Genomic DNA, 57,671 nt, shown 5'->3' with positions numbered 1-57,671 from the left:
ACAATGAAAGAAATTGAAATTAGAAAAGCCATAATCTTTGTTCTTATTGCTTATATCATTTCCTCATTATTTTCATTACCAATGTAGGCAATGCACAAACGTTATGTGAAATTCTCACAAAATCGGATATTACAATAAAATACTAGAGAATACGGAAGGGGGTATTTCATGCATTCAGTTAATTACAATAGCAAGATCCTCAAGACAGTCAAGAACACTGAAAATGGTGAAGTAAATCAAGACCGAAATTTTTGGATGTTGGTAGATTAAGAATTGTTGAAGAATGGGATGATCATTAATTTTGCAATGAACTAGAAGAGGTGACCTATGGAGGATATGTATAAATACTTATTGGAAGCGTTTAAAGAAGCAAGAAAATCAGAAGAAGAGGGAACATTTCCAATAGGTGCAATATTAGTTGATGAGCTCGGAAATATTGTTGCTCGAGGACGAAATAAAGTATTCTCAAATGGTGATGCAACGGCACATGCCGAAGTAGATGTAATAAGAAAAGCATCGAGTAAACTTCTTGATGTAAAGACTAGGACTTTTCTTGAAAATAATCTAACACTATATTCTACTTGTGAGCCATGTCCAATGTGTACAGGAACTATATTATTATCTAACATTAAGAAAGTAATTTGGGCTGCATCAGATCATGAGTTTGGAGCTTTAAGTAAGGTTAAGGAAGGTCCACATTTTATCAAATACTATAGTTCTATTTCGTATATTGCGAATCCTTATCCTGATTTAGAGCAGAAACAGAGGAAAATGATGGCTAAATTTTATAGCGGCAGAGGATATCATGATACAGAATGGCATAAAGAACTCGCTAGATAATTAATTGGAAGAGACTGAATCAATGTTTTCAAGCAACATGGATTATATACAAAGTATTTCTCCGTATAGATTGGTTGTATTTCGATGATTGGGTATTATTGTGATTTAATTACAGTGACTGGACAGAATCCAGGGTTCGTTAAACGTAACTGCTTGGCAAATGGTGGTTGGAGCTTGGAGAGCTCTGTGAAATAGCTTCCGATCATGTGATTATCACTCACAGATCCATTCTGGAAAGACAGTGATGAAAGGGTCTGGATATGACTGTAGTAGTATTTTTTATCACGTTTAGGTAGCTTGTAGATGAATGGTGGAGCATGTGTTACGACGTCAAAAAGATTGGCAATACGGTAGCTGTTCCGAACATATTGTGAGAAGGCTCTTGTAAAGTCTGGATCGCCTACACGTGGGGCTCCATATGTAAACAGGTTGGGTGAGCTGTAAGTGGTATTGGCTGCAACATCAATAGCACATAATGTCGCAAGTGCTCCACCGAGACTGTGACCTGTAATGAATAATGTCTTGTCGGAAGATAACCTAGAGAGTGCGGAGATAATTCCACTACGAGCTGAAGAATAGATATCTGTGAAGCCGCGATGTGTAAGACAGTCTTCCTTAATATATTTGAAGTTCTTTTGTGAGGCGAGGATGTTCGATACCCAATTGGTTGTCGAACTGGTTCCACGAAAGGCGATAATAATCTCTTGTGAAGATTCCAGAATAAAGCCGAATCGTTCCCACGCATTGCTGAAGGATTTGGCTTCAAAAGTAGCACTGACTGAGTAGTCTGATGGAACGACAAACGAACCGTCCGTATTTGTGAATTGTGCATAGGTCTGTACGCAAATCGCAGATAGAAAGATAGCCCATTGCTCATGATCATGAATATTACCCACGTGCATCCCGCCCTTCTATCCTAAACTATATTAATGGGATGCAGGAGAGATTCCTTTTTAGTGTCAATCTAATGTTATCTATGCTGATTTCCGTAAGTGTCGCTAAAGGAACCAATACATAAAGAAAAGATATGGAGCATTTCCCTACGAGGAAAGTTCCATATCCACTAAAACGTTGTCACAGACAAAGACCAAAGCAAAGATTACATTCCACAGTGTCAAGTTCCGCTTGAACTAGAGAAATATCCTTCCAACCTTATTGTCGAAAAAAATGTTACGGAAATATATTAACTTAAGGAATTCAGTCTGATCTTCATATATTTATTAAATATTAGAAAGTGAGGATTTGAAGTGCGAGCTTTAATGAGGGAATCAGATTTAGAAATAATGGGGTACAAAACCTGTCAAAGAGTTATACTTGATGAGTTAGTTAATGATAATAAAAATGAATAATAAGGCGGTTTATGATATGGAAGAAATGCTAGTTTTTTTACGAGAAATCCCCTTTTTCAAACAACTAGAGGTGGAGGAATTGCAGAAGGTCTCCTCATATGTCATAACACGAACATATGACAAGGGGGTCAATGTATTTTTAGAGGATGGCGATGGTGATGAGCTTTATATTATTCAATCTGGCGTCGTTAAAATATATAGAGAGAATGAAGCTAGAGAAATCATCCTAGCTATATTTACAGAGGGCGATTTCTTTGGAGAAATGGCTGTTTTAGAAAATGAACTACGACGCTCTGCTTCGGCAAAAACAATGGAGGAAACGACGCTCTATGTTTTGAAACGACATGACTTTAATTGGCTTATGAATAATAATCCACAAATTTCATTGAAAATAATGCAAACTGCGTTGGAACGTCTAAGGAAAGCTAATGAATTAATTACGGATTTAACGATCCTTGATGCACGTACACGTGTTACTAGAGGGCTACTTCGCTTAATTGAAAATCATGGGGTCCGCCATGAAGATGGAATATGGATTGATCTTAAGCTGACGCATCAACAAATTGCTGATATGACAGGTACGGTTCGGGAAACAGTAACGAAGATTATGCTGGAACTACAAAATCGGAATATGATTAAAATTGATAAAAAGAAGATTTTCATTTGCGATATTGCAAAGTTCGAACAGTTGACCGGAGGTATATGAACGAGCAGAGATCGATTCCATTCAAAGATGCAAAGCGCATGATATATGCTGCTAGAGGCCATAAATTAAGAACGGAAATTCATACCAATAGTGAACGCCGTTGGTATGCTTGCCGTGCAGAGGGAAACCTCCGCTTGTATCTTAGGAACACTCCATGAACTTAATCACTCATCATGTTTATCGAAGTTGGCTTCAATTGAATCACTTGCTGCTGGAAAATCCATTCCTTTCTCCCAGATTAGAACATTGTCATCTGACGTTCCGATATATAATGCTTTAATCTCTGTGTCATCACCATATTTCTCTCGATAAAAGTGATTTTCCATTTCACCAAACGTGTTATACGTATTTTGAAGATCCATATCGAATTTCGACTTTGTTTTGATGAGTGGGCGTAAAGGCGTTATATAAAAATTTCCGTTCTCATCCATAACAAATTTTGCGCGATCTAAGCCATAACCATCTGTTAATTTAAAATGATAAGTGATTCTACCATCTGATAATTTGCTTACTTCGGAAATTTCAACAACGTTAGAAGATACTTTCATTACATCCCATTGAAATAGCACCATACCACCAATTATGACAACGGACAGTAGTGATGCACCGATTAAGCCTTTGACAAACGCCTTAAATTTGGTGCGATGCCATGATACGGCTATACCTTTTAAAGCATTACTATCATTATAATTCTGTTCAACAACTTCTTCAGGCAAGTTGATATTTACTTTGATTGAATCTAATTCCAATTGGCAACTAGGGCATTCTGCAAGATGCTCTCTAACGATGGCGGCACTCATATTGCTACACACCTCGTCATAATATAATGGTAGTAAATCTTTGATAATTTCACACGATATATTCCTCATGACACTATTCCTCCTTTAGTCGGTCTTGCACTTTTCGTTTAGCTCGATGGAATGTAACTCTTGACCAACTTTCTGTTTTTGCAAATATCTGGCTTATTTGAGCGAAGGAGAGTTCTCCAAACACTCTTAAAGTAAACACTTCTTTATAAGGTTCCTCTAAGCCATGTAGCACCTGATGTATACGGTAAGCTTCTTCTTTAATCAATAGCGATTCTTCGATACAGTTCTCGCTTGCTGTTTCAGTTGTATCATGGGTTGTAAACCGCTTTTGTTTATCGAGATAGGAGAAGTATGTATTTTTGGCGATTTGGAAAAGCCATACATTGATTTTACAGTTACCTTTAAATTGATGAATACTTTTCAAAGCTTTAAAAAATGTTTCCTGTGTAATCTCTTCAGCGACGGTAGGATCTCTGCTTAACGACAACACAAACCTGTATACATCTTTAAAATAGTGATCGTATATATGCTTGAAATCCGTCATATTCCCACCTCCTTATATATAAGACATTCTTTAGGAACATTCGTTACAACTTTTCCACACAAAATATAAATAATTATTGTTACATAGTGACATGAGATGTTTTTCATGATACAATATCTTTAAGTTGAGAGTTATAAATTAGAGGTAATTAGTAATTTGATTGAAATCGCCACACAATATATCAATAACAAATTGAGAATCCATTGGAGGAATTAATAATGACTGATTTAAAAGTGACTGAATTAAAAGGAATACACCACGTAACCGCAATTACAAGTAGTGCAGAGAAGAACTATGAATTTTTCACATATGTTCTAGGAATGCGTTTAGTTAAGAAAACCGTGAACCAAGATGATATTCAAACATATCATTTATTTTTTGCAGATGACGAAGGTAGTGCAGGTACAGATATGACTTTCTTCGATTTCCCGGGTATTGCCAAAGGCGTACATGGTACGAATGAGATTTCAAAAACATCTTTCCGAGTACCGAGTGATGCAGCGTTAGATTATTGGGTGCAACGTTTTGATCGACTTGAAGTGAAACATACTGGATTGAAAGAACAATTCGGCACCAAGACGCTTTCCTTTGTAGATTTCGATGATCAACAATATCAATTGATTTCAGATGAGAATAATACAGGTGTTGCTGCAGGTACACCATGGAAAAAGGGGCCTGTCCCATTAGAATATGCTATTACTGGGTTAGGACCCATCCATATTCGGATCGCTAATTTCGATAACCTTAAAGAAATATTGGAGAAAGTTCTATTATTCAAAGAAATTGATACATCAGGATCATATCATTTATTTGAAGTGGGCGAAGGTGGAAATGGTGCGCAAGTCGTTGTGGAGCATAATGCCGTTCTTCCTCAAGCTCGACAAGGGTTCGGAACAGTTCATCATACGGCATTCCGTGTGGAAGATCGTTCGGTGTTAGATGAATGGACTTCGCGGTTGGAGAATTTCGGATTTCAAACTTCGGGTTATGTTGACCGTCACTTTTTCGAGTCATTGTACGCGCGAGTTGCACCACAAATTCTATTTGAGTTCGCAACGGATGGTCCAGGATTTATGGGAGACGAGCCTTATGAAACGCTCGGGGAGAAATTATCGTTACCTCCATTCTTAGAATCGAAGCGGGAGCAAATCGAGCAATTGGTTCGTCCGATTGACACAGTTAGAAGCACGATAGAATTCGATAAACAATAAAGGAGAATAAAATCTATTAGGAATAGAAGTAAGGAGGGGATAAATCCCCTCCTTTTACTTGCGTGAAATGATAGGTAACTTTAAGTTTACTTAATCCGTTTACCAAGTAGAATAAGTAACCAAATGAGACCTGCACCTAGAATGGTATGACCCAGTCCAGCGATATGTGGCAAGAAGCTGATATCATCACCGTTAATTTGCAGTATGCCGCGAGTAGCCATGGCGCCAATCGTCATCAGTAAACCAATATTATAGACAATGTACCACGGACCAAAGGATTTAGCTTCGTGCACATGAAATATCTTGGCTAGGATTAGTGTAATGATAAAAAAGAAGAAACCTAACACTAGAATGTGGGTATGAAGTGCAACAAATACAGTTTCTCCACTGAAATCATTGTGTTTTGTAATTTCGCGATAAGCAATGCCAGCTAATAAACCAAGAACTACATAGAAAAAGGAAGTATAATATAGCTTTTTCAAAATTAATCGCTCCTTTAAAATTGTCTTGAATGGATAACCCAAGTATAGCAAGCAAGTATGAACGCAATATGAATGGAACATTACAAAAATATAGTTAGTCAATAACCTATTTTTGAAGTTGCACATATAACCTGCCAAATACATATGGATAATGGACTAGGTTTTTGAATAAGGAGGATAACATTAATGTATGGAAGTATTTACAATAACTCAACACCCATATATAGACAAAGAGTTACTAAGCAACAAGCACAAGAAATCGCCCTGAAACATGTGCCCGGACAAATTCTTCATGTCGATATGGATTTAGAACATGGAGTATTAGTGTTTGAAGTAGAGGTAATGGCGAAGAATGGAAGAGTATTAAAAATTGAAGAAGAAGATGATATTGATTAAATATTATTTAGATTAAAACCATGTTAACCAGTAGCGGTTAACATGGTTTTTTGTCGTCTTTATGGCCGTATATTTTCGATGAAGGTACATATGAGAATTTTCAATAATGATAGGAGAATTTTCTATTCTTTGACGATGTATCAGATGATAACATCATGTATGTAATAACAGTATTAACCAAGAAAAGGGGCGTGTCTCTAAATGAAAAAGGCTTTAAAGATTATTCCATTCTTGCTTGTCGTAATGATGCTAGTAGCAGTGATCTCAGCATGTGGTAACAGTAGTAAGGTTGAAGTGGGGATCGTATTGCCAACGAAAGATGAGCCTAGATGGGTTCAAGATGAGCAAAGATTTAAAGATGCTCTGAAGGATACGAAATACACATCAGAAATATTATTCAGCCAAGGATCTTCTGCCAAGGAAAAGGAAAATGTAGATGCTCTGATTGCTAAAGGAATCAAAGTACTAATCATTTGCCCTCAAGATGGTGATGCCGCCGCGAGTGCTGTAAAAGCAGCTAAAGATGCAGGCATTAAGGTCATTTCCTATGACCGTCTGATCACGAACACAGATGCTATTAACTACTATGTTACTTTTGATAGCGTTGCAGTTGGTAAAGCGCAAGGTCAATACTTAGTAGATCATGCAAAAGGTAACGGTCAGCCATTATACTTGTATGCTGGTGCAGCATCTGATAACAACGCATTCTTGTTCTTTGAAGGTGCTTGGTCCGTTCTGCAACCTAAAATCGCTGACGGCACATTCAAAGTCGCTAACTCCAGCGAAGCTATTATGTTGCAAGATACTGCCGAGTTGTCCCGTGAACAACAAAGTAAAATCATTAGCCAGGTTACCACAAACTGGGAGCCGGGTGATGCTAAAAACAAGGCCCAAACACACTTAACAGCTGCCTCAGCCGATCAAAAAGGTGATGTTGCCATTCTGGCTCCAAATGATGGAACTGCGCGTGCGATCGCAGACGTATTCGGTTCAGATACAGCTGTCACTCACTATGTAGTGTCAGGGCAAGATGCTGAAAAAGCATCAGTTCAATACATTATTGATGATAAACAATCGATGACAGTATTCAAAGATGTTCGTAGTCTAGTTAAAGATTCAATCGGAATGGCAGTCTCCATTCTGGAAGGTAAAACGCCTGAGACAACTGGCGTTTATGATAACGGAAAAGTTGAAGTGCAAGCGAAACAAACCGATGTTATCGTAGTCGACAAGGACAACGTTAAAGCCGCACTCATTGATTCCAAGTATTACGAAGAAAAAGAATTCACGGGTCTATAATCGCATATAAACATAGTTTGGACGGTTGAGTGATAGATACGTTTATCACTCAACCGTTATTCTACGACTTGTTTTGTTAAGGAGCGTAATCTAATTATGAATCCATACATTTTAGAAATGGATAATATTTCAAAGGAATTTACTGGCGTAAAAGCGTTATCCAATGTTAATTTCAAGGTGAATAAAGGCGAAATTCATTGTTTGATCGGTGAGAATGGTGCTGGGAAATCAACATTAATGAAAGTCCTTAGTGGCGTATATCCTTACGGAGATTACTCTGGGGATATCGTATATGAAGGCAGGGTTCAAAGCTTCTCAAGAATTAGCGATAGTGTAAAAACAGGTATTGCAATTATTTATCAAGAGCTTGCGTTGTTTCCTGACCTTCCTGTATATGAGAATATTTTCGCAGGGAACGAAGTGAAAAAAGGCGCATTGGTTAATTGGAATCAAACGATTGTGAAGGCAAAAGAATTGCTTCACAAAGTGAAGTTAGATATTAACCCTGAAGTTCTGATCAAGGATCTAGGTGTAGGTCAGCAGCAACTTGTGGAGATCGCTAAAGCGTTGAGTAAAGATGTGAAACTACTCATTCTAGATGAACCGACGGCCGCGCTTAACGAAAATGATAGTGAAAACCTTCTCGAACTGCTGAGAGAATTGAAAGCCCAAGGAATAACTTGCATTATGATCTCTCATAAGCTGAAAGAAGTCATCGCAATTGCGGATCAAATCACTGTTCTTAGAGATGGTCGAACCATTTGTACGTTAGATGCTTCAAAGAATGAAATCTCTGAAAATATCATTATTAAAAATATGGTCGGACGTGAAATTAATGATATCTATCCAAAAAGAACGGATAAACAATTCGGTGGCAACGTGCTTGAGATCCAAAATTGGTCAGCATTTGATCCTAATCTAGGTCGAGAAGTCGTAAAGAATGTTAATCTCCATGTGAAAAGAGGGGAAATCGTCGGTATTGCTGGGCTGATGGGCTCAGGACGTACGGAATTGGCCCTAAGTATATTTGGTAATCCAAAAGCTTATAAATTAAGTGGAGAATTATTAATGGACGATGCTAAAAAGTCATTCAAGAACCCAAAAGAGGCGATCAAGGCTGGAATCGCTTATGTAACGGAAGATCGCAAAGGTGACGGCTTATTCTTGATTCAGGATATAAAACAAAATATAACTGTTGCCAACCTAGAGGGTATTTCGTCTAAAGGGATTATTAATATGAATGAAGAAGTGAAGATATCCAACGCATACCAAGAGTCATTAAACATCAAGGCTCCTTCAGTGGAACAACTGGTCGGTAATTTAAGTGGAGGGAATCAGCAGAAAGTATCTTTGGGCAAATGGTTATTCGTTAATCCAAGATTGCTTATTCTGGACGAACCTACGCGAGGAATTGATGTGGGTGCTAAATTTGAAATTTATACCATTATGAATAAGCTGATTAGCGAAGGTATGAGTATTATTATGATTTCATCTGAGCTTAGTGAAGTATTAGGAATGAGTGACCGCATCTATGTCATGGCCGAGGGGCGAATAAAAGGAGAATTGTCCATTGAAGATGCGGATCAAGAAAAAATTATGAAGCTTGCAACGCAATAGGAGGAAAACCGGTGAAAATACTTAAGGAAGCTAAATCGTTGATAGGAGTCAACATTCGGGATTATGGGATGTATATTGCTTTATTTGTCATCATGCTGACTTTCTCGATCTTGACGGACGGACTGTTTATGTCATCTCGAAATATTAGTAACTTGATTGATGCTACGGGATATATTGCTGTATTAGCCGTTGGAATGACGCTAGTTATTGTCATTCGGCATATCGATTTATCCGTCGGATTTGCTGCAGGATTCATGGGCGCTATTGCAGCTATCCTTCTAACACAGCTAGGGGTTCCATTTCTCATAACGATTCCAATCATATTGGTGCTAGGAATTGTCGTGGGTATGTTCAACGGTTTCTTAGTTGCTCAAATGGGGATTCCTTCATTTGTGGCATCTTTAGCGGGTATGTTGATTTTTAGAGGAGCTTTACTACGAGTAACTGAAAAAACAGGAACAATCATCGTAAAGGATGAGCATTTCAACGCAATTGGTAATGGATTCATCCCGGCGATTGCAAAGATAGGTCAATTGAATTTGCTGTCTCTGATTGTTGGTGCACTAATTATCGTTCTATTTATCTACTTTGAAGTCTCAAAGCGTAACAACAAACTGAAATACAATTTTGAAGTCATTTCTAAAGGTATGTTTGCAATAAAGGTCATATTCATCTCTGCTATTATTGGATACATCACTTGGATTCTAGCGGGTTATAATGGATTCTCTTGGACGGTCATTATTGTATTGTTCGTTGTTGTCATATATCATTTTTTGACGACATCAACTGTTATTGGACGCCATATTTATGCTGTGGGAAGTAATCCAGAGGCCGCAAATTTAAGTGGGATTAGCGTTAAGAAAATTACGTATATTGTGTTTGGATCAATGGGATTGCTATCAGCGCTCTCAGGTATCCTGTTCACTGCTCGCATGGCATCGGCTACAACGACTGCAGGTACGTTATTCGAACTCGATGCGATTGCAGCTGCTTACGTTGGCGGTGTATCCGCTGCCGGTGGAGTAGGTAAAGTCACGGGTTCCATTATCGGGGCCATTGTCATGGCATCCCTTTCTAGTGGTATGAATTTACTCGGGGTTGGAATATCCTACCAATATATGATCCGCGGTGGTGTATTGGCTGGGGCTGTCATATTCGATGTTATGACACGTAAACAGAGATCAAAAAAGTAAATAACTAGTCATTATTAATAATACGCCAAAGTGCTTAGTAACAGCTCTCTGGCGTATTTTCGCGTGCCTATATTGTATTATCCATTATTACGGATGCTGGTTCTAGAGTAGGAAACCATACTTCAATCCTCTAGAACATCTCTGTCAGGCAATTGAATGACGTAGCTATCAGACAATTGTAGAAGTTCAAGGGCACGATTGAATTCAAACTCTGTAGCATGTGATCTTTCGTCGCCGTCTTTATATAAGGTATGATGCTGTCCGTCATCAAAACCGCTGCCGGATAAGAATAATTCTTCGTTGTTCACGAATGAACCCGTTGGTAAATAATAACGTTGTGGTAGTAAATTATAAGTTGTTTGATTCAATATATCTTGTCCAAAGTGGATATGATCATCAAGTGAAATACCTAATAAATTCAACACAGTGGGCATAATATCAACCTGACCGCCTAATTGTTCCATCACCGTTGCATTCGTAACCCCATTTGATGAAATGATCAACGGAATATTAATCAACTCGCGTTCTAAATATGGATGGCCAAGCATCTCTTCCAATAATACTTGATCAACTTCATCCAGGGAAAAGATAGGAAGTCCCCGATGATCTCCATACAATACGACTAAGCTGTTATCCCAAACACCATTATGTTTAAGTTCTTCAATAAAGAGGCCAAGGGCATAATCAGCATAATTCTGAGCGCGCATATATTCACCAACGAACGTTCCTTCGAATCGCTCTGGGAGTGTCATATGGTATTTATCCTCCGGAATAGTGAATGGATTATGAGCTGACATGGAGATGACATGCGAATAGAATGGTTGGTCATCCTGATCCATTCTTGCAAGTTCGGCAGCAGTCTCCTCATAAAGCACTTCATCAGATGCACCGTAGAATAAGGTATCATCAAGACCAAAGTAAGCTTTATCATAGTATCGATCAAATCCCAAGGCACTGTACAGTTCCCCACGGTTCCAAAAATCAACTTCATTAGTATGAAATGTCGCGGTGTCATAGCCTTGCCCTTGTAATATCTTCGGTAAGCTCGGGAGCTCCTTAGGGGCATATATTTGTGTAGCTGCACCATCCGGTGGTACATAGAATGAAGTATTTACTATAAATTCAGCGTCAGAGGTATTTCCTTGCCCAACCTGCTGGTAGAAACGAGGGAAATAGTAACTGCTTCCCGCTAATTGATTCATATTGGGTGTTATTTCTTGTCCATCAATCGATAGATTTACTAAGAAGTTCTGAAAAGACTCCATTTGAATCATAATAAGGTTCTTACCTTCAGCAGCTCCGAACAAGATCGGATCAACAGGGGATTGAATTCCCTTCTTATGATCAATAACTGATTGCGTAATGTTACGAATATCGATAGGTTCAACTTCTTTAGTAGCCAGTAATGAGTATGCTTCATAATTGAGAATTCCCATTTGTTCAGCTTTTATAGTCTCATTCATACTTGCACGATTAGGGAAAATACTCAAAGAACATAAGAGAATGGATAGACAGAATAAAATAGTAATGACTTTACGGTTCGCTTTAACGGACATGGATCTTTTCCAATGTAGCGCCTTCTGACGTTTTAGCATAACAAAACTAATGATAATGATGTCCATAAACATAAGCATATATTGTGGTTGAATCACTGAGAAGACACTTTTTTTCACAGCACCTATTTGTTTGGCTTGATCTAATACTTGAGAGGTAGCGATAATACCAAAATGATTGTGATATAGAATCAAGGAAAAGAATAGGGTGGTAATGAATAGATCGACGATCATATAGATTGCAATTTTCTTCTTCGATGCGAACCATTCAATTAAACAAAATACGAGTAAAACAAAAGGGAGTTCTTTCAGAAGTATACTCCATGAGGGTCCATCCTTGAATAGGAAATACCAAGTGAAATAACTCTTTACTAACATAATAAGAGAGAAAAATAGTATGGACTTTTTACTAGTTATTCGTGATAGATTAAACGACATTAATACCGCGCATCCTTTTCGTTAAGATTACTTTATTCTAGTACTAGATATGCTGGAAATCAACTAGACGTAATGGAATGAGTACTATGTTTAGTGAAATATCAGATTCAGGTGAACCCGGAATTATCGATTCAATAGGTTTGATTATGGTGACCCCTGAGAGGAGTGTAGTCGTATATTTTGGTGTGGAAGCCTAAGTCCCTCTTGTATATCGGATCGCTTTCATGAATAAGAGGCTTAAGTACAATCATGATCGTTAAGGAATACATTTAATAGTTATATAGAGATGTTGCGATTCGGATATCTGGATAATCCCACTAATTACCACACAATGCTAATCTTAAGTGTTGAGGAGGGTCTATTATATGAACTATGACAATACGCGATATAGATCAATTTCAGATTGTTCATGCTCCGGCACTTTAAGCTGCAATGGGACATCACGTAAGACTGGTGTGACAGGAGCAACAGGCGCAACGGGAGCGACAGGCGCAACAGGAGCAACAGGAGCAACGGGAGCGACGGGTGCAACGGGTGCAACGGGTGCAACGGGAGCAACGGGTGCAACAGGAGTAACAGGAGCAACAGGAGCAACAGGTGAAACAGGCGCAACAGGAGTAACGGGTGCAACAGGAGCAACAGGAGTAACGGGAGCGACGGGTGCAACAGGAGCAACAGGAGCAACAGGAGCAACAGGAGCAACAGGAGCAACAGGAGCAACAGGAGCAACAGGAGCAACAGGATCAACAGGCGAAACAGGCGCAACAGGCGAAACAGGCGCAACAGGCGAAACAGGCGCAACAGGAGCAACAGGAGCAACAGGAGCAACAGGAGCAACAGGCGCAACAGGCGCAACGGGTGCAACAGGCGCAACGGGTGCAACAGGAGCAACGGGAGCGACGGGTGCAACAGGAGTGACAGGTGAAACAGGAGCAACAGGTGTGACAGGAGCAACAGGTGAAACAGGCGCAACAGGAGTAACGGGAGCAACAGGAGTAACGGGAGCAACAGGAGCAACAGGTGAAACAGGAGCAACAGGAGTGACAGGCGCAACGGGTGCAACGGGAGCGACAGGAGCAACGGGTGCAACGGGAGCGACAGGAGCAACGGGTGCAACGGGAGCGACAGGAGCAACGGGTGCAACAGGAGTGACAGGCGCAACGGGCGTGACAGGAGTAACAGGAGTGACAGGAGTAACAGGAGCGACAGGAGTAACAGGAGCGACAGGAGCAACAGGAGTGACAGGAGTAACGGGTGTAACAGGAGTAACGGGAGCGACGGGTGCAACAGGGGTAACGGGAGCAACAGGAGTGACAGGCGCAACGGGCGTGACAGGAGTAACGGGTGTAACAGGAGCAACAGGGCCGAACTTTGCTGCACAAGGATTTTCGGCATTTTTATCTAATTTGACGTTGTCCGCGAGTGGGCAACTTATAAATTGGTCTATAGCTAATCCCTATTATGGTAACCCTAATTTTAATCAGGCTACGGGGAATTATACAATTCCGTTTACAGGAAGGTATTCAATTGCAGCAACAATAAATTATTCCACTACTGCGGCAATTGGTATTTCTCTAGGGGCGGGAGTTAATCCCTTTTTTCTAGTACAGAGAACATCGCCTACAGTTACCAATTTGATAAATGGACTCCTTCCTATTCTAAATGTAAGTATTACTCTTTTAACGCTAAGAGCAGTTTTAGGGAATGGTACAGTAACTTTGGCGGGAGAGGTGAGCTTATCAGCAGGAGATATTATTGGACTTTTCTATAATGCGAACGGGTTGACAATCGCACTTAACATAGGAAACGGAGCTACGAATGGAGTTGTTTGGTCGGTGCATGAATTAACTTGAACGTTGCTGTGGGGAGCAATTATTGAGATTGAACTAAATGCTCAATCGATACTCGAAATAAATGCGGATAATGTTTAACCAAGTACTTGAATGAAACATTTACTATAGGTATAACGCTGAATAGACTGTTGGATAGAAAGGAGTGAGGAGCTGAGAAGGAGGCGGTGTTCAAGAAAAGAAGTGTTATTATTAATGACTATTCTAATTGTATATTCATCCAATATGCAGAGAAATCAACGGAAGGCCAAATGGTTGAAAAAGAAAAGATGTTCTAAACATCAAAGGCGTAGAAAGAGTAGATATACTCCCATCTTCCCATCCCCACCGAGATATTGTCGAAGGAAACGATCAAAACAAAGAGTATTACCAATCTGTCATTGTGTAGACCCTGTAGTCCCTTGGAAACGACCTTCTAATCTCATTGTGGAAAAAGAATGTTGCGGAAATATATCTATTGAAGGGAATCAGATGGGATTCCAAATATGGGAGAATGATGTGAACTCCAATATGACGGTGGCACAGCTTAGCGTCTATTCTAATCCAGTAAGTACGGATAATTTAGAAGTAGAGATCATTGGTGCAAACAGGAGAAAACTGTATATACCACCGGGAAATACGAATAATTATGTAGGTCAAGGTATTAAATCTATAGTAGTTCCTACCCAGGGAAGTAAATCTACATTTATTGAAGCTAAGTATACGATTTCAACTACTCTGCAATTACCTAATCAAACTTTAGCTGTAAATGAACAATAAGAAAGGTGGTTCTTCAGTATATAGAAGAACCACTCTACTTTAAAAGATATAAAAGTTTGAGTTACATTAGATCCTTCAGAAAGACGTCGTAGCCGTTATAGCTTGTTCTATAAGTTATAACGTACTGTGATACAAAATTCCCCTTGTGCTGCCGCTGTTGAAGTTATTGAAATGGTATCAAAACGAGCGACAGTAAATGTTGAGCTGCCTCCTGCTGGGATTATAAATGTTTTGATAACAGTCCCATTATTGGATATGTTTACTGTTAGGACAGGAGTTCCGACTTCATACTTAATATATCCTGTACCGCTGATGGACGGTGATACATTGTCGGTATACAGGATTTGGGTGGCTGCAGCTGCTAGTTGCCAATTCGTACATACTTTATCTTGGACAATGATCTTGTCTGGGCAACAGCTGAGTGGTGTTACACACATATGTTTATCCCTCCTAAGGTATTGAAACAGTCCAATGAGCTCAATCCTTCATACTAGACTGGGTACCGGGTAGTGATGCAGAATTCACCTTGGTAGGTCCCTGCTGTAGCGGCTGGTAATGTTATCTGTATAGCATTGAAGCGGCGGTACGTAAAGGCGAGACTTGTTCCCGGTGCAATAATGAAAGGTGCAGTATTAATCGGTGCACCTGCACTATCAAGAAAATCTAATTGTATGTCTGCTGGGCCGATGTCATATTGCAAGTATCCTGTTCCAACAATGTTCTGGTTTATGTTATTGGTGTAGACGGTAATTAAGACGTCAGCGGCTACAACTGTACCACTCCACGGTGTACACACTTTATCTTGAACAAAGTTCTTTTCTGGACAACAACTTAAAGTTGACCCACTACTACTGCAACATGCCATAGTTATATACCTCCTAGATATATGATTTCAAACTATATAATGCACATTGGAGGCTGCTTGCTTGGACATCAGCCTGCTGGACATGTTATTATTCATTTTTAAAATGGTGGGTTTATGGTATGTTTCGGATTTTCCGATGTGAATATTGTCTATCATTTCATCCTTGAAGTTCGATAGTGTGTTCTCAAAAAGAACAGAACGAATGCAATCATACTAACCAATGCGACGATTGAATTATACATAAATACATTACGAATACCAAAGCTAGTTGTTGCGATTCCGCCGACGAAGCTCCCAATAATACGTGCTACACCTAGATTCATAAGACCATTCAGCGTCTGACCACTTGCTTTTAGCTCCTTGGGTACTTCTTTGTTAATGTAGGTAGCCATAGTCACAGTAAGCACGATGAAGATGAGGCCATGCAAAGCCTGAACGGGTAGCACCCAAATAGGCGCATCGATGATCGAAAAGAGAAACCAACGTAACGCTGTAAATGCAGCCGCGGCTAATAATATATAGGGAATCTTCACGCGCTTGAAAATTTTATCTGCAAATAATAAGAATGGTACTTCACTTAATGATGAAATAACCATGGACCAGCCTAGCAATACGTTGTCTCCGCCAAGCTCTCTGAAATACATAGGGAAGAAGGCATAATAGTAACCTAGAGTAATTTGTAGTATGAAGTTGAATCCGAAATAGATCATCAACATTCGATTCTTAAAAAGAACTGTAATAGATACTTTATGTCCATGTGCTTGATGTCCTTCAACAGCAGGGAACTTCAGAACGAGTAGGAATGCGACAACGATAATGCTAGAGTATACGATAAATATCGAGCTGATATGATCCTTGGAAATAATCCCGAACACAAGTGACATGACAGCGAACCCGAATGTGCCACCCATACGAATATGTCCGAACTTACCTATTTTATGTTTGTCTATTGCCTCAAGCGTAATCGTATCACCTATAGCAAATATGGAAGTCTGGAAAAAAGTGAAGATACTAATCATGAGTAATAGATATGTAAACTGGTTCGACAATGGATATAACAGGATCGTAATTCCACAGCCAGCCAATAAGAAAAGTAAAATGGAATTTTTTGTTTTGGCACGATCTCCGAGTGCGCCCCAGAGTGGCTGAGCTAGTATAGCGACGAAAGGACCTAGACTGAGTAGAGTACCAATTTGCAAGGCAGAATAGCCAATATCCTGGAAATAAAGAGGTAGAAACGTCCCATAGACGGCATTCCCAGCGTAAATAAATACATAGAAAAATAAGAAGTAACGTAAATTGGTTTTCACAGACTGACTGTTATTCATTAGGACACACACCTTAGAAGGAATAGTTATAATCTTGCATTATACGAAATATTGTCGCGAAATAACATCCTTATGTTGAAATTAATAGTGGATACATAACATTTTTTAAGGAGGTACCCAAATTTCGAATTGCAGTTTATTGTTGGGGAAAGGATAGATACATATTACTCTAGCCCGAAGATATGAAGGAGACCATAGATCTAACGGGATGGCTCCAAACGAACCATATATTCGTGAAGAGCGACCACGTAATGTGTATTTCCTTGGCGCGTGCTACATGCGTTTTCAGAAAGAGTTTCAAGGGTATCTCTGATACTCTTTGACTTTTCCTTTTGAAGGATGCTGATTACTGGAATGTCAGTCAAGGAAAAGAGAGGGACATCATCGGCATCCTCATGGGTAAGTCCGCGTTTCCTCAAGTATTTATACAATACGGTTCCGACCTGTTGAAGAAATTCATTCATAGTTTCTTTGGCCATGTCTGCCCTCCCCCACATATACAACGCACAACTCTATAATAAGTTTACAGCATATTAAAACATGTCCAGTATGAATGCCTTGATTAAGGAGTATACGGAACATAAGGGACGGTTGAGAGAGGGAGTAAAAAGGATTCTTATTTGGGATGTTCTAGGCTATTTCCGTATCAAGAGGGAAATGTTAATATATTCTTAGCAGAACCAGAGGGGAGAAGATCGTAACTAGATGTCGTCAACGAATAAAAATCCAGTACACCATTGGAAAAGGAATATTACTCTCTTTTTAGGAAGTCAAACGATATCACTGTTTGGGTCGTCCTTAGTGCAATATGCGATTATGTGGTATATCACGCTTACTACACAGTCAGGTGTCATGATGACGTTGTATATCATTTGTGGGTTTATACCTACTTTTATTTTATCTCCTATCGCAGGGGTATGGGCGGATCGCTATAATAGGAAGTTGCTTATTATTGCAGCAGATGCACTGACTGCTATTGCAACTTTGATACTCGCTGTTATTTTTTTGTTGGGTTATAATGCGACTTGGTTGCTCTTTCTAATGGCTGCAATTCGTGCAGTTGGAGCAGGTATTCAGACACCAGCTGTCGGTGCTATTTTGCCGCAAATCGTGCCAAGTGACAAACTGACGAAGGTGAACGGAACCAATGGAAGTTTACAAGCTATCATCATGTTCGTGTCACCGATGGTTAGTGCGGCACTATTGACATTGACTTCCATTGAAATAATATTCTTCATCGATGTTATTACCGCAGCGATTGCAATTGTAACATTACTTACATTGTTAAAAATACCGCTACATAAGAAGGCTTCCGAGAAACAACAATTAAGCTATCTCAATGATTTTAAACAAGGTCTAACTTATATTAAAAATCATGAATTTTTGAAGAAACTGTTTTTTTTCTTCGCCTTTTTCTTTGTCTTGATGGCACCTGCTGCGTTCTTAACCCCATTGCAAGTTACACGTAGTTTCGGCGGTGATGTTTGGCGGTTAACAGTAATCGAAATTGCGTTTTCAATTGGCATGATGATCGGCGGAGGAATCATCGCTACATGGGGAGGCTTTAAAAATAGAGTACAAACGATGACACTCGCCAGCATTGTAATGGGAGCCTGTACGTTATTACTCGGTATTGTTCCGGTCTTCTGGATCTATTTGATATTCATGGCGATCTTCGGAGTGGCGATGCCCATTTTCAATACGCCAACGACTGTTCTAGTTCAGGAGAAAGTGGATGAGAACTATTTAGGGAGAATTTTTGGTGTACTTGGAATGATTTCAACTTCAATGATGCCCATGGGAATGCTCATCTTTGGACCACTTGCAGATTACATCGAAATTGAATGGTTGCTTATTGGAACGGGGTTACTCATAATCATAGTAGCTATTTTCTTAGGTCGAAATAAGGTGTTAATCGAAGCGGGGAAGCCGGAATTGAAGGAAGCTGCAAACGAGACATAATAGCTCAATAAACATCTGTTTATCATTACCGAATCCAATGGATCGACAGTTTGTTCGTTAACGAACAGTTTGTCGTAACCAAGTCATTCCATTTACGTCTATAACCAAGAGTTGATCTATGATCAAGTGCTTTTTGTTTATAAAATACATAAAGGCAGGTGTTGGTTTATGAAGATGGCATTTATATTATTTGATGGAATGACAACGCTTGATTTAACAGGTTTTACTGAAGCTATAACTTGGCTTGGGATTTTAAATGCTGTAGAGAATGTATCATGGGATTTTTGTGGCATAAAAGAGGAGATTATCGATGATCGCGGGATGACAATTAAATTAAAAAATGTTCGCGTGGATCTTTCCCAATACGATTTGATATTTGTCCCAGGTGGTATGACGACAAGACAATTACGAAATGATGAGGACTTTCTGTTATGGTTACAGACAGCTAAAGACGTGAAATATAAAGTTTCCGTATGTACGGGAGCACTTCTTTTAGGTGCATGTGGATTTTTAAGTGGTAAAAAAGCTACAACAAATCCATCTGCATATGAGTTGCTTGTACCCTATTGCTCTGAAGTAGTTAAATCTAGAATAGTAAGGGATGGAACTATATTTACAGGTGGTGGTGTCTCTTCGTCCATTGATCTGGGTCTTTTTATAATCGAATACTTAACTAATATCGAATTCGTACAAAAAATCCAAACAAAAATGGATTACCCTTACTATCAGACTGGAAAGTTTAGCTGATTAACCGAAGGATCGAGCACAAAGGGAATAATTGAAATAGTACATAAAAAATTAAAAATTTAGGTGGTATGAAAATATGAATATTAGGCCATTTGAACTCCAGGACCAAAAAGAAGTAGTAAATATAATGAAGGAACATCCGCTCCAATTTCCAAATTTCATTATAGAGAAGTATCCGATACGATGGAGTAGCTTTATTGGTTCCTCAATTGAAAATAATAAAAGTCAGTTTTATGTAGCATATAACGAAAGTGGTAATATTGTTGGTCATGCTGGATACATCTTCAATGACGCAGAAAGCCTTTATGAAATCGTTGGTGTAGCTGTGAAAAATGACTGTCAGCGACAAGGTATTGGTAAGGCTTTAATCAACACGATTTGCAACGAAGTAAAAAAAGTTAACGAGAAGAAGGTTATTCTGTATACATTAGGTCATCTCGGTAATGAAGATACTATAACTTTTTATCGTAATATAGGATTCGACATGGTTAACCATGAAAATGATTTCTTTCAGAAGGATTACCATAGAGTTACATTTACAAAAAAATTAGTTTATTAAGCTAGCGGGATACGATATCGGAATACAATAATATGAAATTATATTGATAAGGGGTTGATATAATGTTAGATGAAAACAAACCGTTCTCTCATTCTGCGGATCCTTATGGGTCTAAAGCTAACTTTGATGTGAACGAAAAGAAACTCCATTCTCAAGGTGTTTCTGGTCTTTTTCGTCAAATCTCAAATTTGCTCATTTTAGTTGGAATCCTAACCCTTATTTTTGTTTTGGTAAGAGTATTCTGAATAAGGATGGAAACATGTGTTAGTCAACATAATGATTATTGGCTTAATTTACACCACTATATGGAAATTTAAATTTGTGGGGGAATTTCACTATATTAGAAACTAATTGAAACGCTTGACGTCTATAGATATAAATAATGAAAAAGTGGTGTTCTTTTGAAGAAATTTATATTGGGACTAACTTGCGGGTTACTCTTTGCCTGTTCATCGGTTGCTTTTGCTTCGGGTTCTATTCAAGCGTTATTATTTCCAGCAAGATTTGAAATTAATGGTAGTAATATTGCATTGAATAATGAATACAAGGTTCTGAATGTAGATGGACATGCGTATGTACCCATTCGCTTTATAGCTGAAAATATGGGCGGAACCATCGAATATGATTCGGATTTACAAAAGATTTTTGTCAAAAATAGAAACTTAGACTTAACGGATCCAGACTTCAAAAATATATCTGTTGGTAATTTAATATTAACTAAAGTGGGTAATAACACAAAAGTTACGGGTCAATTAAGAATGGAAGGTGTAGGGAGTTCGAAAAATATGATTGGAGCAAACCTATCTTTTTACAATGATAAAAGTGAAAAAATTGGTGATGTTGCTATAAAAGGAAATGATTTTGGTGTCGAATCCCAAACCTTCGTTGTGGAGGAGTATTATTTACTATCCATATATGGTCTAAAGATAAATGGAGTACAGACGGGGTAATAGCTAAACAGAATATTCAAATATCTAAGATCGGAGAAAAGGATGACGAAATCTTCTCATTAAGCACTCCATCAGATGTAAATTATAATGTAAGCGATGAGAAGCTGAAGGCAGAATATGCTTCTATGTGGGACTACATAAATACAATAAAAACTACTTTTAAGATTAAAAATTAGCTGAGGTTTTCTGAGGTGTCGTTACGGAGAGAGCTAACGTGACATTATAGCTCAATAAACATCATTGAAACTAGCGAATATGCTCTTTATTACTTCAAAATAGACTATGATGCATATCTTGTTCAAGTGGACGGAATTGTTAGTGATGTATATTTAGATGCTGAGAGTAAGCGAGTAATATTTGGTTATGACGGAGTTAATTACACAAGTAAAGAATTGATAGGTATGCCCCAAGATGAATGGAATAAACAGAAGGAAATGATACAATTTTCAGAACCATACGATAGTGAGCAGGAAAACCAAGTATTCATTTATACGCGCCAAATGAAAGAAGTAAAAGATAAACCATTCACAAAGACGAATAAAAAATATACACTGAACCTGATTGAGGCTCAATGGTTGGTAACAAGCGTTGAGTTCGATCATTTTACGTACGGTAGCGAGAGAACAGAAGAAGAAATCCAATCCAAATTAGCTGAGATGAAATATCAGATGCATAAAGATCAACGTATCAAGTATCTTGAAGATACAATCGTTCTTCAAGGTGTCGCTGAAGAGTAAATAAACAACCACTCGCTGGTAACGTCAAACTGAAAGGTGTTACAGTTGATCGTGGTAAACGAGGAACGATAGTTGAGGAGCATGTCTGATGGCAGCTTCTTTTTTGTTCATTGAAGTAACTTTATATCTTAAATCGACAAGATCGGAAAAGAAGATAGTCTAGGGATAGCTTATATCAACTCAGATATATTTGAAAGCGCCTACATTAATGATAATCTTTTACATGTAGCAAACCATTTTAGATATGAGAGGGGAATAAGGACATTGAATAGAAAAACGTTAGGCAAGATGGTCAGTATTAGTAGTATTTTATTGTTAGTTACATCCTTGATTGGATGTAGCGGTAATAGCAACAATTCTGCAGCACCAAGCAATGGGGCTTCTCCAGTTACTTCGGCGAATGCAAATGCCGAAAAAGAGATCACACTTCGCTTTGCATGGTGGGGATCTGATGGAAGGCACCAGGCTACGTTGGCAGCTATTGAGGCTTATACGAAGTTGCATCCCAATATTAAAATTGAAGGAGAATATCAAGGATATGATGGCTATCAGCAAAAGTTGATGACCCAGATTGCAGGAGCTTCCGCACCGGATATTATGCAACTTGATTACCCATGGCTGCCCGATTTATCCGCTCAAGGCGATACTTTCGTTGATCTAAGCGACCAGTCTACTGTGGATTTAACGCAGTTTCCAAAGAAAGTTTTGGATGAATATAGTTCGGTAGACGGAAAATTAGTCGCACTTCCAATGGGCACGAATGGTTTTGGAACCATGATCAACAAAGCTTTTTTCGATAAGCATGGCTTATCCATTGATACAGTATGGACTTGGGAGAAACTAATCGAAGAAGGAGGAAAGATCAATCAGGCCAACAGCAAGGATCACTTGTTCGCATTGGAACCGGGTACTACGACTGGAGGACTGGGTGAGTTCATTCTTGGAAGCTATCTGTACTCCAAGAATGCTGATTATTGGGTTTCGGATGAACCTACAATCACAGCGTCTGAGGAAGATTTATCCCATGCTTTAACGGTCATGAAGAATCTATTTGACAGCGGTGCCGCTCAGCCATTGGGAGATGCTGCCTTATTCAACAGCAAGATGGAGCAGAATCCGAAGTGGGTTAATGGCGAAATTGGGATGACACTGGATTGGTCATCGACAGTCAATAAATATAAAGCAGCTGCTGGAGATGGGAACTTCGCCGTAGGGATGCCTATTTTTGCAGAAGGCGGCAATCAATCTGTGAAATTCAAGCCTTCGATGATTCTGGCCGTCAATAATAAATCCTCTAACACTGAGGAAGCTGTGAAGTTTAGTAATTGGTTGCTTAATGATAAGGAAGCTGCTCTTATACTATTGGATACTCGTTCCGTTCCCACCTCCGAAAGCGCCAAGAATGCTTTGGTTGATGCAAATAAAGTCGATGCTGATGTAGCAAAAATGGTAGATAATGCGTTGGAGACACCAACCACACCTCCTCCAGTGGTTCAGAACAATCCGGAAGTGGCAGATATCATTCGCGATGTATGTGAAAAGGTTGTGTATGGTAATATGACACCGGAACAAGGAGCGAAAGATCTTATCGAAAGAGTTCAAGATAAATTTAAAGATATTAAGTAATCTTCATTATATTCCCGCTTGGGCGGTAAATACCGCCCAAGCGGACTATCCGCAGACCTTTACAATACACTGTGGAATATTACAGTAAAGCCAGGTGAATCAATAGTGAATTCCTTACACATGAGAAAATGGTCGGAAAAATATGTTGGGCTCTTATACATTTCTCCGTGGCTCATCGGATTTCTAGTATTTCAATTGTATCCGTTTGCCGCTTCGTTCATTTATTCTTTTACAGACTACAAAATCACCAACATCCCAAAATTCACAGGATTGAGCAATTATATAACTATGTTTACAAAAGATTCGAATTTCTATAAATCCATGACAACTACATTGGTGTATGTGATGTTCTCTGTCCCAATGAAGCTTGTATTTGCCCTATTTGTAGCAATCATTTTGAATATGCATATTAAAGCGGTCAATCTGTACCGTACCTTGTTTTATTTGCCGTCGATTCTGGGCGGAAGCGTGGCGGTATCCATCCTGTGGCGATTTCTATTCATGAAGGAAGGGATGGTCAACGGATTGTTGAACTGGTTCCACATTCCAGCTGTGAATTGGTTGGGAAGCCCCAAGATGGCATTATTTACGTTAAGTCTGTTGTCGGTATGGCAGTTTGGCTCATCGATGGTGCTCTTCTTGGCTGGTCTCAAGCAGATTCCCCATGAACTCTACGAAGCAAGTCGGGTGGATGGAGCTTCTAAAGTGAGAATGTTTTTTAATATTACAATTCCACTCTTAACACCAATTATCTTCTTTAACGTGATTATGCAGATGGTGAATGCATTTCAGGATTTCACCGGGGCATTTGTAGTAACGAACGGCGGTCCAATGAATTCTACTTATCTATTTGCGCTCAAACTGTACGATGAGGGCTTCAAATTTTATAAAATGGGATATGCCTCCGCTTTGTCCTGGATATTCTTCATTGTCATTCTGATCGTTACAGCAGTTATTTTCAAAACATCAAAATACTGGACTTACTATGAGGACGGAGGTGCCCAAAAATGAGTATTTCTGGAATATCAACTCGCAGGCTGGGCGTGCATCTCATGATGATTATCTTTAGTCTGATTATGGTCTACCCGTTAATTTGGTTGTTTTTTGCTTCTTTTAAAGAGAATAACGAGATTTTCGGGTCACTGAATCTGTTACCTGTGGATTGGGTTTGGGACTCCTATTCAAGAGGCTGGAAGGGTAGTGGACAGTTCACTTTTGGTTTGTATTTGTTGAATACACTCAAATTGGTTGTCCCCGTAGTGGTATTTACACTCATTTCCAGCACAATTGTAGCTTACGGCTTCGCTCGGTTTAATTTTCCACTAAAAAATATTTTATTCTCCATCATGATCTCTACACTGATGCTACCAAACGCAGTAATCATTATTCCACGTTATATTCTGTTTAGGAATTTGGGTTGGCTAAACAGCTACCTGCCGTTTACGATGCCAGCCTTGTTTGCCTGTTTCCCATTTTTTATCTTTATGCTAGTCCAGTTCATTCGTGGACTACCTCGAGAATTAGATGAATCCGCCAAGATAGACGGCTGTAATTCCTTTGTCATCCTGGTCCGGATTCTGCTACCATTATGCAAACCGGCTCTGTTCTCCGCGGGCATCTTTCAATTCATCTGGACTTGGAACGATTTCTTTAACTCACTGATCTATATCAATAGCGTCAATAAGTTCACGCTTGCCCTGGGGCTTAGGATGTCGCTTGATATCAGCTCTGCCGCTAAGTGGAACGAGGTCATGGCAATGTCCATGGTCACGATCATTCCGTGTGTTTTGATCTTTTTCTTCGCTCAGAAATACTTCGTGGAAGGCATTGCTACCACGGGACTGAAGGGCTAAATTATCTTGAATTAAGATTAGGAGGATTTACTTTGAATAATAATAATCCATTCAAGAAGGCAACAATCTACCTACTGATTCTAATGATGTGCATACCTGGCGTATCCGCATATGCCGACCCTGCTGTTATCGGTCCTATGGACGGAATTAGCAACACGTGGACGCTAGAGAATAATGTGTTAAAGACGGAAATTGAGTTTACGGATGAAGGTAAGATCCAAATGAACAGCTTCTATAACAAGGCAGCGCAAAGAGAATATTTGCCACAAGGCGTGAAGGCCAATCATTCAAGCTTATTTAAATATAACTATCGGCTACTCGAAGCGGGGGAAGACGGAAAGGCGGCGGTAGTCTCGCCCCAAACCTTGGATGCGAATGACAGTGGATATGTATTGGGTACACCTTCGCAGAACGACATCACCATGACCACAGCCCAAGGTGAAGCCGTAACTAGCGGCAAGAGACTAGATATCCCCGTTACGAAGGATGGAATTACTGTCACGCTCTCCTTCGAGATGTTTAACGACAGTGCAGGCTTGAAGTATCAGGCCTATATCAAAAATGACAACGCGGACAAGCGCCTGCAAATCACTTCGTCAGATGTCATTAAATTGGATTTCCCCGATGAACCAAGAAATTTGCATTATTCTTATCTCTCCAAATGGTACAGCAACACAGGGGGAGTCGATCAAACGAATGTTAAGAAAGAAAGCGAAGATATCAAGGTTGTTATTAATCGCTACGATACGGGTGACGGCTTCTATATTGGACCGGAAGTCAATTCAAAAACCCAGGTATACCGCAGAGATCCCAGCGAAGTGGATACCGGGAAGAACTATCTTACTCGCTCTTTTGCGGGAGTCAGGGCCTTTACTGGTGACGGTGTCAAGGTCACTACGAACCCCGAAGCACTTCAGCTTGTGCTATTTCCGGGTGAAGAGTTTGAGTATATTGCCGTTAATATGACGGTATTCCAAGGGGACATCGTCGATGCCAAGATGGCGGTTGAAGAGCATCTCCGAGCAAGATTTCATTATAACAATACCTCAACTGTGCTCAATTCGAACGACTGGGAATGGGGAAGTAGTAAAAGGAACGAACAATATTATAAAACGATCGCCGTACCTAGACTCAAAGAGGCGGGATTCGATATGGTCATGTTCGATGATGGCTGGAATAACGCCGATGACTTGGGCATATCAAGAGACGGCGTGGAACCGCTCCCGTCTTATACGGATAATTTAGTACATCTCGCGAATTATTACCACGATCAAGGGCTAATGTTCGGGCTGTGGTATTCCATGTCGGGCGGATATCATAACCGGGGCAAAGATCTGGCGGACCCGATGGTGATCAGTGACAAGAAAGAAAAGATTGAATATATGATTGATAACTATCAACTGTCTCACCAGATGGTTGATTTGACGGAATTTTGGATTAATGATGAAGTAACTGATTACTCTCATCCGACGGATAATGTCTATCGTAAAAATGTATTGACCAACACCGTATTAAATGAAGTTGTTGATGAACATCCCGATTACATGGTCAAATATACTACTGAGGTGGATATTTGGCCGACACAAGGAGATCGGACCAACGAGCTACTTCATGTTATCGATAACGGCTGGACCACATCCACGACAGAATATGGCGAATCATTGGATATTCCTATATTTGCTGGATTATTCGGGCATATGCCTCTGAATTCCGTTTACTTCAACATCGGAAATATGAGCAGTGGGACGATGTCAACGTATTACAAATATATGTTTGCCCGAAACATTAAGCATGGTGCAGCGCCAGATACTTGGAGCCAAGACAATATTGACCTGATGGATCAATTTAACAATTGGAGAAAATCGGAGCGCATCCGGACATTGACGGATACGATTATCCGTCCTGTGTATAATGGATCGGGCTGGGACAGTAATATTGCTGCAGATTGGGACCAAAACGGTGGCCCTTATGTTCTGATGCATGTATCTAAGGAGAAAGACCAGGCATTGATGATTGCGACAGGCCGGGACAAAACGGGTTCTCCGCAAGTTAACGTAAACCTTAGGTGGCTGGATCCGGTCAAACAATATTTAATTGAGGATATTACCCTTGATGATACGGGTGTATTCGCTTATCGGTTCAACGGTCTTTTGACCGGCGAGCAGTTGAAGAGTTTTGTTATAGACTTGGATGGGAATTCTTCCAAGGGTAAGGCGTACTGGATTGAGGAGTATCGGGGTGACGCATATCAAATCCTGTATGCGGATGAGAATATAAACAGCTACCAATTGACGATGAACGGAGAAGAAATCGTCATAAACGGCACAGGAGAAGCACTAGGCTCTGGAAAAGTTGTAGTCTATGGTAAGGATGAAAATGCAGTGATGGTCGTGAATGTTAACTTTGGTGTGAATGGAAATGGGACTTTGAAGATTTCCGAATTTGAACCAACCGAGGACGTATTCATCCCGACGCTTCCTTCAGCCGTAACCTATATAGCGGCGGACTTGTATGACGCGGGGAAAACCTCAGTAAACGATGGTGCGCAGGCTAAAGTGAACAGCGGAAGCACACCGAATGCTTCGCCCCAAGGTGGCATAAACTTTACCTCTACAACAACCGCCTCGGGTAGCGATATCGAATTTATAATCGATGTGCCCAAGGCTGGATTCTACGATGTTAAGGCTGCCGCGAAGGTATCTACCAGCAGAGGCATCGGGCAATGGTACATTGAGGGTAGCAAAGCAGGCGGAATCTGGAATCAGATGGAAGCCGAAAAAATTAAGTTTCATGACCTAGGAACGGTCACATTTGAGACGGCAGGATCAAAAGTTCTTCGTTTTGAATTTCAAGGCGGCACCAATAAAACCATTAACACAGATCGTATCGTACTCACACCTGTATTGGCCGATTCCGGACTTAATCTCGAGGCTGAAAAGGCCAAAGAAATTACGCAGTCAAGCGGCTCAAGCGCTTCTCTGGGGAGTGATGTCAACGCAAGCGGCGGGGGATATGTAACAGGAACTATGTCAGCTATTGGCGACAACCTCTCTCTGGATTTTGATGTAGATAAAGCCGGCACATATGAGGTGGTGGTCTCTCATAAAGTCCATCAGCAAAGAGGTATTGTGCAGTTATTTATTAATGGCGATCCGATAGGTGATCCATACGATCAATATGAGAATACGATTAATTCGGCATTTAAAGAAAATAATTATGGAAGCTATACATTTACACCGGGTGAATATACCTTCAAATTCGAAGTGGTTGGAAAGAATGAGGCTGCAACGAACTTTAATACTTCGATTGATGCCATTAAGCTACAGGCCAAAGACCCCAGTATAACGATCGTAGGGGATAGAGATGTAGTTGTGGGCAGCGATATTACGCTGAACGTCGAATTATCGGGCATGGATCCGTTCTATTCGACAGGAAATTATGTGAAATGGATTATTGATAGCCAGGTTTCCGACAATGGGGCCAATAAAGTAATTTCCATGAGCTCAAACGGTTTGGAGAGCTTAGTTACAGGCGTAAATCCAGGCACGGCGAGACTTAAAGTCATCAGCACGGTAAATGCAAGGGTTGTAGGTTATGTGGATATAACTGTGAAGTCAGCGGACTATATTCCTCCGCAAATTTCAAGCGTTGTAGTAACAGGCATTGCGCTAAGTAGACAAATATTAACTGCACAAGTAGTCTTTAGTAAAGGTGAAAAAGATGCTACTGTGGAAGACTTTGAATTTCAATGGCTTAGAAATGGTTCTCCGATTGATGGAGCTACAAGCATCATATATACTGCAAATTCAGCGGATATAGATCAAGTGATATCCGTCTCTGTCACGCCAGTCGATGTTAGTGGTACGAAAGGAACATCTGTAGTGAGTGAAGGACGGCTCATATCAATGGCTACGGGCAGTATCCTATTACTTGAGCCGATAGAGGTATCAACAACTACGGGTACAGCACCTGAACTACCTTCCGTAACTACAGCAGTCTACGATGATGGGACGAAGCTTGAGATGCAGGTGTTATGGGATCATATTGAACCAGTTCAATATGATCAGGTAGGACAATTTGCAGTATCCGGAGATGTCGTGGGAACGGAGCTTCGAGCGGTGGCTCATGTCACCGTCCTTGCGGTTGACATTCCGGTAGTGATCGCCAAAGTTCTACCTGTTTCTGTTACAACCGTAGCGAGAATAGCGCCTGTCCTTCCGTCTGTTGTAAGTGCAGTGTATGACAACGGCGTTAGCAAGGTACTGCCGGTAGTATGGGACAGCATAGAAGTAGCGCTTTATAGTGAAATCGGAGCATTTGATATTGGTGGCGATGTGTCTGGGACCGGAATTCGGGCAGTGGCATATATTACGGTTATCCCTGATGGTTACGTTGATCCGGCCAATCCCATCAATCCCATGAATCCCGTCAACTCAGGCAGTATAGGTAAGATGAACGATCATGCGACGACCGTTATAATTGACCGTGAACTATGGGCTAAAGCTCTCAGTGAGGTAAATGATGGAAGAATAAGTATTAAGATTCCTTCAGAAAAGAGCAACCCACAGATTACTGTTCAAATTCAGGCCAGCCTTCTGCTAGCAGACGATGATAATAGTAAGCTGACGGACTTAGTAATTACTGTAGGCGGCACCTCCGCCGAGTTTCCGTTGCAAGAACTAAGGAAGCGTCTGTCCACAAGTAACACTACAAGCTTCCAATGGATTGTATTCCAGATGGAGGCATCCAAGGCGCCGCAGCAGGTAGAGAAGCTTCTTGTCGACAGCTCAATGTATCGATTTGAAATTAAGGCTGATGGACAAAGTAGCATGGACTTTGACGGGATGCCGGTGAAGCTTGCTATCGACTATGAACTAAACCCGGGAAATATACCAGGAAATGTAGTCGTATATCATATAAGCGAAAAGGGTTTTGCCAAACCTGTCGCTATTGGATTATATAATGTAGAATGGCAAGCAGTTAAATTTCGCACCACCAGCTTGGGAACATATGGAGTGATCTATAATAATGTGTCATTTAAAGATATCGCCGATATTGACTGGGCTAAGATCGCTATAGAAGCGCTGGCAGCGCGTAATGTGGTGAACGGCGTGGATGGCACGTCATTTATACCGCGAGGGAAGGTGACACGAGCGGAATTTAGCACTTTGCTGATGAATACGTTTGGGTTTGAAGCGAAGAATGCAAACGCTACAAGTTATGCTGATGTGGAAGCCGGGGCTTGGTATAGTGGACTCATTGCCGTAGCACAGCAATTGGGTATTGTCCGTGGCAAAGGCAACGGTGAATTTGGTCCTAATGAGGAAATAAGCAGGCAGGATATGACCGTCATGGTCTATAACATACTCCAAGTAGCGGGAATCACTCTGAACACTGGAGCAGGAATGACGGAGTTCAAGGACGAAGCTACTGTAAGTGGATATGCGGCAGAGGCCGTTGGAATCATGCAACAAGCGGGAATTATCACCGGAAGTGGGGACGGAAATTTTCTGCCACATAATAATGCTTCAAGAGCGGAAGCGGCCGTCATCATCTTCAACTTGATTCAGGCCATGAATTAATCTATGAACTGAATCCATGAGCATCAGGCTGCTCCAAAGTAGTTCGATTTTCTGAGGAGACAGCTTCACTTATGGAAACAAGAGAAAGATATACAAAAGTGGCGGGCCAAGGTTAGTTATCCTTGGCCCGCCACTTTTTAGTTCTAGTCGTTTAATTGCTTACCCGCTATTTGCAGCGGATTGCTGCAAATAGCGGGTGAGTGCCATCAATTCAATACCGCACAGCAGAATAATGCCGATGCCATGTGTATCGTTCATCATCCAATGTAGTTCATCCCGGTAATAATCCGGTGTGAAGGAATACCCGGAGCCCTGGCAAACCCCGTAAACGTTACCCTTCTGATCGATAGAATGTTTGGATAGACCGTCCCATGCTTTAAAAGCAACGTTGATGTATGGACCTTCAGCATCCAACCAGCCATACCGGATACCACGGCTGAAGGCATAACCGAACATGGCGGTGCAAGAAGTTTCCGCATAGGAGGAAGGGTCCGTCAGCACCTGATGCCACAAGCCGTTTTCCCCCTGCAATGCAGTATAACCTTCCGCTAGTTGCCGGAAGAAGACGAGCAGTTCCGGACGCTCATGATGGTCCTCCGGCATTGCTACAAGTAGCTCCGATAGGGAGAAGAGGACCCAGCCGTTTCCACGACCCCAGGGAACATAGGTGGGAGTATCATACTTGAAATCATATACATGGGACATGATGGCTTGATCAGGCATATAAAGATAGTCTTTGAACAGAAGGAATTGTCTAGCCGCATCATCGAGATAATTAGAATCACCAGTCAGCTTGTAGTAGCGAACAAGAAATGGGGTACTCATATAAAGATCGTCCGCCCATAAGGTGTTTTCTTGATATTCGCCGTTCCGCTGCCGGAAGAATGCTCCGTTCTCACGGCGCTCCTGTGTATTCTTCATATACTCTGCGATGATGTCGGCAATAGCTATGTAGCTGGAGTTAGGGTGATCGGCATAAGCTTCCAGCATGGCCGAGCCGAAGGAGCCGCAATCATCTAGCATATTTAGTTCTAGTAATTGGTGATTAATAGCCGCTCCTCCGAACTTTTTCTTATCCCATAGGGAATATTCATAGAGATTCGTGCATTCGTTAATATGACCAGCGGCATAATCTATGATGTCCTGTCTTTCCAGTATTCTGCCCGCCTGCAGAAGACCGTACAATGTAACACCTAAGGGATAATTCCATCTAGCGTAGAGTCTGTTCTCTAAGTAAGGACGTATTGCCATTTGTGAATCTCCAGTTCTCCAATATACTCCTTCGGAATCGTTATGGAATAATTGGTGCAGTGTTCTAAGCGTGAGCGGTTGATCACAACGGTTCTCAAAAGGACCAAGATGAATCCAATTCTTGTTCTGCCCTTGAATATTGGCTGGACATTCCCATTGGGTCGCTTCACCGTTGATACTTACGCTCAGAGTATAACTCCATGTCAATAACTTGCTGATGCATGTGGATTCTACCAACAGGTCATGATTCCCATATAATAGGGAATAGGTTATATCGATCTCTGGGCCGTCCGTTTCTGCCACCAGCTCATTGTCGATCCAGATTCTGAGATGACCTTCAGTCGACCCGGTTAGCCGGCATAAGCTTAATCCTCCGTCTTTGACTCTAAAGGAACTCCAACTATAGGCAATCTGTTCTTCTTTCAAATCAAATAGCTGATTAAGGTCTACCGAATGATGTGTGGTATCTACTGGGGGATGAAGCTCTGGAAACCAATGAAGATCCGATTCGGCTTCTAGGCTGTTCCAAGCGGGAGGGCATCCATCTTCATGAGATCCTCCGGCTACCGGCTCGGAATAGATCCAGCCGCCGCACCCGGCCCGTTCGTGAAATGGAGATAGGAAATGGACGGGAAACCACTTGTTGTTACTTGATCCGATTATGCATCCAAAACCGGAAGAGGTCTTGCGAACTTTGATGAACAGTGGATTCCAGCCCTTTTTCAGTTCGGCCCGTAGCAGACGGATATTTCTTATGTCTACATCATCTGCCATTGTTGATTTGTACCATGGCTGCTCGTTCAGGTACAAGTGAGTTGGGCTATAACAGCTTAAAGCCAGCTCGACTGTTTCCTCCTGTTCACAGTAAATGGTTGCGAAAGCGTATGCATATTGCCCTAAGGAACTGTCAGGAAACATGCTATTAAAGTTCAAATTGTAACGGCCATCTTTCAATTGCATGAAGATGTCGGTATAGGAGGTACGAAAAGTAAATCCGTCCGAAGGGTTATCACCGATATACTTATTGGCTACCGTCTCGACAATATCATGAATGGAAGCACCGGACTTTTTATAAACGCTTTCTTCCTGCGGGAAGTAAAATTCCACATAAACATCCCCTCTACTTTAGTTTTTAATGATTATGATATAATAGTATCAGGTTGACATTAGTTAAAGAATTCATGCCATTGGATAAAAACTGTCTTTAATCTACCCCTTTGTACAACATGTCAGTAAATGAGTGGTAGGGTAGCGGTCATTGATATGTTATTTTGTATGGAAGTAAGTTATATTCCGTGTATAGAATGATCTCTCGGGGCTAATAACGCACATGAAGGGATCTAATATAACTTCCCAAAATGTAAGCGCTTAACAATTGTTTGGATACTTGTTATTTCGTTGCTTTTGATAATGGGGGGATACCATGTATAAATTACTAATAGTGGATGACGATTATGAAATTCGTAACGGTTTGTGCAAGTATTTTCCTTGGTCTTCTATCGGTTTCGAAGTAGTCGGAGTTGCAGAGAATGGGAAAGAAGCGTATGAAATAATCAAGAACAAACAAGATATTGATGTGATACTATGCGATATTCGTATGCCAATTATGTCCGGCATCGATCTGGCGACGGAGCTTAGCGTCAACTATTCCCAAATCAATGTAGTCTTTTTCACCGCTTACAAAGAATTTGATTATGCCCAAAAAGCGCTGGAGACGGGAGTGAAACGGTATATTCTGAAATCCACCAACTATAATGAGTTAATTCGGGCTTTTACAACGATTAAGCAAGAGATGGATCAGAAAGCGGGCATTCTCCCTGTTAGAACAGAACAGGAAATAGGGAGCAATTTTAATGAAAAGATCATCCAGAGGATTAAGGATCAGGTGGAAAAGGAATATAAGAATATCACCTTGGATGATCTGGCCAAGCTAGTGCATATGAATCCCGATTATTTGAGCAAATATTTCAAAAAACATACAGGCACCCGATTTTCTGAATATTTAATCCAGATTCGCATGGGAAAAGCAGCCCTTTTTCTGGATCAAATCCATTATAAGACTTATGAAATTAGCGAAATGGTGGGGTACAGCAACTCTTTTAACTTTACAAGAGCTTTCAAGAACTATTATGGGATGACACCCCGGGATTACAGAAAACAAGAACAATCCGATTAACCTGGAGAAAAGGATAAACCCGTTATGAAAAAGAAAATTTTCATCCGCAATTTGGTTCGATTAATGATACCTCTGCTTATTCCAATGATTATTCTGGGGGGCTTTTCCATTGTTATTACACAGAGTTATATCAAAAATCAGATAAATACGAGTAACGCCAAGATGCTGGAGCAGACCCGAAGCACGGTGGAAACGATGTTCAATGAAATGGATTCGCTCCATTATACGATAAATCTGAATTCCAATCTTATCTCCAGTCTGAAGTCCATTTTACGTAGCGAGAATATTAACCGAGGGGATTTGGGAGCGTACAGCACCTTTATGAACCTGTTGAACCCTTTTTCCAATATTAAGACATATGTCTACTCTATCTACCTCTATTTTGATAATGAAAAGGGAAACTTTCTGGCATCTAACGAGGGAATGGTCAGTAATGGCACATTTTACGATAATGCATGGTACGACCGGTTGCCACTTATCGGTAGCGAGGAACTATTTATGGAGAACCGTTCCGTCAGACGGTTCTCTTTCGATCAGAATACTACGGAGCTTGTAACGATATATCGTAAATTTCAATCCCCGGGCTCAACGAGAACCGTGGGGCATATTGTCATGAACATTAAACGTAACGATCTTGATAATAGGCTACGGGAACTGAGATATCTTCCGCACCAATCCATTTATCTGCTGAATCAGGATGGGGTTCCAATTGCCAGTACCGTTAATGATACTCAATCCACTGCAACTGGGGAGGACCTCTCTCTTCTCGGGGTGTATTGGGAGGAGGTATCAAACAAGGAGAATATCGTAACCGTCATCAATTCTTCCAAGTATCCGGTTCGATACGTATCAATTACTCCCAAAGGTTATTTCTATAGGTTGCCTATTCGTCTTCTGTATTTAACTTTCGGATTGTTGGGGCTATCTCTGCTTCTCGGAATTGCATTGGCTTACTATATTTCCAAGCAGAATAAACAGAATCTGGATACGGTGATGCTGACTTTAGACAATGCAGAGAAGGGGCTACAGATTCCGGAATTGCCACATAAAGTAACTGATGAGTACAGCTATATTCTGCAAGGAATTGTGAAATCCTTTGTTGAGCAGAGTTATCTAAAAATTCAGCTCTCTGAAAAAAAGTACAGGCTGAAAACGATGGAAATGATAGCTCTGCAGTCCAATATCAATCCACATTTTATGGCGAATACATTAAGAACAATTTTCTGGAAATCGATGGACCTCACCGGCGGTCAGAATGATGTGAGCCAGATGCTTGACTATTTGGCAGGAATTGTTCATTATTCGATTACGGATTCCAACAAGACTGTTCTATTAGAGGAAGAAATCTATCATACAAACAACTATGTAGAAATTCTGAAGATTCGGTACAAGGGGAAGTTCTCTTTCCAGTGGGATTATGATGAAGAGCTGATCCACAACAAGATCATGAAGCTGATTCTACAGCCGCTTGTGGAGAATGCGGTATACCATGGAATTAAGGAATCGGACCGCTTTGGTTATATTCGGGTCAAAATTGTGCAAATGGATCAGTCGCTTCGGATTACCATTACGGACACGGGCATCGGGATGAAAAGAGCGCGGCTGAAAGAACTGCGGGAAGCCCTAAATACGGATGAACAGAGAAATCATATCGGACTGTTCAACACATATAAGAGGCTCCAGCTCATGTATGGCGAAGAACAGACCTTCACCATTCGCAGCATACATGGACTGGGCACCATGGTGGAGATTGTGATTCCAGCAGCTAGTGAATATTCCAATTCACCTAACTTGGTGGTATAAGGCCGGTTCCCATATAAACCTGATCGACGCTCATATTAGCGGTTGTCGGAGTATCTCCACCTATTTTGAATAGATTCGAGCCTGATCCTAGGCTTGTTGCTCCACTCCATCTGAGAATCCCATCCACGTATAAATCATAGGTGTAGTTGGAATTCACGATTACTCGATAGTTATGATAGACGGTTGTATCTAGAGTAAAGGATTTACTCGGATTGGATGCTCTGTTTTGTGCTGTTCCTGATGTCCCATGAGTTAAATAAAGCCCAATTTGATAGTTTGCGTTCCGTAGGGTAATTTCATTTAGTGTGTTCGCAGCATTGACTTTAGCCCTTACCTCAAATGTAAATGCCTCTGAGGGAGTACTCATGTTATTTTTGGTAATATAAGCATAGCTTCCAGTGGTTGTTCCAGTATCAATGATGTTGACATCGTTATTATATTGTACAAAGCTTCCGTTTCCAGTGGTAGACCATCCTGAGCTGTAGCTACTCATATTATCACTAAATATATTCCATGGTGTATTAAGAACCGTCTTTGCGTAGGCAATTTGACCATCTAATCTTGGACCTTGCTCATAAAACATATACATCGTGTTTCCTATCGTGATGAAGTTTGGTGAAGCGGATCGTCCTCGATCTATGATAGCATCAGAATCATATAATACCCCTAGATGATTCTGTAGATTAAAGTTAGCTCCAACCTCAGTGATATGAATATTGCCAGAGGAAGCATGGTAGGCAATGTAATAATTTCCGTTCCAGGGAAAGAAGGTTGGACCAGAAAGATTGGTTCCTTCAGCAGCATTGGGTGAAATGAGCGGGGCTTGCTGTGGGGTCCAATTTAAACCATCATTAGACCAAGCTAGATAGATGTGCCTTGTATTATTTGTTTGATTACCCATTAAGAGCATAATATATTTATTATTTTTCGATGGAATTGTATATTCAAATACTTTTGCGTAAGAGGTTTCAGTTAATCCGGTAAAATTACTTGTGGCTAAGGCAACCTTGTTATAAGTGAAATGGATTCCATCCGTCGAAGTAGCAATTCGCATAGTCGTATTCTCACCATGGTAGTACATATAATATTTACTTTCTATATCATTCCAGAACATATAAGGGGATGAAACATGTGTTACATTATAATGGGGCGACCAGTTATTGGCGATGCGGGGGTTGGTAACATATTCAGTCCAAGGGCCGTTTATTGAGTTGGAATAAGCCATACTAATCCCACCCGGCGCATCATGGGGCGCATAATACATATAATATGTTGCCAATGGGTTGTTAATATGATCCGAAGCTTTGATGATAGAAGGGAAAATGATTTCACCTGTTGGATTATAATTTAAACTTGCAGGGTTTAGTACACTGCCCGCATAATTAAATGTGGGGAACCCAGCTAGAGCAGATGCTTTTGGTGCATTAATAACGGTAAGCATTCCTATTATTGTAACCAAACAGAGCCACATTCGAACCGATTTTAAACGCATGTAGACACTCTCCTTTAAATTTTGTAAACGCTTATATTCTTATTTTAAATGAATAAAAATGTAAGGGTAATGACCTATTGTATAGAAAAGGTTTGGAATGTATTGATTTGGCTTCTTTATATAAGAATAGGTGGGGTTCTGACTTTGAAACCAAAAAGGTTTTTTTTATCACTGCGGATGAAATTTATCATTCTATTATTTTTGCTAATCACGATCCCCTTTTTCTTTAGCGGTTTAATTACATACAAGCAATACTCGCGTAATGTAGAGGACGATGCAATAGCTTATACGGGGCAAATTATAGACCAGATTACGATTAATTTAGATCGCTATATGAAAGATATGGATAGATTGACCTTGGCGCCATATTACGATAATAATGTCATTGGCATTCTAAGAGCGCATTTATCAGCAAGTACTACGGGGAATTTCATTAAATCAGAAGAAGCGGTGAAAATGAACCTGATGATTTCGGCGCTAGCTATTGATCGTAGCGAACTGCAAAGTATTATAATTTTCGCCAATGACGGCACGATATTCAGTAATTTAAAAGAAAGTATTGCTCAACATTGGGAGTATTCAGCCAATACCTGGATCAAAGATGTTGTTGCTGCGGATGGTGACCTAGTCATTATCCCAACTCATGATGCAAGTTATTATATAGGTCAGCCTAGAGAGGTCGTATCGATTGCTAGAGTTGTTAGGGCAGAGGTGACGAATGAGCAACTCGGTATTGTAAAGGTCGATCTGACTGAAATGGGCTTTGAAAAAATTCTCGGCTCGGCTAGCTTTAGTCGGAATAGTCTTATCTATGTCTCGGATCGTCAAAATCGGCTTGTGTATCCACTCCATGGCAAGGCTGATCGGATTGTAACAGGACCTATGATAACCATTGATGGTGAAACATTTATTACAGCTACCAAACAATCAGATTACACAGGCATGAAGGTGACAGTACTTATCCCGAAGGATGATATGAAAGTAGGCGCACGCCAATTAATGCGTTCTACCCTCTTTATTTCACTTGGCTCGATTCTGCTTGCGTATTTCGTTGCAGGTATTGCTTCTGGGAGACTGGTCAGGCCGATCAGACATCTTCAAATTAAGATGAAAAAGGTGCAAAAAGGGGATTTTCGTGAGAGGGCGAATGTGACAACCTACGATGAAATTGGTCAGCTTACTTTTGGCTTCAATATGATGGTCACAGAAATTGAAAGACTAGTTAAAGAGGTATATGAGAGTAAGTTGCGTGAGCGTGAAGCTGAATTCTATGCTTTGCAGAGTCAGATTAATCCCCATTTTATATACAATACGTTGGAATCGATTAATTCACTTGCTTTGCAATCCAATCAATATGAGGTATCGGAAGTTGTTGTCAACTTAGGGCGGCTTCTGAGGTATACGGTAGATAGTAAGGACAAATATGTTTTTTTGAAAGATGAGATTTCATTCGTGAAGGCATATCTTGAGATTCAATCCACTCGATTAGGCATTAAGCTACAGACAGAATTCTATATTGAAATTGGGCATGATTACTTGCTGATTCCGAAGCTAATCCTTCAACCGTTAATTGAAAATGTGATTGAACATGCCCTTATGGATGAACCAGTCACGGTGAACATTAAGACTAGAATAGATAATGAAGATCTTGTCATTCTGATTGAAGATGATGGTGCTGGCATGAGTACTGCTCGTATGGCGTATGTAGAAAAGCATATGTATGCAGAGGAAGATGAAACAATTAAGCAGCGATTTGGGGAAAAGAAGAAAGAATTTGCGTTACGCAATGTGCATCGGCGTTTGTATTTGCTGTACGGAGAAGGCTATGGTCTGTTTTTTAATGGAATAACTAATAAAGGCATTCAATTAATTGTACGCTTACCATTGCACTACGAGGAGGAGAACTAAGCTATGCTTCAAATATTGCTTGTTGAGGATGAAACCAACCTTCGTACACGACTTCGTAAGCTACTAGAAGATGTGATTGGCGGATGTAAGGTAGTAGGTGAGGCATCGAATGGTCTAGAAGCATTAGATTGGTTAAAGACGAATGTAACGGAAATCGTCATCACAGATGTCCGGATGAAGGACATGAATGGAATCGAGCTAATGAAGCGTTTGAAGGAACAGAGTCCTTCGATGCCTGTTGTAATTATTAGCGGCTACAGTGATTTTAAATATGTAAGAGAAGCGTTGCGTTACGAAGTAACGGATTATTTACTCAAACCTTTGGACAGAGTTGAACTGACACAGGTGATCCAAAAATTGTCTAATAAGCTGATCGTAAGTAACGCGCTACCTCTGGAGCAGCATACCGTTGTAATGGATCCAGCTTCTAATGTGGTAGCTGTTGAAGCTGGGGTGAATGAGCGTCAAATCATTCGTAAAATCAAGGGGATTATCGGCTTACGGTTGGAGCAGGAAATCTCTTTACAATACTTAGCGGATCAGGTAAACCTTAATCATCGTTATTTATCTGTGCTATTCAAAACAGAGACAGGTGTGAATCTTTCTGATTACGTAACACAGTGCCGTATGGAGAAAGCAAAAGGCCTGTTAAAGCATACGCAGCTTAAAATTCAAGATATCTCGCGGCTCTCGGGATACCCGAACACCAAATATTTCATGTCGGTGTTTAAACAAGTGGTTGGATTTACTCCTACGGAATACCGTGATCATCTTCGATAAAGTTTGGAAAATGATAAGGAATCAATACAATTCAAACCTTTTCTGAACATTAGGTCATTATAACGAATGGTTGGTGTTTTATATAATGAGGTTATGAAAGCGCTTTAAATTGGCGAGTTCAAAAAAAACTAAAGGGGCACAAATAATGAAAAAGAGTGTATTACTCATGATGTCTTTCCTGTTCATTATTGTTCTTATGACGGGTTGTAGCAGTCAAAAAACAGAGAGCGCCACAGCTCCAAAAGAAGCTACTCCGAATTCAACAGAAGCAGTACAAAAGGATGTCACACTTAAGTTCAGTATATGGGGAAATGATACGCACAAACAGATGTATGAAGATATGATTGTAAAGTTTAATGAAAAGAACCCGAATATTCATGTGGATATTATGGTCATTCCATTTGCCGATTATCAGCAAAAGCTGACGATAATGCAAGCATCGAGAACGGCTCCAGATTTAGCATGGTTAGCCGAGCGTATGATTCCGCAATTCATGTCGACGGATGCCTTGCTGGATATTTCAGCTCTGAAATCAGACACAGCTTATAATTTCACTGATATTTATCCATCTTCACTTGAATTGTTAACGAAGGATGACGTCAAGTATGGCATTCCATTCTCAACACCTCCTTCTATGATCTATTACAACAAAACGTTATTCGAAGCAAAAGGTCTAGCAACACCGACAGAGCTTTATAAACAGGGCAAGTGGAATTATGAAGAATATCTGCAGACGGCAAAAGCACTTACGGATTCCTCTAAAGGTATTTATGGTACAAATTTAATCCGGAATGGCTGGGAGAATTGGCCGGATACTTTACAAACTGTGTTTAATGCTTACGGAGCGGAATTAATCAACAAAGAGGGTACTGATTTCACATTAAACTCGAGCCAAGGTGAGGAAGCTTTACAAATGTTCTCTGATATGGTTTTTGTAGATAACGTTCATCCGAAGCCGGGCGACCAAACGACATTTGACTCAGGAAAAATAGCGATGCAGAAGGAACTTTTTAGTTATATGGGGAAAGCAAAAGCGGTTAAGGATTTTGAATGGGATATTGCACCGTTACCTGCTGGACCTAATGGTCCTGGAACAACGCTAGGGTATGCCGCTGTTACCATTTCCAAAGATTCCGCACATCCTAACGAGGCAATAGAATTTCTGAAATATATTACAAATCCAGAGAACATGGCAATCACATCACAATACTTTGTACCTAGTCGTAAGGCTGTGCTTGAATCAGACAGTTTCTTAGATCAAGGTCCTTCTGCAGAGAGCATGAAATTGGCTGTCATTGATCAGATGCCAACAGCGACAACATTGCCGAGTTTTAAGGAGTGGGCAAAAATTGATTACAATATGAAAACAGTGCTTGATTATTTATATGCGCAATCTGCTACTGTGAAAGAGGTCTTGAAGAAAGCGGAAGACGCGGTTACTCCTTTGTTAAAGTAAGGAACTAAGCAGCTGAATATCCTCGTTGAGCTGGATAGTTTTACGAGGATATTTCATAAAAAGAGAACCAAGATGTCACAGAGAGGATATAATGCCGTGAAAATTGTACACGTAAAGCATGCTCAAGCGGAAGAAAAGCAGGTTCAGGTAAAGCTTGGAAAACGCATAAAAGGCCGCCTGCATAGTAAAGAAAGCTTGTTTGCATGGTTCTTTATTTCACCGATGGTTCTGGGTTATATTTTGTTTTTATTTGTCCCTATTGTGGGCGCCTTTTTTATGAGTTTCACGGATTATTCTTTGCTTCATACATCGACTTTTATAGGTTTAGATAATTACAAAAAGGCTTTTAGTGAGGATCCGCTTTTTTGGAAGTCTGTGGGGCAAACACTTTATTTCTCTGCAGGGCTGATTCCATTAAATCTTTGCCTTGCGTTAGGGCTGGCACTGCTGCTTAATCGAAAAATACCGGGAATAGGTTTGTTTCGAACGGCTATTTTTACACCTGTGGTTACTTCCATTGTGGTGTGGGCGATTGCTTGGAAATATATTTTTGCAACGGAAGCAGGTCTTATAAACGAATTATTAAAGGTTTTTCATATTCACGGACCCGCATGGCTGTATGATTTTCGATTGGCAATGCCTGTGGTAATCATTGTAAGTGTATTAAAGAATGTTGGATTGAATATGGTTATTTTTCTAGCTGCGCTGCAAGATGTACCGAAGATGTATTATGAAGCCGCGAAGATAGATGGGGCTTCTAAATCTAAAATATTCACCAGCGTAACGTTACCGATGATTTCACCTTCACTCTTCTTAGCACTGATCTTAACCCTTATAGGATCGCTTAAGGTATTCTCGCAGATTCAGGTGATGACTGATGGAGGTCCGGGTACGAGCACTTACGTGCTTGTCTATTATATCTACCAGCAAGCTTTTAAAATATATGATTTTGGGTATGCGTCTGCAATTGCCTTTATTTTGTTTTTTCTTGTGTTGGTATTGACTATCCTACAATGGAATCTGAGAAAAAGGTGGGTGCATCATGAAGAATAAACAGCGGGCTGTAGTGAGAAATCTACCTACGTATTTGGCGTTATCCATCGTTTCTTTACTTGTCATATTTCCATTTTACTGGATGGTAACTACAGCACTTAAGGAACAGGCAAAAATTTTCATGTTCCCACCGCAATGGTGGCCCGATCCCTTCGTATGGTCAAACTTCTCGGATGTGTTCGAAAGACAGCCGGAGTTTCCTCTTTATTTCTTTAATAGTGTATATATCGCAGTCCTTGTTACTGCGGGAACTTGTGTTTTTGCGGCTCTGGCTGGATATGCATTTGCTAAGCTTCACTTCGCTCTAAGACATATTGTATTTCTTGTGTTATTAACCGGAATGATGATCCCAACGGAGGTTACAGCGATTCCTATGTTTATATGGTTCACGAAGCTACATTTAACAGATACACATTTTCCGCTTATTGTGCCGCCGATGCTTGGCGCTGGTGGTATGTTTGGCGTATTCCTGCTTCGTCAATTTTTTATCACAGTACCCAATGAGTTGGATGAAGCGGCAAAAATAGATGGTTGCTCACCTTGGACGACATTCTGGCGCATCATGCTTCCGTTATCAGGGCCAACCTTGGCCACATTAGCCATTTTCACCTTTCTGCATAGCTGGGATAACTACTTTGATCCACTTATTTTTATTAGCTCCAATCATTTGTTTACACTCCCAGTGGGCCTTAAGCTATTCACGGATACAGCGGGGACCGAATGGCAATTACTTATGGCGGCTTCTGTGATGGCAACCGTTCCCTTGCTAATCGTTTTCTTTTTTGCTCAGAAAAAATTTATTGAAGGTGTAGCGTTAACTGGATTGAAATAGGATATAGGAAGGAATTGAAATTTAATGACAAACCAAATCGCATCAATTATAGAAGCCGACGTTGTTGTAGTTGGAGCAGGTCCAGCAGGTATACATGCGGCTTTAGCGGCAGGTCGTGGAGGCGCGAAAACAGTATTGGTCGAACGCTATGGCTTCGCTGGAGGGATGTCTACAGCAGCGTTAGTCTATCCGTGGATGACCTTCCATACGACGGAAGGGAAGCAGGTAATCAAGGGGACAGCCCAAGAAATGGTGGACCGATTAGCTGCTTTGAATGCCTCACCTGGACATGTACGGGATACATGCGGATTTGTGCATACCATTACTCCCTTCCATCCAGAGGTCTATAAAGTACTTGCAGTAGACATGCTTAAGGAAGCCGGAGTTCGCTTACTGTTTCATAGCTTTGTTGATGCAGTTTCGGTGAAGGATAATCATATCAACGGGGTGACATTGACTACCAAATCGGGGCGGATTGAGCTTAAAGGGCGCATCTTTATCGATACCTCGGGTGATGCTGATCTGGCTTACTTATCAGGGGCACCTTTTCTTCAAGGTCGAGAAGGCGATCATTTGACGCAGCCGATGACCATGAAGTTTCGCATGCGCGGAGTCGATTTAGCTAAGGTTAAAACATATATTATCGAGCATCCGGAAGAGTTTTATCGAAAAACGCCATTTGATGAGCTACCTGATTTATATTTGTCGGCTGTTCAAGGGTTCTATAAGCATTGGAAGGAAGCGGATCTGCCGATAAAACGAGACCAAGTTCTATTCTTCAGTGGGCCTGAAGCTGATGAGGTACTTGTGAATATGACACGTATCCAAGGCTTGGACGGAACCAATGTCGAAGATCTTACATTGGCAGAGGAACTTGGACGCAAACAGGTGCTGATGGTAGCTGATTTTATGACGAAATCTTTACCGGGCTTTGAAGCAGCGTCTATTTCACAGGTAGGCGCACAGATCGGGATTCGTGAAAGTCGAAGAATTGAAGGACAGTATAAACTTACGATGGAGGATGTTGTGGAAGGTAAAAAATTTGAGGATGTGATTGCTCGAAGCGGGTATCCCATTGATGTACATGCTCCATCGGGGAATAATGTTGACGTTTCATGGATCGAAGGAGATGGTGCCTATGATATTCCTTATCGTTGCTTACTTCCCCAAACAATCGATAATTTAATCGTGGGTGGCAGATGTATATCCACCTCACATGAGGCACTAGGTACCACGAGACTGTCTCCTAGCTGTATGGCGACGGGGCAGGCGGCAGGGACAGCCGCATCACTTGCAATAAAGCATAATATTACCCCGCAAAATGTATCCATTAACGAACTACAAAAGTTATTGCGTCAGAATGGTGCACTTTTAGATTAATTGAATAGATAGAATGTGAACCCTCCTTTGCCGTGACCGAATAGGAGGGTTCTGCAGCAAGCTCGGGGTTGATGGGTACAGGTTAGGGTAATCAAGTTAATGAGATAGCTTAGTTACTACGTGACTAGTTGGAAAGTGGGTTAGAAGATACCTGGAGAATGATGGCTGGATGTTTGTGCGTAGTGGAATCATATTAACGAAACAATGATACTGTGTTAGATTTATTGTAATTAATAGGAAATGTAACCTATGGCTTCAACCTCGTGTATACGTGGGGTTGGGCCCTTTTTGCATTGACCCGGGAGTAGGAGAATGATACGAATATGAATGTAGAAGCTATTTATCACCGTTCAGAATTCAATTGGTCCTATGCTTATGATGACCGCACTGTGCATATCCGGATTCGGACGAATTTATTTACAGCTATCCTTAATATGAGTATTACAGCAAGTTATGTCGTTGTGGCAGTCATTGTGCCAAGGATTCTCTTCAGAAAAATCCATATAATTTTCTCATAAGCACTATGGTTGCCTGTACTGATTAGACTTGTTTTCCCTTATAGTTTCACCTCTTCCACCTGCTGCATCAACAGCGAGCGTAAATCCTATGCAAATCGTAACGGACATTGCCAGTATAATATGGGTTGTTGGCATAGCCATAATGCTTATCTACAGCGTCAGGTCTTACGTGAAAGTCCTAAATCATGTAAGAACGGCAACTATTATGAAACAGGGGGTATACAATATGTACTACTCAAAGCAGAAGATATTTTCACTTTATAGCAAATGATTATATATTTATTGCTGTTTGGTATTGCTAACTTTTAAAGATTAAAAATAGGCTATTGGTGGCGGGCAATTGAACTAATGGGCGGGATAGCGCAATGACAACGCTGCTTGTTTATTGGGTCAATGAGCGCTTGTACAAGAATACATGCTTGCTTTTTAGAAATATTGGAGTTATTATAGATCCATGAAGTCGTTAATGGAGGTGCTAAATGAAATATTCCCAAGCGACAGACTATGCGCTTCATGCGATGCTCTTTCTTGTGACGGCATCGCCCGATAAGCCTGTTGGTGTTCAATTGCTTGCTGAAAAGCTAGGCGTTTCGAAGACCTATCTGTCCAAGATGATGACCAAACTTGTCAAGGCTGGATTGATTCAATCTGCGTCCGGTGCAAACGGGGGATACCGGCTCAGACGGAAGCAGGAAGATATCTCTTTTCTCGATATTATCCATGCGATCGAGGGAACCGCTTCCTTATTCGAATGTAGCCTGAATCATGGAAGCGAATGTGTGATCCAGCAGGTTGTTATCGACGCTGAGCGACAGATGGAGCAGTATCTGGAAAATAAGAAAATAGCAGATTTACCGAAATTATTAAAGACGGAGTGAAGATCCGTTCTTTTTTTGAAATCATTAGAGATATAACGAGTCTATTATATCTTTAATATTAATATTGAAAAGCGAAAGGGTGAATCAGGATGACTCACGATTGTGTTATTATCGGCGGAGGACCGGCAGGTCTAAATGCTGCTCTTGTGCTAGGCAGGGCAAGAAAAAAGGTAGTTGTAATTGACGAAGGACGTCCGCGTAATAGGGTTACTCGCGAGACCCACGGATTTCTTACTAGAGATCATATAAGTCCAAGCGAATTTAGACGAATTGCAAAGGAACAGATTAGTTCATATCCATCCGTTACCTTTGTGGAGGATGCTGTCATATCGATTACGGGAACCGATGGTGATTTTCAAATTACGACTTTACAGGGACAGAGCTATCGAAGCAAAAAGCTCCTCTTTACAGTAGGGATGAAGGACCTCCCGGTGGATATTAAGGGGTTGGCAGATGTATATGGTAAAAGCGCCTTTATCTGCCCGTATTGTGATGGCTGGGAACTAAGAGATCAGCCGCTTGTCTTAATTATCAAGGGAGCGGATGCACTGCACATGGCCAAAACGATATCTGGATGGACGAACCATATTACAATCTGTACCCATGGACCTGACGAATTGACGGATGGACAACGTGAAGAATTAAGTCAACATCATATTCCTGTATTTGACTCACCGATTGAGTCTGTTGAATCTAACGACGGTATGGTGCAGCAAGTTGTTCTGAAGGACGGTACAAGAATCACATGTACTGGGATATTTTTCAGACCGAAGCTTAATTCCGGATCAGACTTGCCGCAAGCAATAGGTTGCGAGACCACAGAAGCAGGAACTGTCATCGTCGATAATTTCGGCAAAACGAACGTTCCAGGTGTCTTTAGTGCCGGAGATGCAGCATCACAACTTCATCAAGCCATTATAGCAGCTTCTATGGGTTCATTGGCCGCTGTGGGCATTAACAATGAACTGAACGAAGAGGTTTGGAACAAATATTAGGCGAAAAAGTTGCATCCTTGATCGTGATCGGTGCGGGAAGGGGCAATGAACTCTCTGCGTGGGGACCATCAAATAAGCGCGTACGGAGACGTGAATGATTCCGAACTTCAAGACCGGTTAAATGTAAGGAAAAGCTTCTGGATAGATGCCGGACAAGAATTAGCGGAATTGTACGAGAGGGTAAGCGGCGACATTACGAAGCTTTTTCTCCTACTTGAAAAAAACGAGGGGCTGTTGGCAGGATGGATCTGCCATGCGGAATGATTTGCTTTAAAAGTTTAACTAACGGAACAATTACCCAATATTAGCGTAAATATAAAAGTGCTTAACAATTATGAGGGGACGAACGGATTTGAAAGGAAAAGGGAATGAAAGGTTAGCTGTTTTAGGACGTTCCTTTCCAATTTACTTATGTGCTTTCATTCTAATTTTAGGGGGCCTATCTGGATGGCTCTTAAGTAAAGATGGCATTCCAGAAGGCGTTAAGTACTCCCAAATAACCGCTGACAACGGGGTTGTTCTACATATGTTGCGTACGGAACCGAGTAGTATTTCGCTTTATAGCATAAAAGATAACGTAGTGCAATCGGGAACAAACGGAATCAATGGTGGATTCTTTTGGGAAAATCAGTTGTTGAGCATCGCGGTTATGGATGGCATGCCCGCAAACGGAAGCCCTAACAAATACGGGTCAGGCTGGTTTAACGTCAAATACGCCCGAGGAACCATCGTATATGATCGGATCACAGGGATGATCGACGTACAACTAGCAGCAAGCGTCGACGATCTACAGATGACAGATGCGACAAAGTTCTGGGCACAGGGCGGAGTCAGTATGAATTTAAAGGACGAAAGCGGGTGGTATAACGCAGCGGTCAAAGAAGAAGGGCTACCGTTTCCCGACGATGAGCGGCTTCGCAGTGCAATGGCCTACGATGTCTTTGGAGAAATCTACCTAGTCGTCACTTCTACCAAATGTACAGCGGAGCAATTTCGTACTGCTATTAAGAGAAATGTTGCCGTAGGAAATTTGGATGAGGCCATATTTCTAGATGGGGACGGTTCCTCACAACTACTTGCCGGTAAGGTCAAACTGAAGGGTGACGACCGAAAGGTGTTGCAGATGATCGCGGTAAACAGGGAGATGCGCTAGAAATGCTTAAACCAACGGAAAATGATATTTGAGTAAAAGAAGGGGAAGAACTCCTTTTTATAGAATGGATACAAAACAAGTGATAGATCATGTAGGAGGCGGAACCATTGAAAACAATCCAAAAGATGTATGAACATCTAAATTGGGCTAATCAACGCATACTAGAAACCTTGCAAAATAATGAAGTTGAGGACCAACAGGTACGTTTATTTTCCCATATTTTATATGCAGAACAAATATGGATTACTAGAATTAATGGAAAGGACAGTTCACAAATGCCCATCTGGTCGGATGGTGATCTAGAAGTCTGTGCAAAGCTTATCCAACAAAATGAAGATAACTTCAAAACACTTCTCGCTGAAGTGAAAAAAGCTGACCTAGATAACTTAATATCATACACAAACAGTAAAGGTCAAGAGTTTAAGGCTTCCACCCGAGATATTCTAACACATGTAGCACTTCATGGTCAGTATCATCGAGGGCAGATTAACTCACGAATTCGAGCAAATGGTTTTGAACCAGTGAACATTGATTATATAACTTTTGTGAGATAGATGTATAAATTTTTTGAAACATTTTCCTTATTTTCTTCGTCTGAACTTTGAGGTGATTTAAATGAGAAGACTGTTTTTATTGGGAGTAATCATAGTCATTATTTCCCTAACAGGTTGTACTTCGCTTCAGGATAACAACAATGGATTAGAATTGAATACTAAAGAAGATTTCATCGCCCCGCCTCCCATGGAAAAGGGACATTCGGAAGAGGTAATAGTCGAGGAAGTTCCGAGCGAACTAAAAGGCTCCATTGAAGATGAAGCATTAAAAGTGAGTATACTTGCAGAAATTGATGCAGATACAACAAATTATAAGACCAATATTGTATTTACTAATAAAACAGGCAAGTCTTTAGATCTGATTTTTGATTGTGGGCTTCTTATTTCTAATGGTAAATTGGCATCGAGTACGGGTGTATGTGTAGCAGTTGAATCAATGCTATTAAAGAAAAATGGTATAGAAAAACAAACTAAGATATTACCCAAAGATTTTTTCGACATGGAAAGTAAATTGATTACTGTAAGATACCGACAAGATCAAATAACAAAGAATTTAGAAATACAACTAGAAGGTGCGGAAGTAGAAAATGTAGTAACTAGAAGTGTCGAAGCTTCAGATTTTGTTCTTGAAGTGACAACACCTACTGTGATCAGAAATGGCGGGATACTAAAAGTAAAAGGAATTTTAAAGTATATTGGTGATGAAACAGTTACATTTTCTCATGGAGGACCCATCATTCGTTTTTCCTTTACAGGTAGTAATGAAAGCCGAGCTTATGTTGACTTGGGTTATGGAACTGTATTAAAACCAGGTCAAACGTTCAAGGTTGAGGATAAATTTAAAGTAACTAAATTAGGGAAGCAAAAACTTACAGTTAGAACTACCACACTGGATGTTAACGGTGCATTTATAGAAGGTGTTGGGAACGAAGCGTATCTAGAAGCGAATATGGTGGGACATATTCTTGAACTTGAAAACAGTAGGCTCTCTATACAGCCGATTGAAATCCAAGTTAATGGGGGGATATTATGAAAACACACAAAGGAGATATAGAGATATGCAGTGTACAGTTAGGGATGTAAACATTTATTATGAAGTTTATGGTGAAGGTATGCCGATTGTAATGATTCATGGATGGGGCCCGGATCACAGACTGATGAAAGGGTGCATGGAACCGGTCTTCCAAATGATGAATACACCGTGGAAACGTATTTATTTTGATTTACCTGGAATGGGGAAGACCAAAGGAGAACAATGGATTACTGGTTCTGATCAAATGCTTGATTTGGTTCTTGGCTTTATTGATGCTATCATACCGAATCAGAAATTTGTTATAGCAGGAGAATCCTATGGGGGCTACTTAGCTAGAGGAATAATTAATAAACGTCCTTCGATTGTGGATGGACTTCTGTTAATCTGTCCTCTCGCAGAACAAGAAACACAAAAAGATAATGGAGCATATTTTCAGGTGTTTGATAAAGATGAAATTCTTTTGAACAGTCTAACTCTAGAGGATAGAAATTATTTCGTAAGTGAGGGGATAAATGCAGTACAAAACAAACGGGTATGGGAGAGGTTTAATGAAGAAATCCTTCCAGGTCTAAAAATTGCCGACCAATCATTCTTGGAAAACTATCTAGGGCAGCATGTTGCTTTTAGTTTTAACGTGGATGCCCTTGAAAAGCCGTACATGAAACCTACACTTATGTTGACTGGAAGGCAAGATTCAATTGTTGGGTACCAAGCATTATGGAATATTATTGAAATGTATCCTAGGTCATCCTTTGTTTTATTTGATAGAGCTGGTCATAATCTGCAAATTGAACAGGATACACTGTTTACAGAGACCGTAAAAGAATGGTTAAATAGGGTCCTCTAGAAATGGACTGACAGGTTGTGTACTGGTTGAAGGTAGCTCAGGCAAGTCAATGACTTCGGCTAACAACACATTTCGACTGCGAGTATTCGCCCTTGATCGCTTAGAGGGATCTTCAAGGAGATTAATCAGGCGATTCTGGGTAATGATTTCTTCTTCATTAAATAGTCTTGACTTAGGAAATTATTCCCAGTATAATCTCCAATAACTTGAATATTCAGAATAAAAGCTAAGACGAGAAAGAGTACCATGGTGATGTCTTTATACAGAGAGCCCCGGTTGCTGAAAAGGGGTAAAGAATAATCTTGGGAATATGGTCTCTGAGCTGCGCATCGAACCCTCATATGGTTGTAGGTTGCGTCGGAACCCGCACCCGTTACTGTGCTAGGGTATAAACGCAAATGCGTCGTACCTGAAAAGGTTAATGCCGTAAGGCATTAATAAAATTGGGTGGTAACACGTGAGCACAGCTCTCGTCCCTTCGGGATGAGGGCTTTTTTGTTTGTCAAAAAAGGAGGAGTTTTCATGGCAAATATTTTTATTGGCGGAGCTTGGCCTTATGCGAATGGTTCATTGCATTTGGGACGTTTAGCAAGTTTATTACCAGGAGATGTGCTAGCTCGTTATTTTCGTTCAAAGGGAGACCATGTATTGTATGTATCAGGAAGTGATTGCCACGGTACACCTGTCGCCGTTCAGGCTATTCAAGAGGGGGTTACTCCAGGGGATATTGCAGATCGATTTCATCAGGAATTTGCCGAGTGCTTTAAGCAACTAGGGTTTACTTATGATTTGTATACACGTACTGACCAAGAATTTCATCATCATGTCGTTAAAGAATTGTTTTTGAGTTTATTGGAAAATGGATATTTGTACAAGAAAGAAATACAGCAGACCTATTGTGAAACAGATCAACGATTTTTACCGGACCGATACGTTGAGGGTATTTGTCCTGTTTGTGGGAACCGCGCCCGAGGTGATCAATGTGACTATTGTTCAACATTGTTAGATCCTGCAGACCTATCTGACAAGACTTGCAAGATTTGTGGGAATCCCCCGATTGAGCGTCCAACAGAGCATTATTACCTTGCGCTCTCACGATTCCAAACTGAATTAACCGAGTATGCAACAAAAGCTCAAGGATGGAAGGGAAATGCTGTGCAGTTAACTGGACGATACTTAAAAGAAGGACTTCAAGATCGTGCAGTAACTAGAGACTTAACTTGGGGTGTAGATGTTCCAGTTGAAGGGTTCGAAGATAAAAAAATCTACGTTTGGATCGAAGCTGTCAGTGGCTACTTATCAGCAAGCAAGCAGTGGGCTGCAGAGACAGGTGGTCGCTGGGAATCCTTTTGGCTGGAGGGACAGGAGGAAATAACTGCTTATTATGTACATGGTAAAGATAATATCCCTTTCCATACAGTAATTTGGCCAGCACTACTCTTAGGTGTAAGGGATCTCCATTTACCTGATCGAATAATATCATGTGAATATATGACCTTAGAGGGGAAGAAGTTTTCGACAAGTAATCATTGGGCTGTATGGGTACCGGACATTATGAGTCGCTATCAACCAGATTCCATTCGTTATTTTTTAATAGCAAACGGTCCTGAGAACCGGGATACTGATTTCTCATGGAGGGAGTTCATCCATAGCCACAATGGGGAATTGCTTGGCGCATTTGGAAATTTTGTTAATCGTACGTTGGCTTTTATCGACAAGTCTTTTGAAGGATGCGTTCCAGAAGGTAATTTTAGTGAAGAATGGAAGAGAACAATTGAGGATTTATATGTTGAGTCTGGAGCCTTGATTGAAAAAGGTCATCTAAAGGAAGCCATTGAGCTGATTTTTACTTATGTTCGCCGAGCAAATAAATACTTTGATGAACAAAAGCCGTGGGTACAGATGAAGGAAAACCGAGAAGAGTGTGGATATACACTAAATACATGTGTGCAAATTATAGCGAATCTGTCCAATTTACTTGACCCGTTTATTCCGTTCTCTTGTGAAGAAATAAGAAAGTTTCTAACACTGGAACAACCTGTTTGGATGTGGATTTCAGTTCCAGATAACCGAAAAATCCAAAACCTAAAGTTATTGTTCGAGCGTATTGATCTTAGTCGAATTGAAGAAGAAACAAGTTTGTTGGAAAAACAAAAATTGTAGCCCACTCGAGGAAGACTGGCCATCCTTGGGGTGGCCATAGGAAATAACCAATTGCATATAAAAACGTAATAATGTATAATTATACATTATGTGTACGGAGGTATATGCTATGAAAGTATTTGTAGATGGCCAGTACGGGACGACGGGATTAAAAATACATGAAAGACTTAACCAACGAATCGATGTGGAACTTCTATCGATTTCTGAGGAGTATAAGAAGGATCCGGAGATCCGAATAAAGTTAATGAATGAAGCAGATATTGTATTCTTGTGTCTACCAGACCAGAGTGCTCTAGAGGCCATAACACTCATCATAAATCCTAATACCCGGGTTATTGATAGCAGTACGGCTTTTCGTACCAATGATGCGTGGACCTATGGGTTGCCAGAACTATCGGCTTTACAAAGGGGCGAGATAGCTAACGCTGCTCGTGTGTCAGTCCCAGGTTGCCATGCTACTGCATTTGTGCTTGGAATTAACCCACTTGTCCAAAGGGGAATCCTTCCACGTGATTATCCGGTTTGTTGCCACTCATTAACGGGTTATAGTGGTGGGGGAAAGGCATTAATTGCACAGCATGAAACAGGCAGTTTTAGTGATGTAAACGACATCATAAGGAACCCACAGCACTATAGTTTAAACATGGATCATAAGCATTTACCTGAAATGATGAAATTTACGGATCTTGAGTTTCAGCCTGTGTTCCTTCCGACTGTTTGCGATTTTTACAATGGCATGGTTGTGACAGTTCCTTTGGTTACTCGTCTACTTATTAATCAACCTAGCCTTCAGGAAATTCATGCTATCCTCACAGATTATTATCATGGAGAAACGTTCGTAAGAGTCATCCCACTTGATGATACTAAGAGAATTTCCGAATTTGCTCTTGATCCGACAGTATGCAACGGAACCAATTATTCTGAGATTTTTGTTCTAGGGAATGACGATCAAGTGGTTGTCGCATGCAGACTAGACAACCTCGGGAAGGGTTCATCGGGAGCAGCAATTCAATGTATGAACATAATGTTGGGACTTGATGAGGGAATGGGGCTTATTTCGTAAAACTTACCGTTACAGACAACACGTCTATTTTTGGTAGAAAAAAACCTTCCAAAAGGAAGGTTTAAATTAGTGTTTTCAAATAATTATGAATAAACCTGCATGTCCGATTCATTTCAACCTAATCTTCTTTAGAAATTTCACTATATTTTTTAAAGTTTTCTAGAATCGCCTGAAAGCCTGCTTTTTGCATTTCAATGGGATTGGTGGTTTCTGCTTCAAAAGTTACATTATTACCTGTCTCCATTGTGATGACCCGCCTCATTATATAAAATTTAGATCCATTGATAATTATATCGTTAAACTCATGTGACATGATAGTGCCGAGTCCACGGACATCAGGCTGCCAGCATTATCGACAGTATTCTCATTACCTTGCCCTAAGAGGTTAGATTATATTAAAGAATGATACGTTAATCCACTAAACTAACAGACAGAATAGTCAATTATAATTGTTTTGTACCTGTGAGGAAAACATCCATGGTGTTAAGATACTTTTACACCTAATTTAAGGAGCTGTTGTAGTGCCGGAGAAAGGCAGACTTATATCACAAGTGTTATTAACTGTAGAGAAGAAAAGAAGATGCAGAGTACGCATACAATTTACTTGATAGAGAGTTACAGGTGTCGCGTCACCTTCAATCAAAGGGTATCCCTGTATTGTTACCTACCGACCTTACTGATGCAGGACCGTATGATGTTACGGGTACATGGATGACGTTAGGGGAGTATGTTCCACCCACACAGTTGCAACCTCCTTCACCTAGTGAAGTCGTCGAACTTCTAAATGGACTTTCAATCGCAATGAAAGACTTCAATGACGAGCTTCCTGTGCTTGGTGTTTGTGAACGGACATGTCAATCGGCTGATAGATTGAGGAAATACTCCGATCAACGAATACAAGCACTGCTAAATGTGTTTTCAAGGGTAGATGAGCATATGCGACTCGAATCAAGTGTGTTAATACCGTGTCATGGAGATGCCCATGCGAGAAACTTATTACCAAGTCCTGAAGGTTGGATTTGGACTGACTTTGAGGATGTATCAATGATGCCCGCATACTGGGACTTGGCTTCTTTTATTGGTAATCTTGCATTGTTTGGCGGAATTGAGGAGCCAACCTTTAAATACATATTAGGCCATATCGACAATGGTACCGATCTGAAAGCTTTTGGATTTGCTATTACTGGACGTATAATAATGTCTGTATTAGGTAACTTAGACTTCGCCCTTGCAGGTCACGGAGATTTGGATTTTGCAACTAGACAGCTAGAACTTGCAGAAGATTTTTTGCGTCAGATAGACCTAATAATAGGAGAGAGAATATTTGTTGATTGAGTTTTTTATCATTAGAGTATTAATTTTCGAGAGGAGTGATGTGGTATGAAGAATATCCATGTTGCAATGGTTGTAAGGAAGGTTACGAAATAATCGTAGGGGATGAAATCCTCTGCGAAGTAAAATTTGGGAGGAATTTCGTATGGTAATTGCATTAAAGCCAGTGTCTATTGAAAATTGGTATGAATGTACCAAGCTTAAAGTTAAGCCAGAACAGCTAAATGTCTTTCCTGCACCAGTTGTTTATTGGATTGCAGAATCTAAATATGTTGATGAGTTTGAATTGCGTGCTATTTACTCGGAAGAGGTTTTAGTCGGATTTATCGTATTTTGTACGAAACCAGACAAGGATGATAACTATTGGATTCCTGCTATAATGATTGATGAAACTCATCAAGGTAAAGGTTGCGGTAAGGTAGCATTAGAGATGTTGATTGAGTTTATGAGTATTCCAGAATGCAAAAGAATAATGATTGGACATCGACCAGATAATCAAATTGCGGGAAAGTTATATGAATCTTTAGGATTTATAAAAGTTAGTGAAGACGTAATAGACGGTGAAATAATACGTCTTTTTAAAATCGATTAGCAATATACATTGACTGTCGGCACTCGTCGGCAGTCTTTATTGTGAAGGAATATCCCTCTATATCGGGGATGATATTACTCTAAAATACACATTTTATTTATGTTATATACGACAGTTGGGGGATTGAGTTGGAGAGGTAGCTGACCGATAAGATTTGATTATAATCAAATTTTCCTTAGATTTCTCACAAAGGTTTATGTCACAATATAGAAGTGAATTTGTATTTCTATTTTTTCCCTCGAAAGGAGATGTTTGTAATGATTACTTTTATGGTATTGTTGGTTTTGCCTTAACCGAATATCGGGCATAGTAAATTCCAATCTTTGATTATAAGCTGACTTTCGGCTTTTCGCCGCGAAACAGCAGCTTCTTAGGAGGCTGCTGTTTCGCGGTATTTTTATGCCCAACAATAACTTTAATTTTAGGAGTGGATCGGTTCAATGATTGATTTGAAACAATACGGTTATATCGAAGCAGAAACGCCGCCGATAGGTTTAATACCCGGAAGGGTTACGGAACTTCAGCGAGAGCAATATACCGTCATCACCGAACAAGGAGAAGTGACGGCTGTATTGAAGGGCGCGTTCTACCACTCTGCGGGGACTCGGGAGGATTTTCCGTGCGTTGGTGATTTTGTATTTCTACAATATAACGAAAACGGCGCTTCGCGCATTGCCAAATTGCTGCCCCGCCGCTCGAAATTTTCCCGCGCTGACTATTCAGGACACGCAGCAGGGTTTGTCAAAACTATACTGGAGCAAGTCGTAGCAACGAATTTTGATTACGTATTTATCGTGTCGTCCCTAAACTGGGATTTCAAGGTCAGCCGCATCATGCGCTACCTGACACAGACGCGGCAGAGCGGCGGCCAGCCTGTCGTAATTTTAACAAAAGCTGACTTAGTCCCGGATTTCAGCGCACCGTTAGCTGAGGTTCAGAAAACCGATCCTAATGTGCCGGTACACGCAGTTTCCAGTCACACCGGGAGTGGTTTAGACAGGTTGAGTGAATATCTGCAACCAGGAAAAACCGTGGTATTCCTCGGCATGTCCGGCGTGGGGAAATCCTCGCTGCTAAACGCCTTGATGAATCAGGAAGTGATGACTGTTCAGGCTATCCGCGAGGCCGACAGCCGGGGTCGGCACACAACAACGCAT

51 protein-coding genes, 1 pseudogene and 1 other annotated feature (1 of these 53 only partly in view) are annotated in these 57,671 nt (G+C 40.6%); of the genes and pseudogenes, 40 read left to right on the top strand and 12 right to left on the bottom strand.

Annotated features, from left to right (window positions below; genetic code table 11):
- The first annotated feature begins 327 nt into the window (after positions 1–327).
- Positions 328–840, top strand: coding sequence for a nucleoside deaminase (locus tag AC1TO9_RS20995; protein ID WP_482057404.1), 513 nt, complete (start codon positions 328–330; stop codon positions 838–840).
- A gap of 95 nt (positions 841–935) precedes the next feature.
- On the opposite strand, the gene AC1TO9_RS20990 is transcribed toward AC1TO9_RS20995, so the two are convergent.
- Complete coding sequence (locus AC1TO9_RS20990; protein ID WP_482060418.1) at positions 936–1,736, bottom strand: lipase family protein; 801 nt, start codon at positions 1,734–1,736, stop codon at positions 936–938.
- 445 nt (positions 1,737–2,181) lie between these two features.
- Here AC1TO9_RS20990 and AC1TO9_RS20985 point away from each other — a divergent pair, with 445 nt between their 5' ends.
- Complete coding sequence (locus tag AC1TO9_RS20985) at positions 2,182–2,895, top strand: Crp/Fnr family transcriptional regulator (RefSeq protein WP_482060417.1); 714 nt, start codon at positions 2,182–2,184, stop codon at positions 2,893–2,895.
- 164 nt (positions 2,896–3,059) lie between these two features.
- Here the strand turns inward: AC1TO9_RS20985 and AC1TO9_RS20980 are convergent, their stop codons facing one another.
- Positions 3,060–3,764 (bottom strand): zf-HC2 domain-containing protein, encoded by a 705-nt coding sequence (locus AC1TO9_RS20980; protein ID WP_482060416.1) that lies wholly within the window; start codon positions 3,762–3,764, stop codon positions 3,060–3,062.
- Positions 3,765–3,768: 4 nt separating this feature from the next.
- Positions 3,769–4,248: an RNA polymerase sigma factor gene (locus tag AC1TO9_RS20975; RefSeq protein ID WP_482060415.1), complete on the bottom strand. Its 480-nt coding sequence runs from the start codon at positions 4,246–4,248 to the stop codon at positions 3,769–3,771.
- 233 nt (positions 4,249–4,481) lie between these two features.
- Between AC1TO9_RS20975 and AC1TO9_RS20970 the strand changes: the two genes are divergently transcribed.
- Positions 4,482–5,459, top strand: a complete 978-nt coding sequence (locus AC1TO9_RS20970; RefSeq protein WP_482057434.1) for a ring-cleaving dioxygenase — start codon at positions 4,482–4,484, stop codon at positions 5,457–5,459.
- 86 nt (positions 5,460–5,545) lie between these two features.
- Here the strand turns inward: AC1TO9_RS20970 and AC1TO9_RS20965 are convergent, their stop codons facing one another.
- Positions 5,546–5,941 carry a DUF2871 domain-containing protein gene (locus tag AC1TO9_RS20965; protein WP_482057399.1) on the bottom strand — a complete coding sequence of 132 codons (396 nt, stop codon included), beginning with the start codon at positions 5,939–5,941 and terminating at the stop codon, positions 5,546–5,548.
- 186 nt (positions 5,942–6,127) lie between these two features.
- Between AC1TO9_RS20965 and AC1TO9_RS20960 the strand changes: the two genes are divergently transcribed.
- The 4 genes from AC1TO9_RS20960 to AC1TO9_RS20945 all read left to right on the top strand — a co-directional run bounded on the left by AC1TO9_RS20960 (position 6,128) and on the right by AC1TO9_RS20945 (position 10,446).
- Positions 6,128–6,337, top strand: coding sequence for a PepSY domain-containing protein (locus AC1TO9_RS20960; RefSeq protein WP_482060414.1), 210 nt, complete (start codon positions 6,128–6,130; stop codon positions 6,335–6,337).
- A gap of 201 nt (positions 6,338–6,538) precedes the next feature.
- A complete protein-coding gene (locus tag AC1TO9_RS20955) occupies positions 6,539–7,636 on the top strand; it encodes a sugar ABC transporter substrate-binding protein (RefSeq protein ID WP_482060413.1) in 1,098 nt (365 codons plus the stop codon).
- Positions 7,637–7,732: 96 nt separating this feature from the next.
- Positions 7,733–9,253, top strand: coding sequence for an ATP-binding cassette domain-containing protein (locus tag AC1TO9_RS20950; RefSeq protein WP_482060412.1), 1,521 nt, complete (start codon positions 7,733–7,735; stop codon positions 9,251–9,253).
- 68 nt (positions 9,254–9,321) lie between these two features.
- Positions 9,322–10,446 carry a sugar ABC transporter permease gene (locus AC1TO9_RS20945; RefSeq protein WP_482060443.1) on the top strand — a complete coding sequence of 375 codons (1,125 nt, stop codon included), beginning with the start codon at positions 9,322–9,324 and terminating at the stop codon, positions 10,444–10,446.
- Positions 10,447–10,568: 122 nt separating this feature from the next.
- Here the strand turns inward: AC1TO9_RS20945 and AC1TO9_RS20940 are convergent, their stop codons facing one another.
- Positions 10,569–12,437 carry an LTA synthase family protein gene (locus tag AC1TO9_RS20940; RefSeq protein WP_482060411.1) on the bottom strand — a complete coding sequence of 623 codons (1,869 nt, stop codon included), beginning with the start codon at positions 12,435–12,437 and terminating at the stop codon, positions 10,569–10,571.
- A gap of 365 nt (positions 12,438–12,802) precedes the next feature.
- Here AC1TO9_RS20940 and AC1TO9_RS20935 point away from each other — a divergent pair, with 365 nt between their 5' ends.
- Entirely contained in the window at positions 12,803–14,290 is a 1,488-nt protein-coding gene (locus AC1TO9_RS20935; protein ID WP_482060410.1) for a hypothetical protein, read from the top strand.
- 222 nt (positions 14,291–14,512) lie between these two features.
- Positions 14,513–15,046 (top strand): S-Ena type endospore appendage, encoded by a 534-nt coding sequence (locus AC1TO9_RS20930; protein WP_482057432.1) that lies wholly within the window; start codon positions 14,513–14,515, stop codon positions 15,044–15,046.
- Positions 15,047–15,153: 107 nt separating this feature from the next.
- On the opposite strand, the gene AC1TO9_RS20925 is transcribed toward AC1TO9_RS20930, so the two are convergent.
- The 4 genes from AC1TO9_RS20925 to AC1TO9_RS20910 form a co-directional block, all read right to left on the bottom strand.
- A complete protein-coding gene (locus tag AC1TO9_RS20925) occupies positions 15,154–15,483 on the bottom strand; it encodes a DUF3992 domain-containing protein (protein WP_482057393.1) in 330 nt (109 codons plus the stop codon).
- Positions 15,484–15,536: 53 nt separating this feature from the next.
- On the bottom strand, positions 15,537–15,911 hold the full coding sequence (locus tag AC1TO9_RS20920) for a DUF3992 domain-containing protein (protein WP_482057392.1): 375 nt from the start codon (positions 15,909–15,911) through the stop codon (positions 15,537–15,539).
- 152 nt (positions 15,912–16,063) lie between these two features.
- Positions 16,064–17,239: an MFS transporter gene (locus AC1TO9_RS20915; protein WP_482057391.1), complete on the bottom strand. Its 1,176-nt coding sequence runs from the start codon at positions 17,237–17,239 to the stop codon at positions 16,064–16,066.
- A gap of 200 nt (positions 17,240–17,439) precedes the next feature.
- On the bottom strand, positions 17,440–17,718 hold the full coding sequence (locus AC1TO9_RS20910) for a hypothetical protein (protein ID WP_482060409.1): 279 nt from the start codon (positions 17,716–17,718) through the stop codon (positions 17,440–17,442).
- 226 nt (positions 17,719–17,944) lie between these two features.
- Between AC1TO9_RS20910 and AC1TO9_RS20905 the strand changes: the two genes are divergently transcribed.
- The 10 genes from AC1TO9_RS20905 to AC1TO9_RS20860 all read left to right on the top strand — a co-directional run bounded on the left by AC1TO9_RS20905 (position 17,945) and on the right by AC1TO9_RS20860 (position 31,255).
- Positions 17,945–19,201, top strand: a complete 1,257-nt coding sequence (locus tag AC1TO9_RS20905; protein WP_482057388.1) for an MFS transporter — start codon at positions 17,945–17,947, stop codon at positions 19,199–19,201.
- A 168-nt stretch (positions 19,202–19,369) separates the two neighbouring features.
- Positions 19,370–19,948 (top strand): DJ-1/PfpI family protein, encoded by a 579-nt coding sequence (locus tag AC1TO9_RS20900; protein ID WP_482057387.1) that lies wholly within the window; start codon positions 19,370–19,372, stop codon positions 19,946–19,948.
- A gap of 76 nt (positions 19,949–20,024) precedes the next feature.
- Positions 20,025–20,507: a GNAT family N-acetyltransferase gene (locus tag AC1TO9_RS20895; RefSeq protein WP_482060408.1), complete on the top strand. Its 483-nt coding sequence runs from the start codon at positions 20,025–20,027 to the stop codon at positions 20,505–20,507.
- 62 nt (positions 20,508–20,569) lie between these two features.
- A complete protein-coding gene (locus tag AC1TO9_RS20890; RefSeq protein ID WP_482060407.1) occupies positions 20,570–20,752 on the top strand; it encodes a hypothetical protein in 183 nt (60 codons plus the stop codon).
- 156 nt (positions 20,753–20,908) lie between these two features.
- Complete coding sequence (locus AC1TO9_RS20885) at positions 20,909–21,457, top strand: stalk domain-containing protein (protein ID WP_482060406.1); 549 nt, start codon at positions 20,909–20,911, stop codon at positions 21,455–21,457.
- A 302-nt stretch (positions 21,458–21,759) separates the two neighbouring features.
- Positions 21,760–22,194 (top strand): hypothetical protein, encoded by a 435-nt coding sequence (locus AC1TO9_RS20880; RefSeq protein ID WP_482060405.1) that lies wholly within the window; start codon positions 21,760–21,762, stop codon positions 22,192–22,194.
- A 264-nt stretch (positions 22,195–22,458) separates the two neighbouring features.
- On the top strand, positions 22,459–23,820 hold the full coding sequence (locus AC1TO9_RS20875) for an ABC transporter substrate-binding protein (protein WP_482060404.1): 1,362 nt from the start codon (positions 22,459–22,461) through the stop codon (positions 23,818–23,820).
- A 288-nt stretch (positions 23,821–24,108) separates the two neighbouring features.
- Positions 24,109–24,831 (top strand): carbohydrate ABC transporter permease, encoded by a 723-nt coding sequence (locus AC1TO9_RS20870; RefSeq protein WP_482060403.1) that lies wholly within the window; start codon positions 24,109–24,111, stop codon positions 24,829–24,831.
- Entirely contained in the window at positions 24,828–25,673 is an 846-nt protein-coding gene (locus AC1TO9_RS20865; protein ID WP_482060402.1) for a carbohydrate ABC transporter permease, read from the top strand. Before AC1TO9_RS20870 ends, AC1TO9_RS20865 begins: the two co-directional genes overlap by 4 nt.
- A gap of 32 nt (positions 25,674–25,705) precedes the next feature.
- Positions 25,706–31,255 carry an S-layer homology domain-containing protein gene (locus AC1TO9_RS20860; protein WP_482060401.1) on the top strand — a complete coding sequence of 1,850 codons (5,550 nt, stop codon included), beginning with the start codon at positions 25,706–25,708 and terminating at the stop codon, positions 31,253–31,255.
- 159 nt (positions 31,256–31,414) lie between these two features.
- On the opposite strand, the gene AC1TO9_RS20855 is transcribed toward AC1TO9_RS20860, so the two are convergent.
- Positions 31,415–33,613 carry a glycoside hydrolase family 88/105 protein gene (locus AC1TO9_RS20855; protein ID WP_482060400.1) on the bottom strand — a complete coding sequence of 733 codons (2,199 nt, stop codon included), beginning with the start codon at positions 33,611–33,613 and terminating at the stop codon, positions 31,415–31,417.
- Positions 33,614–33,929: 316 nt separating this feature from the next.
- Between AC1TO9_RS20855 and AC1TO9_RS20850 the strand changes: the two genes are divergently transcribed.
- Both AC1TO9_RS20850 and AC1TO9_RS20845 read left to right on the top strand, forming a co-directional pair.
- The gene (locus tag AC1TO9_RS20850) at positions 33,930–34,682 is read left to right on the top strand and encodes a response regulator transcription factor (RefSeq protein ID WP_482060399.1); all 753 of its coding nucleotides are present in this window, start codon (positions 33,930–33,932) and stop codon (positions 34,680–34,682) included.
- Positions 34,683–34,706: 24 nt separating this feature from the next.
- Positions 34,707–36,485 carry a sensor histidine kinase gene (locus AC1TO9_RS20845; RefSeq protein WP_482060398.1) on the top strand — a complete coding sequence of 593 codons (1,779 nt, stop codon included), beginning with the start codon at positions 34,707–34,709 and terminating at the stop codon, positions 36,483–36,485.
- On the opposite strand, the gene AC1TO9_RS20840 is transcribed toward AC1TO9_RS20845, so the two are convergent.
- Positions 36,469–37,977, bottom strand: coding sequence for a glycoside hydrolase family protein (locus AC1TO9_RS20840; protein ID WP_482060397.1), 1,509 nt, complete (start codon positions 37,975–37,977; stop codon positions 36,469–36,471). The genes AC1TO9_RS20845 and AC1TO9_RS20840 overlap by 17 nt on opposite strands.
- 144 nt (positions 37,978–38,121) lie before the next feature.
- On the opposite strand from AC1TO9_RS20840, the gene AC1TO9_RS20835 reads away from it, so the two are divergent.
- The 16 genes from AC1TO9_RS20835 to argC all read left to right on the top strand — a co-directional run bounded on the left by AC1TO9_RS20835 (position 38,122) and on the right by argC (position 54,590).
- The gene (locus AC1TO9_RS20835; RefSeq protein ID WP_482060396.1) at positions 38,122–39,885 is read left to right on the top strand and encodes a sensor histidine kinase; all 1,764 of its coding nucleotides are present in this window, start codon (positions 38,122–38,124) and stop codon (positions 39,883–39,885) included.
- A 3-nt stretch (positions 39,886–39,888) separates the two neighbouring features.
- On the top strand, positions 39,889–40,665 hold the full coding sequence (locus AC1TO9_RS20830; RefSeq protein WP_482060395.1) for a response regulator transcription factor: 777 nt from the start codon (positions 39,889–39,891) through the stop codon (positions 40,663–40,665).
- A 145-nt stretch (positions 40,666–40,810) separates the two neighbouring features.
- Positions 40,811–42,121, top strand: coding sequence for an ABC transporter substrate-binding protein (locus AC1TO9_RS20825; RefSeq protein ID WP_482060394.1), 1,311 nt, complete (start codon positions 40,811–40,813; stop codon positions 42,119–42,121).
- Between the two features lie 72 nt (positions 42,122–42,193).
- On the top strand, positions 42,194–43,174 hold the full coding sequence (locus AC1TO9_RS20820) for a carbohydrate ABC transporter permease (protein ID WP_482060393.1): 981 nt from the start codon (positions 42,194–42,196) through the stop codon (positions 43,172–43,174).
- The gene (locus AC1TO9_RS20815) at positions 43,164–44,006 is read left to right on the top strand and encodes a carbohydrate ABC transporter permease (RefSeq protein ID WP_482060392.1); all 843 of its coding nucleotides are present in this window, start codon (positions 43,164–43,166) and stop codon (positions 44,004–44,006) included. The genes AC1TO9_RS20820 and AC1TO9_RS20815 overlap by 11 nt, the downstream gene beginning before the upstream one ends.
- 24 nt (positions 44,007–44,030) lie before the next feature.
- The gene (locus AC1TO9_RS20810) at positions 44,031–45,386 is read left to right on the top strand and encodes an FAD-dependent oxidoreductase (RefSeq protein ID WP_482060391.1); all 1,356 of its coding nucleotides are present in this window, start codon (positions 44,031–44,033) and stop codon (positions 45,384–45,386) included.
- Positions 45,387–45,709: 323 nt separating this feature from the next.
- Positions 45,710–45,904, top strand: a complete 195-nt coding sequence (locus tag AC1TO9_RS20805) for an alpha amylase N-terminal ig-like domain-containing protein (protein WP_482060390.1) — start codon at positions 45,710–45,712, stop codon at positions 45,902–45,904.
- A 479-nt stretch (positions 45,905–46,383) separates the two neighbouring features.
- Entirely contained in the window at positions 46,384–46,782 is a 399-nt protein-coding gene (locus AC1TO9_RS20800; RefSeq protein WP_482060389.1) for an RrF2 family transcriptional regulator, read from the top strand.
- An 89-nt stretch (positions 46,783–46,871) separates the two neighbouring features.
- Positions 46,872–47,777, top strand: a complete 906-nt coding sequence (locus AC1TO9_RS20795) for an NAD(P)/FAD-dependent oxidoreductase (RefSeq protein ID WP_482060388.1) — start codon at positions 46,872–46,874, stop codon at positions 47,775–47,777.
- Positions 47,778–47,822: 45 nt separating this feature from the next.
- A complete protein-coding gene (locus AC1TO9_RS20790) occupies positions 47,823–48,041 on the top strand; it encodes a hypothetical protein (RefSeq protein ID WP_482060387.1) in 219 nt (72 codons plus the stop codon).
- 88 nt (positions 48,042–48,129) lie between these two features.
- The gene (locus AC1TO9_RS20785) at positions 48,130–48,930 is read left to right on the top strand and encodes a hypothetical protein (protein WP_482060386.1); all 801 of its coding nucleotides are present in this window, start codon (positions 48,130–48,132) and stop codon (positions 48,928–48,930) included.
- 107 nt (positions 48,931–49,037) lie between these two features.
- A complete protein-coding gene (locus tag AC1TO9_RS20780; protein ID WP_482060385.1) occupies positions 49,038–49,484 on the top strand; it encodes a DinB family protein in 447 nt (148 codons plus the stop codon).
- A gap of 61 nt (positions 49,485–49,545) precedes the next feature.
- Positions 49,546–50,517 (top strand): hypothetical protein, encoded by a 972-nt coding sequence (locus tag AC1TO9_RS20775; protein ID WP_482060384.1) that lies wholly within the window; start codon positions 49,546–49,548, stop codon positions 50,515–50,517.
- Positions 50,518–50,542: 25 nt separating this feature from the next.
- Positions 50,543–51,364 (top strand): alpha/beta fold hydrolase, encoded by an 822-nt coding sequence (locus AC1TO9_RS20770; protein WP_482060383.1) that lies wholly within the window; start codon positions 50,543–50,545, stop codon positions 51,362–51,364.
- A gap of 219 nt (positions 51,365–51,583) precedes the next feature.
- Positions 51,584–51,845, top strand: a binding site (T-box leader).
- Between the two features lie 41 nt (positions 51,846–51,886).
- On the top strand, positions 51,887–53,527 hold the full coding sequence (gene metG, locus AC1TO9_RS20765) for a methionine--tRNA ligase (RefSeq protein ID WP_482060382.1): 1,641 nt from the start codon (positions 51,887–51,889) through the stop codon (positions 53,525–53,527).
- 109 nt (positions 53,528–53,636) lie between these two features.
- Positions 53,637–54,590 (top strand): N-acetyl-gamma-glutamyl-phosphate reductase, encoded by a 954-nt coding sequence (gene argC, locus AC1TO9_RS20760; protein WP_482060381.1) that lies wholly within the window; start codon positions 53,637–53,639, stop codon positions 54,588–54,590.
- A gap of 118 nt (positions 54,591–54,708) precedes the next feature.
- Here the strand turns inward: argC and AC1TO9_RS20755 are convergent, their stop codons facing one another.
- Positions 54,709–54,834, bottom strand: a complete 126-nt coding sequence (locus tag AC1TO9_RS20755) for a hypothetical protein (RefSeq protein ID WP_482060380.1) — start codon at positions 54,832–54,834, stop codon at positions 54,709–54,711.
- Between the two features lie 338 nt (positions 54,835–55,172).
- Here AC1TO9_RS20755 and AC1TO9_RS20750 point away from each other — a divergent pair.
- The 3 genes and pseudogenes from AC1TO9_RS20750 to rsgA form a co-directional block, all read left to right on the top strand.
- Positions 55,173–55,925 (top strand): annotated as a pseudogene (locus tag AC1TO9_RS20750) (phosphotransferase); the annotation flags it as partial.
- Between the two features lie 142 nt (positions 55,926–56,067).
- Positions 56,068–56,514: a GNAT family N-acetyltransferase gene (locus AC1TO9_RS20745; protein WP_482060379.1), complete on the top strand. Its 447-nt coding sequence runs from the start codon at positions 56,068–56,070 to the stop codon at positions 56,512–56,514.
- 440 nt (positions 56,515–56,954) lie between these two features.
- Positions 56,955–57,671, top strand: the 5' portion of a protein-coding gene (gene rsgA, locus AC1TO9_RS20740) for a ribosome small subunit-dependent GTPase A (protein WP_482060378.1). Its footprint extends 351 nt past the window's final position; the window shows 717 of its 1,068 coding nt (coding positions 1–717); it begins with the start codon at positions 56,955–56,957; its stop codon lies beyond the right edge, outside the window.

The sequence above is a fragment of the Paenibacillus sp. Y916 genome (assembly GCF_056786435.1).
The sequence above is the reverse complement of the archived record's forward strand: the minus strand, read 5'-3'. Positions and strand labels throughout refer to the sequence as shown.

What these genes read in the sequence shown, in the direction of transcription:
- AC1TO9_RS20820 (WP_482060393.1), top strand. Translation starts at nt 42,194, where the DNA reads ATGTCACAGAGAGGATATAATGCCGTGAAAATTGTACACGTAAAGCAT.
- AC1TO9_RS20825 (WP_482060394.1), top strand. Translation starts at nt 40,811, where the DNA reads ATGAAAAAGAGTGTATTACTCATGATGTCTTTCCTGTTCATTATTGTT.
- AC1TO9_RS20910 (WP_482060409.1), bottom strand. Translation starts at nt 17,718, where the DNA reads ATGGCCAAAGAAACTATGAATGAATTTCTTCAACAGGTCGGAACCGTA.
- AC1TO9_RS20755 (WP_482060380.1), bottom strand. Translation starts at nt 54,834, where the DNA reads ATGGAGACAGGTAATAATGTAACTTTTGAAGCAGAAACCACCAATCCC.
- AC1TO9_RS20790 (WP_482060387.1), top strand. Translation starts at nt 47,823, where the DNA reads ATGAACTCTCTGCGTGGGGACCATCAAATAAGCGCGTACGGAGACGTG.
- AC1TO9_RS20850 (WP_482060399.1), top strand. Translation starts at nt 33,930, where the DNA reads ATGTATAAATTACTAATAGTGGATGACGATTATGAAATTCGTAACGGT.
- AC1TO9_RS20930 (WP_482057432.1), top strand. Translation starts at nt 14,513, where the DNA reads ATGCAGAGAAATCAACGGAAGGCCAAATGGTTGAAAAAGAAAAGATGT.
- AC1TO9_RS20915 (WP_482057391.1), bottom strand. Translation starts at nt 17,239, where the DNA reads ATGAATAACAGTCAGTCTGTGAAAACCAATTTACGTTACTTCTTATTT.
- AC1TO9_RS20870 (WP_482060403.1), top strand. Translation starts at nt 24,109, where the DNA reads ATGTTTACAAAAGATTCGAATTTCTATAAATCCATGACAACTACATTG.
- argC (WP_482060381.1), top strand. Translation starts at nt 53,637, where the DNA reads ATGAAAGTATTTGTAGATGGCCAGTACGGGACGACGGGATTAAAAATA.
- AC1TO9_RS20960 (WP_482060414.1), top strand. Translation starts at nt 6,128, where the DNA reads ATGTATGGAAGTATTTACAATAACTCAACACCCATATATAGACAAAGA.
- AC1TO9_RS20975 (WP_482060415.1), bottom strand. Translation starts at nt 4,248, where the DNA reads ATGACGGATTTCAAGCATATATACGATCACTATTTTAAAGATGTATAC.
- AC1TO9_RS20940 (WP_482060411.1), bottom strand. Translation starts at nt 12,437, where the DNA reads ATGTCGTTTAATCTATCACGAATAACTAGTAAAAAGTCCATACTATTT.
- AC1TO9_RS20805 (WP_482060390.1), top strand. Translation starts at nt 45,710, where the DNA reads ATGAATGTAGAAGCTATTTATCACCGTTCAGAATTCAATTGGTCCTAT.
- AC1TO9_RS20900 (WP_482057387.1), top strand. Translation starts at nt 19,370, where the DNA reads ATGAAGATGGCATTTATATTATTTGATGGAATGACAACGCTTGATTTA.
- AC1TO9_RS20770 (WP_482060383.1), top strand. Translation starts at nt 50,543, where the DNA reads ATGCAGTGTACAGTTAGGGATGTAAACATTTATTATGAAGTTTATGGT.
- AC1TO9_RS20745 (WP_482060379.1), top strand. Translation starts at nt 56,068, where the DNA reads ATGGTAATTGCATTAAAGCCAGTGTCTATTGAAAATTGGTATGAATGT.
- AC1TO9_RS20865 (WP_482060402.1), top strand. Translation starts at nt 24,828, where the DNA reads ATGAGTATTTCTGGAATATCAACTCGCAGGCTGGGCGTGCATCTCATG.
- AC1TO9_RS20895 (WP_482060408.1), top strand. Translation starts at nt 20,025, where the DNA reads ATGAATATTAGGCCATTTGAACTCCAGGACCAAAAAGAAGTAGTAAAT.
- AC1TO9_RS20800 (WP_482060389.1), top strand. Translation starts at nt 46,384, where the DNA reads ATGAAATATTCCCAAGCGACAGACTATGCGCTTCATGCGATGCTCTTT.
- AC1TO9_RS20830 (WP_482060395.1), top strand. Translation starts at nt 39,889, where the DNA reads ATGCTTCAAATATTGCTTGTTGAGGATGAAACCAACCTTCGTACACGA.
- AC1TO9_RS20995 (WP_482057404.1), top strand. Translation starts at nt 328, where the DNA reads ATGGAGGATATGTATAAATACTTATTGGAAGCGTTTAAAGAAGCAAGA.
- AC1TO9_RS20890 (WP_482060407.1), top strand. Translation starts at nt 20,570, where the DNA reads ATGTTAGATGAAAACAAACCGTTCTCTCATTCTGCGGATCCTTATGGG.
- AC1TO9_RS20955 (WP_482060413.1), top strand. Translation starts at nt 6,539, where the DNA reads ATGAAAAAGGCTTTAAAGATTATTCCATTCTTGCTTGTCGTAATGATG.
- AC1TO9_RS20950 (WP_482060412.1), top strand. Translation starts at nt 7,733, where the DNA reads ATGAATCCATACATTTTAGAAATGGATAATATTTCAAAGGAATTTACT.
- AC1TO9_RS20925 (WP_482057393.1), bottom strand. Translation starts at nt 15,483, where the DNA reads ATGTGTGTAACACCACTCAGCTGTTGCCCAGACAAGATCATTGTCCAA.
- AC1TO9_RS20985 (WP_482060417.1), top strand. Translation starts at nt 2,182, where the DNA reads ATGAATAATAAGGCGGTTTATGATATGGAAGAAATGCTAGTTTTTTTA.
- AC1TO9_RS20775 (WP_482060384.1), top strand. Translation starts at nt 49,546, where the DNA reads ATGAGAAGACTGTTTTTATTGGGAGTAATCATAGTCATTATTTCCCTA.
- AC1TO9_RS20840 (WP_482060397.1), bottom strand. Translation starts at nt 37,977, where the DNA reads ATGCGTTTAAAATCGGTTCGAATGTGGCTCTGTTTGGTTACAATAATA.
- AC1TO9_RS20935 (WP_482060410.1), top strand. Translation starts at nt 12,803, where the DNA reads ATGAACTATGACAATACGCGATATAGATCAATTTCAGATTGTTCATGC.
- AC1TO9_RS20920 (WP_482057392.1), bottom strand. Translation starts at nt 15,911, where the DNA reads ATGGCATGTTGCAGTAGTAGTGGGTCAACTTTAAGTTGTTGTCCAGAA.
- AC1TO9_RS20810 (WP_482060391.1), top strand. Translation starts at nt 44,031, where the DNA reads ATGACAAACCAAATCGCATCAATTATAGAAGCCGACGTTGTTGTAGTT.
- AC1TO9_RS20945 (WP_482060443.1), top strand. Translation starts at nt 9,322, where the DNA reads ATGTATATTGCTTTATTTGTCATCATGCTGACTTTCTCGATCTTGACG.
- AC1TO9_RS20815 (WP_482060392.1), top strand. Translation starts at nt 43,164, where the DNA reads ATGAAGAATAAACAGCGGGCTGTAGTGAGAAATCTACCTACGTATTTG.
- AC1TO9_RS20980 (WP_482060416.1), bottom strand. Translation starts at nt 3,764, where the DNA reads ATGAGGAATATATCGTGTGAAATTATCAAAGATTTACTACCATTATAT.
- AC1TO9_RS20905 (WP_482057388.1), top strand. Translation starts at nt 17,945, where the DNA reads ATGTCGTCAACGAATAAAAATCCAGTACACCATTGGAAAAGGAATATT.
- metG (WP_482060382.1), top strand. Translation starts at nt 51,887, where the DNA reads ATGGCAAATATTTTTATTGGCGGAGCTTGGCCTTATGCGAATGGTTCA.
- AC1TO9_RS20845 (WP_482060398.1), top strand. Translation starts at nt 34,707, where the DNA reads ATGAAAAAGAAAATTTTCATCCGCAATTTGGTTCGATTAATGATACCT.
- AC1TO9_RS20795 (WP_482060388.1), top strand. Translation starts at nt 46,872, where the DNA reads ATGACTCACGATTGTGTTATTATCGGCGGAGGACCGGCAGGTCTAAAT.